Origin of the sequence: Mesorhizobium sp. M0715 (assembly GCF_040320355.1) — a bacterium.
Taxonomy (GTDB): Bacteria; Pseudomonadota; Alphaproteobacteria; order Rhizobiales; family Rhizobiaceae; genus Mesorhizobium.
This window is the reverse complement of record NZ_JAMYPL010000018.1, coordinates 57,032-112,981: the sequence shown is the minus strand read 5'-3', so window position 1 is coordinate 112,981 and position 55,950 is coordinate 57,032. Positions and strand designations below refer to the sequence as shown.

General features: G+C 57.0%; 57 protein-coding genes and 1 pseudogene (2 of these 58 only partly in view). 30 read left to right on the top strand and 28 right to left on the bottom strand.

The genetic code is table 11. The features are described 5' to 3' along the window. Positions 1 to 1,335 carry the 5' portion of an AAA family ATPase gene (locus NKI21_RS21120; protein WP_352867131.1) on the bottom strand. The gene continues 957 nt to the left of window position 1, outside the view, so only the first 1,335 of its 2,292 coding nucleotides appear in the window; the start codon lies at positions 1,333 to 1,335; the stop codon falls past the left edge of the window. A gap of 143 nt (positions 1,336 to 1,478) precedes the next feature. Then, positions 1,479 to 1,964, bottom strand: coding sequence for a hypothetical protein (locus NKI21_RS21115; protein WP_352867128.1), 486 nt, complete (start codon positions 1,962 to 1,964; stop codon positions 1,479 to 1,481). 191 nt (positions 1,965 to 2,155) lie between these two features. Between NKI21_RS21115 and NKI21_RS21110 the strand changes: the two genes are divergently transcribed. From NKI21_RS21110 to NKI21_RS21060, 11 genes are all read left to right on the top strand, one after another. After that, positions 2,156 to 3,856, top strand: a complete 1,701-nt coding sequence (locus NKI21_RS21110; protein ID WP_352867125.1) for a RecQ family ATP-dependent DNA helicase — start codon at positions 2,156 to 2,158, stop codon at positions 3,854 to 3,856. Then, entirely contained in the window at positions 3,831 to 5,060 is a 1,230-nt protein-coding gene (locus NKI21_RS21105) for an HNH endonuclease (RefSeq protein ID WP_352867122.1), read from the top strand. The genes NKI21_RS21110 and NKI21_RS21105 overlap by 26 nt, the downstream gene beginning before the upstream one ends. Positions 5,061 to 5,264: 204 nt before the next feature. Then, positions 5,265 to 5,525 carry a hypothetical protein gene (locus NKI21_RS21100; protein WP_127218519.1) on the top strand — a complete coding sequence of 87 codons (261 nt, stop codon included), beginning with the start codon at positions 5,265 to 5,267 and terminating at the stop codon, positions 5,523 to 5,525. Then, complete coding sequence (gene hxsD / locus NKI21_RS21095; protein ID WP_203277861.1) at positions 5,525 to 5,857, top strand: His-Xaa-Ser system protein HxsD; 333 nt, start codon at positions 5,525 to 5,527, stop codon at positions 5,855 to 5,857. Before NKI21_RS21100 ends, hxsD begins: the two co-directional genes overlap by 1 nt. A gap of 31 nt (positions 5,858 to 5,888) precedes the next feature. Next, the gene (gene hxsB, locus NKI21_RS21090) at positions 5,889 to 7,307 is read left to right on the top strand and encodes a His-Xaa-Ser system radical SAM maturase HxsB (RefSeq protein WP_352867118.1); all 1,419 of its coding nucleotides are present in this window, start codon (positions 5,889 to 5,891) and stop codon (positions 7,305 to 7,307) included. 1 nt (position 7,308) lies between these two features. Then, positions 7,309 to 8,469 carry a His-Xaa-Ser system radical SAM maturase HxsC gene (gene hxsC / locus NKI21_RS21085; protein WP_352867116.1) on the top strand — a complete coding sequence of 387 codons (1,161 nt, stop codon included), beginning with the start codon at positions 7,309 to 7,311 and terminating at the stop codon, positions 8,467 to 8,469. 120 nt (positions 8,470 to 8,589) lie between these two features. Continuing rightward, positions 8,590 to 10,095 carry an AAA family ATPase gene (locus NKI21_RS21080; protein WP_352867114.1) on the top strand — a complete coding sequence of 502 codons (1,506 nt, stop codon included), beginning with the start codon at positions 8,590 to 8,592 and terminating at the stop codon, positions 10,093 to 10,095. Beyond that, on the top strand, positions 10,095 to 10,730 hold the full coding sequence (locus NKI21_RS21075) for an HNH endonuclease (protein WP_352867112.1): 636 nt from the start codon (positions 10,095 to 10,097) through the stop codon (positions 10,728 to 10,730). Before NKI21_RS21080 ends, NKI21_RS21075 begins: the two co-directional genes overlap by 1 nt. Positions 10,731 to 11,050: 320 nt before the next feature. Next, positions 11,051 to 12,664, top strand: coding sequence for a DUF2130 domain-containing protein (locus tag NKI21_RS21070; protein ID WP_352867109.1), 1,614 nt, complete (start codon positions 11,051 to 11,053; stop codon positions 12,662 to 12,664). 5 nt (positions 12,665 to 12,669) lie between these two features. Next, on the top strand, positions 12,670 to 13,626 hold the full coding sequence (locus tag NKI21_RS21065; protein ID WP_352867106.1) for a ParB/RepB/Spo0J family partition protein: 957 nt from the start codon (positions 12,670 to 12,672) through the stop codon (positions 13,624 to 13,626). A gap of 84 nt (positions 13,627 to 13,710) precedes the next feature. Then, on the top strand, positions 13,711 to 14,271 hold the full coding sequence (locus NKI21_RS21060; RefSeq protein ID WP_352867104.1) for a hypothetical protein: 561 nt from the start codon (positions 13,711 to 13,713) through the stop codon (positions 14,269 to 14,271). Positions 14,272 to 15,342: 1,071 nt separating this feature from the next. Here the strand turns inward: NKI21_RS21060 and NKI21_RS21055 are convergent. From NKI21_RS21055 to NKI21_RS21040, 4 genes are read right to left on the bottom strand one after another with little or no spacing between them, the layout of a single operon-like run. Beyond that, positions 15,343 to 16,275, bottom strand: coding sequence for a hypothetical protein (locus NKI21_RS21055; RefSeq protein ID WP_352867102.1), 933 nt, complete (start codon positions 16,273 to 16,275; stop codon positions 15,343 to 15,345). Between the two features lie 19 nt (positions 16,276 to 16,294). Continuing rightward, entirely contained in the window at positions 16,295 to 16,837 is a 543-nt protein-coding gene (locus tag NKI21_RS21050) for a hypothetical protein (RefSeq protein ID WP_352867100.1), read from the bottom strand. Positions 16,838 to 16,860: 23 nt separating this feature from the next. Next, positions 16,861 to 18,312: a DUF2272 domain-containing protein gene (locus tag NKI21_RS21045; RefSeq protein ID WP_352867098.1), complete on the bottom strand. Its 1,452-nt coding sequence runs from the start codon at positions 18,310 to 18,312 to the stop codon at positions 16,861 to 16,863. A gap of 11 nt (positions 18,313 to 18,323) precedes the next feature. Beyond that, a complete protein-coding gene (locus tag NKI21_RS21040) occupies positions 18,324 to 19,211 on the bottom strand; it encodes a hypothetical protein (RefSeq protein ID WP_352867095.1) in 888 nt (295 codons plus the stop codon). Between the two features lie 493 nt (positions 19,212 to 19,704). Between NKI21_RS21040 and NKI21_RS21035 the strand changes: the two genes are divergently transcribed. Further along, positions 19,705 to 20,250 (top strand): recombinase family protein, encoded by a 546-nt coding sequence (locus tag NKI21_RS21035; RefSeq protein ID WP_352867092.1) that lies wholly within the window; start codon positions 19,705 to 19,707, stop codon positions 20,248 to 20,250. A gap of 143 nt (positions 20,251 to 20,393) precedes the next feature. Here the strand turns inward: NKI21_RS21035 and NKI21_RS21030 are convergent, their stop codons facing one another. Next, positions 20,394 to 21,170, bottom strand: coding sequence for a hypothetical protein (locus NKI21_RS21030; protein WP_352867089.1), 777 nt, complete (start codon positions 21,168 to 21,170; stop codon positions 20,394 to 20,396). Between the two features lie 59 nt (positions 21,171 to 21,229). On the opposite strand from NKI21_RS21030, the gene NKI21_RS21025 reads away from it, so the two are divergent. The 5 genes from NKI21_RS21025 (at position 21,230) to NKI21_RS21005 (ending at position 24,234) form a co-directional block, all read left to right on the top strand. Continuing rightward, positions 21,230 to 22,153 (top strand): restriction endonuclease, encoded by a 924-nt coding sequence (locus tag NKI21_RS21025; RefSeq protein WP_352867088.1) that lies wholly within the window; start codon positions 21,230 to 21,232, stop codon positions 22,151 to 22,153. Between the two features lie 44 nt (positions 22,154 to 22,197). Continuing rightward, a complete protein-coding gene (locus tag NKI21_RS21020) occupies positions 22,198 to 22,566 on the top strand; it encodes a hypothetical protein (protein WP_352867086.1) in 369 nt (122 codons plus the stop codon). A 50-nt stretch (positions 22,567 to 22,616) separates the two neighbouring features. Continuing rightward, positions 22,617 to 23,321: an HNH endonuclease gene (locus tag NKI21_RS21015; RefSeq protein ID WP_352867085.1), complete on the top strand. Its 705-nt coding sequence runs from the start codon at positions 22,617 to 22,619 to the stop codon at positions 23,319 to 23,321. 94 nt (positions 23,322 to 23,415) lie between these two features. Continuing rightward, positions 23,416 to 23,613: a recombinase family protein gene (locus tag NKI21_RS21010; RefSeq protein WP_352867082.1), complete on the top strand. Its 198-nt coding sequence runs from the start codon at positions 23,416 to 23,418 to the stop codon at positions 23,611 to 23,613. A gap of 357 nt (positions 23,614 to 23,970) precedes the next feature. After that, complete coding sequence (locus NKI21_RS21005) at positions 23,971 to 24,234, top strand: hypothetical protein (protein WP_352867080.1); 264 nt, start codon at positions 23,971 to 23,973, stop codon at positions 24,232 to 24,234. On the opposite strand, the gene NKI21_RS21000 is transcribed toward NKI21_RS21005, so the two are convergent. Beyond that, complete coding sequence (locus NKI21_RS21000) at positions 24,231 to 25,256, bottom strand: hypothetical protein (protein WP_352867079.1); 1,026 nt, start codon at positions 25,254 to 25,256, stop codon at positions 24,231 to 24,233. The two genes, NKI21_RS21005 and NKI21_RS21000, sit on opposite strands and share 4 nt — an antisense overlap. Positions 25,257 to 25,393: 137 nt before the next feature. Continuing rightward, the gene (locus NKI21_RS20995) at positions 25,394 to 25,756 is read right to left on the bottom strand and encodes a sunset domain-containing protein (protein ID WP_352867076.1); all 363 of its coding nucleotides are present in this window, start codon (positions 25,754 to 25,756) and stop codon (positions 25,394 to 25,396) included. A gap of 505 nt (positions 25,757 to 26,261) precedes the next feature. On the opposite strand from NKI21_RS20995, the gene NKI21_RS20990 reads away from it, so the two are divergent. Next, positions 26,262 to 26,474 (top strand): hypothetical protein, encoded by a 213-nt coding sequence (locus NKI21_RS20990; protein WP_352867073.1) that lies wholly within the window; start codon positions 26,262 to 26,264, stop codon positions 26,472 to 26,474. A 44-nt stretch (positions 26,475 to 26,518) separates the two neighbouring features. Continuing rightward, positions 26,519 to 26,827, top strand: a complete 309-nt coding sequence (locus NKI21_RS20985) for a DUF1236 domain-containing protein (protein WP_352867070.1) — start codon at positions 26,519 to 26,521, stop codon at positions 26,825 to 26,827. Between the two features lie 137 nt (positions 26,828 to 26,964). Here NKI21_RS20985 and NKI21_RS20980 read toward each other — a convergent pair whose 3' ends face one another. Further along, positions 26,965 to 27,420 carry a Ros/MucR family transcriptional regulator gene (locus NKI21_RS20980; protein ID WP_352867066.1) on the bottom strand — a complete coding sequence of 152 codons (456 nt, stop codon included), beginning with the start codon at positions 27,418 to 27,420 and terminating at the stop codon, positions 26,965 to 26,967. Between the two features lie 297 nt (positions 27,421 to 27,717). After that, on the bottom strand, positions 27,718 to 28,224 hold the full coding sequence (locus NKI21_RS20975; RefSeq protein WP_352867063.1) for a hypothetical protein: 507 nt from the start codon (positions 28,222 to 28,224) through the stop codon (positions 27,718 to 27,720). A gap of 474 nt (positions 28,225 to 28,698) precedes the next feature. Between NKI21_RS20975 and NKI21_RS20970 the strand changes: the two genes are divergently transcribed. Then, complete coding sequence (locus tag NKI21_RS20970) at positions 28,699 to 28,929, top strand: hypothetical protein (protein WP_352867061.1); 231 nt, start codon at positions 28,699 to 28,701, stop codon at positions 28,927 to 28,929. A gap of 103 nt (positions 28,930 to 29,032) precedes the next feature. After that, complete coding sequence (locus tag NKI21_RS20965; protein ID WP_352867058.1) at positions 29,033 to 29,170, top strand: hypothetical protein; 138 nt, start codon at positions 29,033 to 29,035, stop codon at positions 29,168 to 29,170. Positions 29,171 to 29,736: 566 nt separating this feature from the next. Here NKI21_RS20965 and NKI21_RS20960 read toward each other — a convergent pair. Further along, positions 29,737 to 29,958 carry a DUF768 domain-containing protein gene (locus tag NKI21_RS20960; protein WP_352867056.1) on the bottom strand — a complete coding sequence of 74 codons (222 nt, stop codon included), beginning with the start codon at positions 29,956 to 29,958 and terminating at the stop codon, positions 29,737 to 29,739. Positions 29,959 to 31,308: 1,350 nt separating this feature from the next. On the opposite strand from NKI21_RS20960, the pseudogene NKI21_RS20955 reads away from it, so the two are divergent. Then, a pseudogene (locus NKI21_RS20955) lies at positions 31,309 to 32,037 on the top strand (Crp/Fnr family transcriptional regulator). A gap of 359 nt (positions 32,038 to 32,396) precedes the next feature. Here NKI21_RS20955 and NKI21_RS20950 read toward each other — a convergent pair. Together NKI21_RS20950 and NKI21_RS20945 are read right to left on the bottom strand one after the other, a co-directional pair. Then, complete coding sequence (locus NKI21_RS20950; RefSeq protein WP_352867053.1) at positions 32,397 to 33,503, bottom strand: hypothetical protein; 1,107 nt, start codon at positions 33,501 to 33,503, stop codon at positions 32,397 to 32,399. Beyond that, positions 33,500 to 34,171, bottom strand: coding sequence for a DUF4339 domain-containing protein (locus NKI21_RS20945; protein WP_352867050.1), 672 nt, complete (start codon positions 34,169 to 34,171; stop codon positions 33,500 to 33,502). Before NKI21_RS20945 ends, NKI21_RS20950 begins: the two co-directional genes overlap by 4 nt. Positions 34,172 to 34,259: 88 nt before the next feature. Between NKI21_RS20945 and NKI21_RS20940 the strand changes: the two genes are divergently transcribed. Beyond that, positions 34,260 to 34,535 (top strand): helix-turn-helix domain-containing protein, encoded by a 276-nt coding sequence (locus NKI21_RS20940; protein WP_352867048.1) that lies wholly within the window; start codon positions 34,260 to 34,262, stop codon positions 34,533 to 34,535. Here the strand turns inward: NKI21_RS20940 and NKI21_RS20935 are convergent. The 8 genes from NKI21_RS20935 to NKI21_RS20900 all read right to left on the bottom strand — a co-directional run bounded on the left by NKI21_RS20935 (position 34,456) and on the right by NKI21_RS20900 (position 40,915). Further along, positions 34,456 to 34,926: a hypothetical protein gene (locus tag NKI21_RS20935; RefSeq protein ID WP_352867045.1), complete on the bottom strand. Its 471-nt coding sequence runs from the start codon at positions 34,924 to 34,926 to the stop codon at positions 34,456 to 34,458. The genes NKI21_RS20940 and NKI21_RS20935 overlap by 80 nt on opposite strands. Beyond that, positions 34,926 to 35,054: a DUF3768 domain-containing protein gene (locus tag NKI21_RS20930; RefSeq protein WP_352867157.1), complete on the bottom strand. Its 129-nt coding sequence runs from the start codon at positions 35,052 to 35,054 to the stop codon at positions 34,926 to 34,928. The genes NKI21_RS20935 and NKI21_RS20930 overlap by 1 nt, the downstream gene beginning before the upstream one ends. A 34-nt stretch (positions 35,055 to 35,088) precedes the next feature. Next, positions 35,089 to 35,253 carry a hypothetical protein gene (locus NKI21_RS20925; protein WP_352867044.1) on the bottom strand — a complete coding sequence of 55 codons (165 nt, stop codon included), beginning with the start codon at positions 35,251 to 35,253 and terminating at the stop codon, positions 35,089 to 35,091. 53 nt (positions 35,254 to 35,306) lie between these two features. Next, positions 35,307 to 35,915 carry a hypothetical protein gene (locus NKI21_RS20920; RefSeq protein WP_352867042.1) on the bottom strand — a complete coding sequence of 203 codons (609 nt, stop codon included), beginning with the start codon at positions 35,913 to 35,915 and terminating at the stop codon, positions 35,307 to 35,309. Between the two features lie 406 nt (positions 35,916 to 36,321). Beyond that, positions 36,322 to 37,935 (bottom strand): DUF927 domain-containing protein, encoded by a 1,614-nt coding sequence (locus NKI21_RS20915; RefSeq protein ID WP_352867038.1) that lies wholly within the window; start codon positions 37,933 to 37,935, stop codon positions 36,322 to 36,324. A 124-nt stretch (positions 37,936 to 38,059) separates the two neighbouring features. Continuing rightward, positions 38,060 to 38,989: a hypothetical protein gene (locus tag NKI21_RS20910; RefSeq protein WP_352867036.1), complete on the bottom strand. Its 930-nt coding sequence runs from the start codon at positions 38,987 to 38,989 to the stop codon at positions 38,060 to 38,062. A gap of 177 nt (positions 38,990 to 39,166) precedes the next feature. Continuing rightward, the gene (locus NKI21_RS20905; RefSeq protein WP_352867033.1) at positions 39,167 to 39,625 is read right to left on the bottom strand and encodes a hypothetical protein; all 459 of its coding nucleotides are present in this window, start codon (positions 39,623 to 39,625) and stop codon (positions 39,167 to 39,169) included. A gap of 315 nt (positions 39,626 to 39,940) precedes the next feature. Further along, positions 39,941 to 40,915, bottom strand: coding sequence for a hypothetical protein (locus NKI21_RS20900; protein WP_352867031.1), 975 nt, complete (start codon positions 40,913 to 40,915; stop codon positions 39,941 to 39,943). 476 nt (positions 40,916 to 41,391) lie between these two features. Here NKI21_RS20900 and parS point away from each other — a divergent pair, with 476 nt between their 5' ends. The 4 genes from parS to NKI21_RS20880 all read left to right on the top strand — a co-directional run bounded on the left by parS (position 41,392) and on the right by NKI21_RS20880 (position 44,332). Next, positions 41,392 to 41,877, top strand: a complete 486-nt coding sequence (gene parS / locus NKI21_RS20895) for a type II RES/Xre toxin-antitoxin system antitoxin (RefSeq protein WP_352441448.1) — start codon at positions 41,392 to 41,394, stop codon at positions 41,875 to 41,877. Further along, positions 41,874 to 42,383: an RES family NAD+ phosphorylase gene (locus NKI21_RS20890; protein ID WP_352441449.1), complete on the top strand. Its 510-nt coding sequence runs from the start codon at positions 41,874 to 41,876 to the stop codon at positions 42,381 to 42,383. Before parS ends, NKI21_RS20890 begins: the two co-directional genes overlap by 4 nt. 229 nt (positions 42,384 to 42,612) lie before the next feature. Then, positions 42,613 to 43,050 carry a hypothetical protein gene (locus NKI21_RS20885; RefSeq protein WP_023813918.1) on the top strand — a complete coding sequence of 146 codons (438 nt, stop codon included), beginning with the start codon at positions 42,613 to 42,615 and terminating at the stop codon, positions 43,048 to 43,050. Positions 43,051 to 43,222: 172 nt separating this feature from the next. Beyond that, positions 43,223 to 44,332 carry a DUF4432 family protein gene (locus tag NKI21_RS20880; RefSeq protein ID WP_352441450.1) on the top strand — a complete coding sequence of 370 codons (1,110 nt, stop codon included), beginning with the start codon at positions 43,223 to 43,225 and terminating at the stop codon, positions 44,330 to 44,332. Here the strand turns inward: NKI21_RS20880 and NKI21_RS20875 are convergent. The 3 genes from NKI21_RS20875 to NKI21_RS20865 are packed head-to-tail and all read right to left on the bottom strand — an operon-like array spanning position 44,329 to position 48,155. Further along, positions 44,329 to 45,210 carry an alpha/beta hydrolase gene (locus NKI21_RS20875; protein ID WP_352774571.1) on the bottom strand — a complete coding sequence of 294 codons (882 nt, stop codon included), beginning with the start codon at positions 45,208 to 45,210 and terminating at the stop codon, positions 44,329 to 44,331. The genes NKI21_RS20880 and NKI21_RS20875 overlap by 4 nt on opposite strands. 25 nt (positions 45,211 to 45,235) lie before the next feature. Then, on the bottom strand, positions 45,236 to 47,287 hold the full coding sequence (gene fhuB, locus NKI21_RS20870) for a Fe(3+)-hydroxamate ABC transporter permease FhuB (RefSeq protein ID WP_352441452.1): 2,052 nt from the start codon (positions 47,285 to 47,287) through the stop codon (positions 45,236 to 45,238). Next, entirely contained in the window at positions 47,280 to 48,155 is an 876-nt protein-coding gene (locus NKI21_RS20865) for an ABC transporter substrate-binding protein (protein WP_352441453.1), read from the bottom strand. Before NKI21_RS20865 ends, fhuB begins: the two co-directional genes overlap by 8 nt. 514 nt (positions 48,156 to 48,669) lie before the next feature. Here NKI21_RS20865 and NKI21_RS20860 point away from each other — a divergent pair. Continuing rightward, a complete protein-coding gene (locus tag NKI21_RS20860) occupies positions 48,670 to 49,017 on the top strand; it encodes a hypothetical protein (protein WP_032808338.1) in 348 nt (115 codons plus the stop codon). 87 nt (positions 49,018 to 49,104) lie between these two features. Here NKI21_RS20860 and ggt read toward each other — a convergent pair whose 3' ends face one another. The 3 genes from ggt to NKI21_RS20845 all read right to left on the bottom strand — a co-directional run bounded on the left by ggt (position 49,105) and on the right by NKI21_RS20845 (position 54,546). Next, positions 49,105 to 50,844: a gamma-glutamyltransferase gene (gene ggt / locus NKI21_RS20855; RefSeq protein WP_352441454.1), complete on the bottom strand. Its 1,740-nt coding sequence runs from the start codon at positions 50,842 to 50,844 to the stop codon at positions 49,105 to 49,107. A 296-nt stretch (positions 50,845 to 51,140) separates the two neighbouring features. Next, positions 51,141 to 52,430, bottom strand: a complete 1,290-nt coding sequence (gene rhaI, locus NKI21_RS20850; protein WP_352441455.1) for an L-rhamnose catabolism isomerase — start codon at positions 52,428 to 52,430, stop codon at positions 51,141 to 51,143. A gap of 13 nt (positions 52,431 to 52,443) precedes the next feature. Then, positions 52,444 to 54,546 carry a bifunctional rhamnulose-1-phosphate aldolase/short-chain dehydrogenase gene (locus tag NKI21_RS20845; protein ID WP_352441456.1) on the bottom strand — a complete coding sequence of 701 codons (2,103 nt, stop codon included), beginning with the start codon at positions 54,544 to 54,546 and terminating at the stop codon, positions 52,444 to 52,446. Between the two features lie 184 nt (positions 54,547 to 54,730). On the opposite strand from NKI21_RS20845, the gene NKI21_RS20840 reads away from it, so the two are divergent. Together NKI21_RS20840 and rhaS are read left to right on the top strand one after the other, a co-directional pair. After that, entirely contained in the window at positions 54,731 to 55,540 is an 810-nt protein-coding gene (locus NKI21_RS20840) for a DeoR/GlpR family DNA-binding transcription regulator (protein ID WP_023813909.1), read from the top strand. Positions 55,541 to 55,595: 55 nt separating this feature from the next. Next, positions 55,596 to 55,950 carry the beginning of a rhamnose ABC transporter substrate-binding protein gene (gene rhaS, locus NKI21_RS20835; protein ID WP_023813908.1) on the top strand. It continues 641 nt past the right edge of the window, so only the first 355 of its 996 coding nucleotides appear in the window; its start codon is at positions 55,596 to 55,598; its stop codon lies beyond the right edge, outside the window.

Here is a 55,950-nt window from a genome sequence, read left to right as displayed (position 1 = left end):
CAAGACTTCTGGTTCGTATCGCGCCTTCTGCGCTCTTAGTTTGGCGAGGTCGGTGCTCAATGCAGAAAGGTCGTCTGCGGCGGCTTGCTCTTTGACGACTTCCAGATGAGCGTTGGCTCCGACTAGACGTTCGGAAAGCGCTGCGACTTCGGCGCTACGCGCGCGATAGTCGTGAATAGCCTGTCGTGTTTCCTGTGTGAGCGACATCGGTTCCAGCGGCGCAGCGGCCTTTGCGCGAAGCTGTTGGAGGACAGACTCTCGCGCGGCATTCCATTGCCGTGCGACCGCCGCAGTATCGATGTCGATTTCCGGCAGCTCCGCGAAGTCCTTCCAGAACTCATGCGCCTGCGCGGCTGTACGCACGTCGCGCTCGAAGGCAGAAGGGATGTCACCTGCATGGGTATCGCGTACCGCGATCCCGGTCTGCCGTATGGCGGCTTTTAGATCTTCATACGCTTGGCTGAAGTAAGCGCGGTAGTGAGCGATCAGATCGGAGCCCGCGAGGTCTTGCGCGCAGAATGGGCAAACCTCCCCTTCGTTTCCCTCCGAGGCAGGCGCGATGAGTGCCATGCCCTCGGATACCCAGTTTTCACCGCCGCGCCCCAGCTTGGCGATGTGGCTACGCACACGCTCGGCGGCGGCAGCTTCAAGATCGGCGAGAGTGCGCCTGAGTATATCATCGATACCATCGATGTCGAAATCCGGTAGGCGGATCGCCTGAAATCCGGATCTTTGCCTTATCGAGTCGGCTGACCTTGCCGCAGCCAGGCGTCGCTCGGCTTCCTGAATCTTCCGGTCTATTTCCGGGTCTGCTTCGAGATCGCAGAAGGCGTCAACCTTGTAAGGGCCTAGAGCTCCGGCGGGTATAGCGTCCGCAAGTTGGCGAAGCGCAGCGTTGTGTTGGTCAATTCGGGCAACATGCCCCTGAAGCGCGCTGTTGAGCGCAACGCCCTGAGCGCCAAGAATAAGCTCGTGTAAATTTTGGCGGTGTGCCGTTTGAAGTTCGATTCCCGAGCAAACATTCGCCGATACGAAAGCATCATCGAAGATTGCAACATCCGGCAGTGGTTGTGTCCACGCGCCATTTTGAAAAACGACGGTTCCTCCGGTATGGCGGAAGACGACGTGTGGCGGATGCTGTGCCCCGAGCCGGTGGCGCTCGAGAACAAGCCGAGGATTGCCGGTCGCCAAAGAACGCAGCACCGCCGCCAATGTGGTCTTTCCGCGAGCGTTTTCGCCATAGATCAGGGTGAAAGGCGTGAGTGCCGTCTGCGCCGGAGGGCTAAGATTGTCGAACAATCCGACATTTCTGAGTAGCTGAATGTGTTCGATCATATGGCCAGCCCTCTCCCACAATACGCTATCGACTGATCGTCGAGTGTTTCACCTTTGACAAGGCGTCGAACGGCGTCTCTCTCTGCCAATCAGGACGTATCTCGACCCATGCCACCAAATCACCAAGAGCGGAGCAAGCGTTGTCACTGGCCGCAGAACGAATATTGTTGGATCTGATATGTCGCCTCAGAAACCATGGTCAGGTTCCCCGACCCGACATCGTAGAAGCGCCGGACGCACGTGTTGTACGCGCCGTTGCTGGTGTCCATCCAGTCTGCTTGCAGCAGAGTGCTGTCGATACCGTAGCGGAGTTGAAGCTGATAGTTGTCCTCGCCGCCGAGTGGAAAATCGACCACTCTGCCATCACGGCCATCGATCAGAAACGCGAAAATACACGACGTGCCACAGCCGATTTCGATCAGGGTAAAGTGGCCGCCGTAGTTCGGGCCGGACTTCATACCGTTGCGAATCCTCGTCTTGAATTGGGCAACGGAGCCCGCAAATTTTGGCAGGGCTGACTTCCCTTTGAGATACATTTTTGTGGGATAGTCGCCGAATTTGGGCTCGGCCGCTGCCGGTGAGACGGCGAGGAAAATGGCGGCCAATAACGCTGAAATCAGTTTCACCATGCTGCCCAAATCCCCTTACCGGCACGGCAATGCCTCCGGTCACTAAACCTGTCAAGAGTTTCCTACACCCGGTTTTAACTGAGACCTCTCACTATTCCGCGTAGACTTTCGGTGCTTTCGAGGGACTACCCTGCCAGCTGCTGACTACATTGGGGACATTTGATCTGAACGTGCCATCCAATAGCTGGCCCATGATCCGGCAGCAGGTTTTGCAGCGCGACGGCTATTGCTGTGTGTCTTGCGGCATCAAGCTCAAGTCGGCGGATGCGGACGTCCACCATTTGCTCCCTCGCTCGATGGGCGGAACCGACGAAATGTCGAACTTGGTCACGCTCTGCGACGGCTGTCACGCCCGCCATCACCCAAACTTAGCTGGTGGTCTAGCGAGAAGAGCCATAGAGAGATGGGCTGTGCGGCTCGCAAGATGGCTGGACCGTGAGGGCATAGTAACCGAAGCGACGGGCAACTTCGGACCCGCACTACGCCTGTTTGGCTTGGAGCGATTTCGCCACGGTCAGTTGCCGATCATATTGGCGGCGCTTTCGGGAAAATCCGTCTTGGTTGTCAGCCCTACAGGCTCCGGCAAAACCCTATGTTTTCAGCTTCCCGCGGTGCTGAGGCGTGGAGTCGCCCTTGTTGTTTCTCCCTTGAAGGCGCTGATGTCCGAACAGGTGTCCGACCTTCTGGCCAAGAAAATACCGGCAACGTTCATCAATAGTGATCTCAGCCGCGAAGAGAGGGAGACCCGCTTTTCTCTGCTTGGCCTGAAGGCCATAAAACTCCTCTATGTAGCGCCGGAGCGGTTTTTTGTTCGTAGCGACGCCGAGCGCAACCAGCTTAAGCGGAGCGAACCGTCCTTTTTGATTATAGACGAGGCCCATTGCGTTGACCGCTGGGGTGAGGACTTTCGCCCCGAATACGGGCGTTTGCGCGAGGTTCGGGAAAAGCTCGGTGCTCCCCCAGTCTTGGCTTTCACAGCTACCGCTGGAAAGGAAATGCAGGACCGGATTCTCGCCTCGCTTGGCATCCCGGACGCGAAGGTGTTCGTCCGCGATGTGGATAGGCCAAACATCGCGATGTTGCGACGGCATTGTCGATCTGAACAGCGGGCGCAGGAAATAGCATCCATGCTGGCGCTGTCCCAGTTGAAGGGGCAGAAGGCGATGATTTTCGTCCCTACGGTAAAAGTGGGTGACGAACTGCGGACTGCTTTGTCGGCGATGGGGTTGGACATCCCATTCTATCATTCCAAGCTGGGAACTGCATGGGAGAGGCAGGAACTCGTGAAGCGCTTCTTGGGGCAGAGCCGCCCAGTGGTCGATCAGATTGTTTGCACCAACGCCTTTGGCATGGGCCTCGACGTTCCTAACGTGCGGCTGGTGGTGCACTGGCAACAATCAGCATCTGTTGAAGACCTGTTGCAGGAGTTTGGCCGCGCTGGAAGAGATGGGAAGCCGTCGGTCTCGGTCATGTTCCACGACGGTAAGGGCCGAGGTGATACGGGACGCCTCAAATTCATGGCCGAGATGACCGTTTCGAATGCACCGGGGGATGAACACCAAAGAGCGGTCATGCTGGAGCAGCGGACCCGGAACATCGATCAAGTGGCCGGGATGCTCCGCTCGACTTCTTGTTTTCGTAAGTCGATCCGCAACTATTTCGGCGATAGCGAGAAACGGCACAACCTGAGCCTTGCAGAGCGGATCCTTGAATGGGTTTTTGGAACACGTGCGCCGAGAACCCACCACACCGCTTGCTGCGATAGCTGCGACGCTGAATTGATTAAGAAACACGGTGCAGCCGCGTATCTTGCATGGGTCCTTGGAGGTGAAATTCCGCGAAAAGGTCGAGGACAAGGGGGAAGAGATGGCAACCACAGAATGGACAACTGACGAGCTTGCAGCTGCCGTAGAAGCCTATCTTCAGATGCAGGAACTCGAACGTCGCGGTGAAAAATACAACAAAGCGGCCGTTCAGCGCATGTTGGTATCAGGGCCAATCGCGTCCAGAACGAGCACAGAGCACCGTATGCAGAACATCTCGCATGTGCTCAACCTGATGGGCCTTCCTTGGATAGAGGGATATAAGCCCTTGCCAAACGTCGGTACGCGCACCATCGAAGCTCTGCAAAAAGTAATTGAGACCTACACGGCTGCTGATGCGGCCCCGTTGCCGTTGCGCCCGCCCTTGCCCACCGAGACATTACGCAAACTTCCGCCCACCGGCTATTGGATGTTCGTTTGCAACCGAACAGTGTGGCATGGCGAAGCATGGCTTCGAGACGCTGGAACGACCGTGCTCTACAAAGTTTCCGATCATAACCACAAGGAAATGCAGGCAGGCGACCTCGGCGTCCTGCGCATCAACGCTCGGAGGGGAAAAAGAGCAGCCGCATCTCATCCAGCTGCGGTTTATGCAATAGTCGAGGTTCTGGGCTCTCCTCGTCTTCAGCCGGACGATAGCGAGGCATATTACGCGAATAGGGCGGACGCCCGGGCAGTCGTATGGCGCGCTCCTTTGAAGCTGCTCGCCAATCTCGTCGAAGACCCAATCGCCGTTGGTGGGCTGCCTAACAACGCGGACTTCCGGCATTTTAGATTGCCGATGCCGAGCGCTACCATCCCGATATCTCGACGGGCATTCTCAGAGGTGTATCGCCGGGCCGGTTTGACCCGCCTCGACCTCACGGACGAGCAGAAAGCCGCGACCTCCAAGGGCATTAAGATGCTCGAACTCGAGGCGTCGAAGTCCGATCCGGTGCGCAAGTCTCGCATCAGCAAATACATTGAACGCGGCCCAATTGGTCAGAAAGTGAAGGAAATTCGAGGCTGTCGCTGCCAGATTTGCGAAGCCCTCGGGTTTGACCCGATTGCGTTCCTTCGCAAAGACGGAACTCCCTTTGCGGAAGCTCATCATGTCCAACCGGTCTCGCTACTGATGGCTGGCACATTGGCCGCTAACAATATCATGGTTCTGTGCCCCAACCATCATCGACAAGCTCATCTAGGGGATTTCGAGGCCTTGGACGATGGGGGGCACCAATGGCGTATTAGGATTGATGGCCGCATTCTAACGCTGACTAAAACAGCTCTGTGAATGGGAAGAAGCCTAAAACGGAGACTCTCGCCGTCGAGTGCAATCGTTCACCACTTTCAATTGTGAGCTACGGAATAAAGCTCCATCGACAGTGCGCAATATTTAAGTGGATCATTAGCACTTGCTTAATAGCAGTTGTATCACAACACTTGCTCTGACGGGCTCCGTTTGATATTGAGTCGGATGCAAACGGGGGTTTGGATAATGTCGAAGCGCAATTTCCTGTCACCAATGGCCTTGTCGGCCACGATGATTCTCGGCGGCCAGGTTCAAGCTGCGGTCCTTGTCGAATCGGCAAATCAGCCTTCGGCCAAGCTCGCTGAAGCTGGCACTGTTCCGGCGGACCTCGGCTACGGTGAGGTGCTCGATCGCTCAAATGGTACAGACGTCATCATGGCGTACCACACTAGCCATTCAAGCCATGCTAGTCACGGCTCTCACTGCTCTGGCTACAGCTATTGTTGATGTCGGACACCTCTCGCGATAGCGAGCTCGTCCAGACTGCCCAAGTCAAGTTTGATCTGTCAGTCTTCAGCCTCGACTGTGTGAAGCGCGCAGCGTATCGGGTAACCGGAAACGCTGCGGTTGAGATCACGATCGAGGGCGGCTTCGCAGTATGCACGATCAACTTCAGTAAGGCGGCCGTGCAAGCTTCGGCCGACGCAGCGATAGAGAGGCTGCGACTAGAGGTCTTGGATCAGGACCTGCGTAGCAGCATCGCCGCCGAAACCGCCACGGTTAGAAACGCGATACTGGCGCTGGCGTTTTCCAGATCGGGCCTACAGTCCGATGACTAAGTTTGCTCCGGCAACTGAGTTCCAACGACCGTTGGACGACACATACCAACTCGCGTACTTCCGTTTTTCCCAGTTGGACGACGAGCGGTATGTGCTGACCAACCAAGCGGGCGAATATCTGGTATTGCCGCGCGCCGTGCTGGCTTCGTTTGTTAAGCACGAGCTTCCCAGCGCACACCCCGTTTACTCCCGCCTGCGCAGCAGGCAGTTCCTCTTTGATGCATCCTCCAATATCGGCAAGGAGCTGCTGGCGCTTAAGGTTCGGACCAAGGCAAAGAGGCTTGAGAACTTCACCTCGCTCCACATAATGGTCGTATCGCTGCGTTGCGAGCACTCCTGCCCCTACTGTCAGGTATCCCGTCAAAGCGAAGATCGTTCAGCCTTCGATATGTCAGAGGAGACTGCCGAGAAGGCGTTGGCGCTCATTTTCCAGTCTCCAAGTCCGGCTATCAAGATCGAGTTCCAAGGCGGCGAGCCGCTTCTGAATTTCCCGTTGATCCAACACGTCGTGCATCGGGCTGAAGCGATCAACAAGGTCGCCGGGCGGTCGCTGCAATTCGTTATCACGACGAATCTCGCTGTCGTTACGGACGAAATCTTGGAGTTTTGCCGCGAGCACAGCGTCCTAATTTCTACGTCGCTTGATGGTCCGGCCACTCTTCACAATGCCAATCGACCGCGCCCGGGAAAGAACAGCTATGAATTGGCTGTGGCAGGTATCCACAAGGCCAGACTGGCTCTCGGCCATGAACGCGTCAGCGCACTTATGACGACGACCAAAGCCAGCCTTCCACTGGTGCGCGAGATCATTGACGAATACGTGCGGCTAGATTTCCCCGGAATATTCCTTCGGCCGCTCTCCCCTTACGGCTTCGCGGTCAAGACGAAATCGTACGCTGCCTATGACGTGGACCACTGGCTCGACTTCTACTTCGACGGGCTGAATTACATCCTGGAACTGAATCGGAACGGCATTCCTTTCAAGGAGTTTTACGCGGCCACCATCCTTACAAAGATGCTCACGCCTTTCGAGCCGGGATATGTGGACCTGATGAGCCCGGCAGGCATCGGTATCTCCGCCGTTGTCTATAACTATGACGCCAGCGTCTACGCATCCGACGAAGCGCGCATGTTGGCTGAGATGGGCGACAAGACATTTCTGCTCGGGAACGTCCACGAAAACACGTACGCGGAGATTTTCGGGTCTGACGCTCTCCTCGATCCTATTGAGCAGTCCTTTGCCGGGTCCGCTCCGATGTGCGCCGAATGCGCCTACGAGCCTTTTTGTGGGTCTGATCCCGTATTCCACACTGCAACGCAGGGCGACTTTGTTGGCCTCAAAACGCGATCCGGATTCTGCAATCGCAACATGTCGATCTTCAAGAGGCTGATCGACCTTATGGATAGGGACGTTACCGCCCGAGAACTCTTCCTAAGTTGGGCGAATTAGGATGTTGCGACTGAGTGGCTTCGCTGCGTCAGCAAGCGTCGGTGATTTCTCACAGCGAGTGGCACTTAGGCTCGTGACGGGCCAAGCTGATCAAGCGCCTAACCCGGAGCATGATGCGTATCTTTTCAAAGGGCAGGCGTTTCATTCCGAATGCCAGTGGGTTGTCACCTTTGAGGAGCATCGGCCGGAGGCTGAGCGACTGTTTTCAGACCGACGACTAGTCGTGCTGCCCCAAGAGTTCGACTACCTCAGCGAGGGAGACGTTATCCGCTTTGTGCCGGATCGGAAGGCAGTGCGTGTCCTGTTCAGAAAGGATGCCAACGCGAACTATTTCCTCGTAACGGAGCGGTGCAACCACCTGTGCTTGATGTGCTCCCAGCCACCCAAAGACGTTGACGATCGCTGGTTGGCGCGGGAGATTTTGGATGTGCTGCCCCTGCTGCCCGCAACGACCCCGTTTCTCGGAATCACTGGCGGTGAGCCAACGCTGGTGGGTGAGGATTTCTTTGACATTCTGGCCTCGGCTCGCGACCACCTTCCTAACACGCCAATTCATATTCTTTCCAACGGCCGAACGTTCAAGGACAAGGCCTTTGCGGAGAGGTATCAAGCGATTGGACACCGCCGCCTTTCGGTCGGCATACCGATCTATTCCGCTGATCCGGAAGTGCACGATTACGTGGTTCAGTCCAAAGGCGCTTTTGACGAAACGATCCGCGGGATCATGAATTTGAAGTCAGTTGGTGCCGAGGTCGAGATACGAGTCGTCGTTCATAAGCAGACGTATGAGGGTCTCGCTGACTTGTCGGATTTCATTTTCAGGAACCTAACCTTCGTCGATCACGTGACGTTCATGGGCCTCGAGATCACTGGGTACACGAGAGCAAACATGGATAAGCTCTGGATGGACCCATACGACTATAGGAGCCAGCTGCGCGCGGCCGTGCAATATCTGGCTGCGGCTCGGATCAACGTTTCAGTCTACAACCACCAGCTTTGTCTTCTGGATAGCTCCATCCATAGGTACGCAAAGCGGTCGATCAGTGATTGGAAAAATGAATACGTTGAGGATTGCTCCGGTTGTTCCAAGCGCGCTGATTGTGGCGGCTTCTTTTCCTCGAGCAGTCTCGCACGAAGTTCTCACATTGCAGCTTTCCAATAAGCGGCGGAGTGGCTCGATCAGATGCTCGACTTCAGCTATCCGTAATGCCCGCTCGAGGCAAGAAGCCTCCGCCGACAAGCCAAGAGAAACAGACTCTAACGCGATCCGCCGAAACGACTGATGTACGCCGAAAAAGATTTTCAGTTACTCGAAGCGCGAACGGCTGATGTTCAGGTAAACATGCCATGGCGGCGTGATAGGCCTTACATTAACCCCCACGCCACATTCCTGAAGGAACCGCGCTCTCCCGTTGGTAGCGAGCACGAGCACGTGACCGCTGTAATCGGCAAGAACGGTACTGGGAAGTCACACCTGCTGAGTGCCATCGTACAAACTTTTGTGGAATTGGAAGAACTGCGGATCGGGAAGCGAGGCAGACTCCGTCCGCTCCCGCTCGATCATCTTACTTACCGTGTCGACGGTCGACTCTGCTCATTGGATCAAGACGTACGCAAAAGGGTTCGCCTACTGGTTGATGGAAGTGTAGTAGATATACACTCGCTTCCTCTGCCACGGCGCGTTGTGGCGCTGACCATTAGCCCCTTCGACAAGTTTCCGGTTCCTCGTACCTTGCCACATTCCGTGGCGCCGTCCGAGCCGTCTATGTATCAGTATTTGGGCCTGCGAGATCGTTTTGGCAGGGCTTCGATCCAGACTCTATTGTATAGGTCCTTGAGCAGCCTATTTGACGCCCGGGAAAACGAAGCCCTTCGACGCAGCAATATTGGTGCCGTGTTCGATTTTCTGGGGCTTAAGGCCACCGTAAACGTGATCTATCGGCTGCGCACAACGGAAAAGCTTCGCAACGCATTGAACCGGGGTATTCACCTAGGTGACCTCGGAGTTCTAAGCCCATCCCAAACGCAGCGCTTGCAAGAAGTTGAGCGGAGCGGCGTTTCGATCCCAGAGATTCGGATGCTCCTTGAGCTTGCGGTAGAGAAGGCTGAAAGGGGCCAGATCGCAACGAGAGCCGATTTTGAAGCTGGCGGCATACTCGACGACTCGTTTGCACGCCTTCAGCCACTTCGAAGGGTAGGGTTTTTGAACCTTACTGGCGTGGAAGTGACGCACAAGTCCGGATTGCCATCGAATCTGTTGGCGGCAAGTTCAGGTCAACTAAGTATGGTATCCGCACTGGTAGCGCTCGCCTCAGTAATACATAATGGGAGTCTTGTTCTCATTGATGAACCGGAGTTGAGTCTACATCCGGAATGGCAGATAAAGTACGTGGACCTGCTGGTAAAAACGTTTGCCCGGTACCACGGCTGTCACTTTGTGGTTGCCACCCACTCTCCGATGGTGATCTCGGAGCTTCCTGCACACGCAGAGGTCATTTCACTTGATCGCGAGCAACTGCCGCCCGCGAGTGAGCTAAGGGGGCAGTCTGCCGACTATCTGCTTGCTGAGGCTTTCGGCCTACCGACAAACGGCAATCTTCATGTGAAGGAGCGCATCGTCGAGGCGCTAAGCTTAGTTGCCAATGGAAGAGCTCGTTCGAAGGAGTTCGACGGTGTCTTGCTGGAGTTGAAAAAGTTCGAACACGATTTGGATGACGAGGATCCGTCCAAGGCGATCATCAACAGCTTGACGGACGTGGCCAATCACGCTGGAAACGCGGTCGACTGATGACGCCTGTTGAATACTCTCCTGCCAGTCAGGCTATCGTCAAAGCGTTTGAGGCTGTTCCAGAGGAAAATCAATCCGCAAGCTACTGGAGTAATGACGAGGTCGAGCCTGTTCGTGCCGAAATTAAAGACCACTATATTCTCGAACAGCTCTATCACTGTGTCTACTGCGCCCGGCAGATTGTAACGGCAAACAAAGCGCTTTGGGATGCTGAGCATGTCATTTCGCGATCCAAGGCCTCGCGATTTATGTTTACGCCGCGAAACCTTGCCGTCTCGTGCCGCGATTGCAACAATGCGAAAGGGGATAAAGAGATCCGGAGCAATCCGAAGCGTAAGTCGTTCCCGGATGGTTCTGGTCACTACCTCATTGTTCACCCACACTATGACACCTACGCAGACCACATCAGATGGTTCGGCGACATTTGTGCCCCGCTCTCGGAAAAAGGTACAGAGACGCTGGTGGTTTGCAATTTGACGCGCTTTACCGCAAAACTCTTGGGTATTAAGGGGATCATCAGTGACCCGAGCTTTGACGAACAGGTTGGACAGTTGATCAAGGCAAAATCGAAGTTAGAGGCTCTCAGTAGGATTGCTGCTATAACCGTCTATGTTGAAAACATACCCCAAAAATAGAGGGTAGTACCAGTCCGCTCCAAGTCGCACCGGTGATCTGCAAATTCAGCGACATGTGATCAACGCTTATCCTCCACTCAGAATTGAGCGCATACATCGCCAGAGTTGAGTACGTCCGGTTTTGGCACCAGCCGTTTCGGCTTTTCTGCCAGCGCGATTGGTTTCGCATTCGTTTTCCTGTTTCGCTCACAGCGGTGCTCTAAGCGGGCCAGCAATTAGCCCATCATCCCCCAAGTCTGTCAGCATTTATGATCGGCCTTGACTTCTCGTAGAAATAGGAGAAAATAGGTCCTAGTTTTTCCTAACCTTGGGAGTACCCGATGCCTGCGGCCCCTTCGCCAGTGCTTAAGCCAGCAGTTCATTCTCATTTCCACTTCGACGGACAGACTTGCCCCTATTGCGATCAGGCGATCCCGGAAGATCGGATAGAGGAGATCAGTGGGCGTATTGAGGCTCGCGCTCGGGAACGGGTCTCGGAGGAAACAAGCCGCCTTCGCCAACAGTACGCCCGTGAGAAATCGCAAGGGGAACTCAAGGCTAAAGCCGATCTTGAGCAGGCCAAACAGGAGGCCGAGGCTCGAGAGGCACTGATCCGAGTAGACGCTGTGCGCGGAGCGAATGAAGCAGCCCGCCTCAAGATTGTCGAGGCACAGAAAGCACAGGCGGATGCCGAGCGGGCGAGAGCTGGCATCGCAACCCAGTTTGAAGAGATGCGCGTCAAGAACGAGGAGGCAATTGAGCGGTTTCGCCGCGAAGCCGCCGACCGCGAGGGAGTAGTTCGCGCGGAAGCGGCCGCAGCTGCCAAGGACGTGTTGCGGCTAGAGATGGCCGCCGTCGAGGGTGCCAAGGCCGAAGCCGAGGCCGCTCGCGATGGTTTAGCCGCTGAGCTCGAGGCGGAACGCGTCCAAAAGGCGGATGACATCAGCAAGTTGATCCAGAATGCTGCCGCGCGCGAGGTCGAGATCCGCGAGGAAGCAGCAACGGCGGCGCAAGCCAAGGCCACCGAGCAGATATTGGCGGCAGGAAAAGCCAAGGATGAGGCCGAGCGTGGCCGCATTGCCGCCGAGTTGGCACTCAACCACAAGCTTGCCGAACGAGCGATAGAGCTTGACGTGATGAAGGAGGCTCATATCGGCGAGCTCAACGCCCAGCGTGAAGTACTTGAGAAAGACAAGGTGGCGGCAGTCAACACGGAACGCGCGAATGCACTGAATGCAAAGATGAGGCTGGAAGCGCAACTTGGCGATATGCAGCGCAAACTTCAGGAGAAGACTGCAAATGAACTCGGCGAGGGGGCCGAGCTAGACCTCGAAAACGTCCTGAGGACTGCGTTCGATGGTGACCGCATCCGTCCCGTGCCCAGAGGCACCAACGGTGTCGATATCATTCACGAGGTCGTGGAAGGTGGGAAGGTCGTCGGGAAGATCGTCTATGACAGCAAGAACCGGGGCAATTGGGCAAGCGAATATGCGGTAAAGCTTCGCAAGGATCAGATCGCGGAGAAGGCGGACTTCGCAATTCTCTCGACAAACAAATTTCCCAAGGACAAACGGGAGATTTGTACCTTTGAGGAAGTCATTCTTGCTTCCCCAGCGCGCGTTCTTGCCTTGGCGGAAATCCTGCGCGCGCGCATCGTCGAGCATCATGAATTGCGTGTGGGATCGGTTGAGCGCGAAGGCAAGATGGTGGAACTCTATGATTTCATCAACTCGCCGTTCGCGCGCCAGCTTCTCGGCGCCGTAGAATCGCTTGTTAGCAAGATGGATCAGCTCGATGCCGACGAGCAGAATGCCCATCGGAAGGTTTGGGACAAGCGCGCCATCTTGCGTCAAGCGATCCTCAAGTCCAATGGCGACTTCCGCTCGCAGATTCGTCGGATTGTCGGCGTAGTAGACGACAACGCCAGCGACGGCGACGCCGTCATAGAGGAGTAGTGCCGATGACCCGCGCAGAGCACCGCGGCCCCGAACACGGGAAGGTTGTCGGATTCAGTCTACAAGAACGCCGACTGGGGTCTACGGTCTTGCGAACGTATCGCACGAAGGTCGATCTCGACACCGTGGTTCCCAACGAACGGCAACCGCGCCTAGGCCCAAAGGAGGATGAGGAACTCCAGCTTCAGATTGAGGCGAATGAGGGTATCTTCGAGCCCTTGTTAGTCGAGCCCCATCCTGAGCAAGAAGGCAAGTTTCGGATCATCGACGGCGAGCGGCGGTGGGTGAATTCGAGTGTGCTCGTCGCGCAGGGGCGTGAGCAATTCCGGCATATCCCAGTTGAAGTGACCGACCGGCCGCTGACCGATGAAGAGCGCCTTCGAGTGTGGATCTACATACACCGTCAGCGCAAGGAATGGGACGCGAAAGAAAAGGAGATGGTCGCTTATCGCCTCGTTGATCTACTTGGTCGCGCAGGGGCCGCCAATATCCTCGGCATCAGTGTGAAGGAACTTGAAAAGCTGGTGCAGATTTTCGAAATGTCGGAGAAATTCACAGGTCTTCGCGATCCGAGCGGCGCTATTACGTGGGCTCGTGAACTTATGGGCTTGAGCAAGAAACTTGTGACCCCGGCAGTCGTTGACGCTGTGGTGCGCAAGGTGGCGGAGCGTCGTATTACGAACTCGAAAGAGCTTCGGAAACTTCGGACCATTCTACCCGATCCGGTGGCTCGCGCCCACTTCCTCGCCGACGAGGGCGATATTGATTCTGCTATGCTTCGGCTCGGCCCTGCGCCTAAGAAGAAAGGCGGCCTTGCATCCGACCTTGAAACTGCAGTGGAGGCGATGAAGCATGTTCCTTGGACCGCGCTCGCTGACCTACGGGGTGACCCTGAGGTGTTGAAGAAGATCGACGAGGCTGAGGCACTTCTGAGATCTTTGCGCAAAGCCCTGTCTACATAGCTATTGATCGTGGCATTCAGGCTTGAACGGGTGTCAGCCGATCCACGAGCGAGGTATCGGAGATGATGTCAGGGAAAAAGAGGCTTGGCTAACTGCCATATTACACGGCTCTATGCCGCGTTCTTTAACTTGCGCCGAGACGCAATCCGTAAGATAATTATTTCGCAGCAAGCAATGAGGTCAGCCATGCGCCTACTACCTCTCGGAATCGTGGCGTTTTTGAATGTTTCTCCTGCGTTGGCGCTTGATTGTACCGGCCTAACACCTCAACCCCCTAAGGACACTACGCAGTCTTTTACTGGGAAGTTGGATGCTTCGGTGGACGGATTATTCGCGAAATTGGCATCTGTGGGAACAAAGGTCGAGGGTACCTACGTCGAGGTCGCCAAAAACGTCCTCGTAAACTTCCCTGAGGCTGACAAGCTTTACATGTGGGAAAGGGTTCTGTTCCTGCAATGCCAGCTTATAGGCGATGCAAATGACCTCAGTAGCAAAGAAAAATTGCAGATGGTCACTGATTTGTATCCGAAAATCGACAGCGTCCCGACTGTTCCTGGTCCATCAATTTCAAATAGCGGCAATGGCAATGTGATTAATCAGGGGACGGGGAACTCCGTAACAGTTACAACCACAACGACGAAATAATTTCGATGCGAGCAAGGTTTATCGCAATTCTTTTTAGGGGGAAATCTGTTTGGCTTTCTCTATGTTTAATTTTTTTCGCAGAGATTGCGGCCTCTCAGACTATAAATAACTCGGGGTTTTGCAATATAATAAGTCAAGGAAATAACAATACTGGCATTTACGTACAATATTGCCCAGATGGAAAGCCAAGTGTAACTATTCTTGACCCGCCATATCTTTGGCTAGGAATGGACCTCCAAGAAGCGAAGAAAATTATTGGCGCCAGGAGCCCTTTCGAAACTACCAGTGACGGTCTAACCGTCGTTCTAGCCCATGGAACGCTGTTTGGGTTGTCCGGAACGACTCGATATGGGTTTGATTCCAACAATAAATTGGCATGGATGTCGGTTGAAAATCAATGCACTGAGACTCGGGATGACTATATTTCGTCTCAGCGACCTCCAGACCTCAATCCTGATTGGCTTGAATGGCGTAATAGCTCCGACTATCACCTTTCGTATGAAGCTACGACGGATTGCTCTAAAATCGAAGGCGTGCCAGACACTCTGGCTAAATTCTTCGGGTCAGCAACTGAGAACAATTCTCTAGGCGACGATGGTCCTCGCGCAGACGAGATCTGCGAAGGCCTTGACGCGAGACCGCCATATTGCACCGACACGGGCGCACACCGGGACACTTTCTCAAAGGAGTTCCTAGGACCGGATCGCCTTACAGGAATTGGGTACGAGCTTCGGAAACTGACGATGCATGGAGTGGTCAAGAAAGGAGATTACTATCCCACTGTTTGGAGACGAGAGCTGGTCGAAACCGTGTCGGTTTGGGGACCTGCTGGCAAGCCTTACTTTGATCCAAACGTGTATGGCCCCTTTCGGTCCTACCTACAACCTACAAGGTGATAGTCTGCCGAGCAGCGTAGTAACATAAGGGTATACCCAGATGTGCGGACTCGCGAAATCTGACAATCGCAGGGGGATGGTCTCCGCCACCCTGCCTAGGGAAATGCCCAGCGCAGTTCGGACCGTTGAGCGTCGACCAAGGCGTCCGAAGCCGGAGTGGCTCCTGCCGAGTTCTCTAGATATCGCCGCCGCTTCCATTGTTTGCAATAAGTGCATTGATATACTTAGCATTATTATTAAGTACGTCTCCTGTGATGCGGACAATTACCTTTGCATTATTCCCACCGGATAACCCGTTGTACGCATCAAGAGCATACTGGTTAATCGCAAGAGCCTCATCGAGTCGTTTCTCCCTGATCAACTTTGGAACAAACGATGCCATTCTTACGGGCTCTTCTGAATGGTCCTTCAACGTCTCGCCTATCTTCACCGTATCTAAAGGCTTGAAGATGCTCGCCCGCTTTCCGCCCTTCACCTGAGCCATTAACTCATTCAAAGCATCAACCAAATCTGGCTCCAAGCCGTACGGGCTGAGCTGAATCGCGCCATCCTTGCGATAATAGAGCCATCTATTGGCGATGAACCAACTATTTAGTGCCTGGAGATCCGAATCGGACCAACTTCCGTCATTTGCTCTGAGCCAACGCGATACGGCACCGCAAGCTGCCATGATCTTAAATGCCTGCTGCTGAGTTGAAGGGTTCGTCGCGTTGCAATTTGCCTGCAGAATAGCTACTACATTGTCTTTCGACACTGCAACACGTAAGAAGTCCACCTCGATTTCCTGTTTGGCAAAAGCCGATATCAGGAATACAGGGAAGGAGCTTTCCGTCTTATCAGCCCAGCGAACATATACGGCGTAAGGCTGGCCATTCAACGCTCCAGGTTCTACCGACGCAGACCTTATATCCTCACCAACCTCCTTAGAGATTACTTTGCTTTGAAAGCCACGGGAAACTCCAACCTCCGTGGCGTCGGCTGCCGGAGAAGCGGAATAATTCACGACAATTTGCGTGTCTGCCGCGTTAGCGTCAGGGTCAGCTGCCCACAATGGACCACCTGCGGAAAACAGGCAACAGGTGGCATAAACGGCGACAATCTTGTTCATCGGGGCTCTCTGGCGCGAATCAGTTGGCGCTATCCTTTGAGATGGACTTTAATCCGACCAACATCATTACATACGACGAGAGACTTGTCGCTGTCTCAACAAAAAAACTTGAGATAGATGGCGTTCCCGCTCCATTTGCCGCGGCCGCAAGCTGGTCAACCCTCAGATCGAACATCAACGCGTTGGATACACATGCGAGGACTCCCAAAAGTGGGATTACAAATAACGCCGACCCCCACTTCGATATATCTATCGATCGGTAATTCACCGCAGTAATTGCAGTCGCAACAGGCAAAATTAGGTTTTTTATGGAGCCCGTATAACGCGCTGGATCAGCCGATATTGTCTGCATTGTCTTCACAAGAGCAGATCCAATCTTGCCGTCCGCCTTGTACCATAAAATGTCCGCCAACGCCAGGAACGTCACCCACAGAATGGGAGCGCAGTAAAAAGCTAGTAAAACTATCAGCAATATCATCTGTTGCCGCATCTGACTCGGAATATAGCTCTGACTCGGCAGATTTTCGACTTCGATATTGGTATCTGGTTCAAATGTCGGCACTTGCTAACCCCTTGTTGCACTGCTCAGCCGACAAGTCCTGATGTTAAGCCCTTATCGAGCTTTCCTTGCACCTTGGAGGCTGCTTCGCCTTTGGTTATGTAGCCATCACCGTTTACGTCCAAGCCGACATTCTGCGAGTAGGCCTTTGAGCCTGAGGAAAACAAGACATTCGCTTCCGGCTTCCCTATCGCCGCTGGGTAGAGGATCGCCATATACATGTCCGACAGGCTGCCAAATCGACCCGAATACGGGGAGAGATATTTTTCCACATAGAATAGTTGTTCTATCTGAGACATTGCGGCCAGCTGTTGGAGCGATGTACCAAGTCCTTCTGCGGTGGATTTCATGAACTGGATCAAGCCAGTCGCTCCACTTTTAGGATTCTTTTCGCTGGGAGAGAACGTCTCTGCCGACTCGAACGCCATTGCCGCCATTAAGTGACTAGGATCGCATCCTATGCGTTTTGAGAGTGCAATGACAGCTTGCTTGAACTCGGGTGTGACGACTTTACCCCACGCTATCCGCTCAAAGGCGATGTATGCTGAGCCATCTGCATCGCCCCCAGGACTAGTCGAAGTGCCTGGACTATCCGCAACCTGGGCGGCGGTTGACAAGGCAGTCTGAGTGACAGCAACTCCAATCCTGCATTGCATCGTAGAGAAGAGAGTCTCGCCGCCGATAGATATCGGAGACATGAAGCCATTCGGCCCCAGAGAGATGGGTCTCTTCGTGACGGAGTTGCCTATGTTCCCTCCAATCACCCATACTTTGTCGGGTTCAACCGCGACTACGATGTCACAATGACCATGATAGTTGCCTGCAGCTTGACTGTCATAGTCGATCCCCGGCTGCCGAGCCCAGCATAGAAGATCTCCGACCATCGGCCTATACTCATTGAGTCTGTAAGCCCAGAAGCCCGCGTCAGACCCGCTCAGCCTATCTCGAATCGCCTGATAGATATAAACTGAGTGCAGAGTAGAATATCTGAAACGGCTTCCTGCTTCAGATTTCCTCATCACCCAAGAGATAAATGCTGCTGACCAAGCCATATCGGTGTTGGTGCCATCGACCCCGGTCGTACCCGTTCCTTCGTCAAAGTATCTCCCGATGCGCTGCGCGTAATTCGGTTCTAACTCTTTGTGTCCTACCACTACTGCGTTACCGGCAAGATCATACTGCTGGCGGCCGAAGAATTCCCACTCGCCCGTGCAAACCTGCAAAACTCTCCCTATAAAATCTCCCCCCGTGGTCGGCAGGGGCGGTGTTGAAGCGGAAGGCTGAGGTGTTGCAATGGTGGTGGCTGGCTGCGTTGGCGCGGAAGGCTGTGGCTGCTGATCTGGGTAGGTTGCAACCAACGTAAGCCTACCCGATGCTCCGGGAACAATCGAAACAGAAGCCCCGCCCCCTTCAAAAATTATTTTCATCTGCTGGGCGTCAGACTCACTGAGATTTGTAACAACGACTGGAGGCGACATAATAAACTCCTTTACGGTGTCAATCCGACTTCATGAGCCAACTCTACGGCTAGACCGCTGTAACGGGGGTCGCCGACTATAACAGCAAGCGGAACCGTAACCTCTGGATGTTTCCTCAGCGCGAGTTTTAAATCTTGATCAAGCTTAACATTATATTTTCCACCCCTAGTCAATTCGTTTCTAAGCAATACCTGCGCAGCGGAGTTGGACAAAGCGAAGACGATCGCCTCCTGCTTGTTATCCTGGGCGGTCTGCTCTGCCGCACTGATTGTCGCTTGCGCTTTCAGTATTGCGCCTGGAATTGTTCCGGCTCGGTAGTATTCTTCAATATCCGACAGAGCCAAGGCGATCGGGTAAACGGCGTCACTATCCCCCAAGTGACGCATGATATTCGACCAAACAACATTTCTGTTAGTGCGCATCTGAGTCTGAAGCAGCTCAATCGAGCTTTTTCGCAGTACTTCATCTGCATAATTTGCTTTTACTCCGGTAACACCCGCAGCTGCCGCAGACAGGATATTCTTGGTGCCTACCGGTGCGAACAATGATGCCGCCGAATTGAGCACTATGTTTGCATCTGCTGCTAGGACGCCGACAGACTGCTGCTCCCGCGTCAGTGACGCCTCATAGTTTGAGTAGGCAATGTCAATCGCGTACTTTCTTGCTGTGATATAGTTGTTACGATATCCGACCCGCTCTTCAGGGGAGAGGCGAAGATATTTGTTGAAGTCGGGTAAACCCAGCTGAGTTCGGAGGTTGGCGTCTTCTTCTGCTGACGTAAAGAGCCTGTGAGGGCCCTGCTCAAGCGACGGAGTGCAAGAGGATTGGCTTGCCACCGCAAGCGTCAGCCAGAACGCGCGCAACAACGAGCGTCGATGCAGACGCCAGGACAAACGCATTTGTAACACCCCTTACCTTGCTTGATTCGATCCATAAAATACTTTTTGTCAAGAGGTATTGTGGATTTTGCGTCTGAAAATAATTCCCTGACCAACCTCCGTTGCAATCTCGCTCTATAGGAGACCTAGCTCTACTACTGTTGTGGGCTTCCAAATCATATTTGTGCGGCGAGTATTGCTGCGTAACATATCGCTTTCGTTCCTTTTTTCATCGATGATATGGCTTCGCAACGAGCGGGGCGTTCTTCTTGCGGGTCATTTTCCGAGCAGGTCCCGAGCGGGCCGACATGGCGAGTTGGTATGTTGTTCTTGTCCCTTTCCTGCATGACCGACGCTGTATGGCTTGGCTATAAGTGGTCACAAGCGGTCTTGTAAAAGCAGGGTATGCCCTGAGGTGACGTCACACGCCATTACAATGGCCATGTAACATCTGAGTTGACACTGGCTATTTGTGACAGGGTAGCCTCGGGCTTAAACCCTGAGGTGACGTCAAATGAGCCGTATAGGCTATGCCCGCGTCAGCACCATCGACCAAGATCTTGAAACTCAAGTGGCCAAGCTGAAGGCCGAAGGCTGCAGCATCATCCGATCAGAGAAGGTGTCTGGGGGCACCCGCGAAGGCCGGGCTGAACTTGCGATCATCATCGATTTTCTGCGGCCGGGAGATGAGTTGGTCGTCACGCGCCTGGACAGGCTTGGTCGCGACACGCGCGACGTTCTGAATTTGATCCATGAATGCGAGCAACAAGGGGCCTACGTTACCGTTTTGGACCCACACGTCTCCACCCGTGGCGAGATGGGCCATATCGTCCTGACCGTCCTTGGCATGGTCGCACAGATGGAGCGTCGATTTATCAAGGATAGGCAACGTGAAGGAATTGAAAAGGCCAAGGGCACAGGTATCTACAGGGGCGGTAAACGGCGGCTTGACCACGAAGCAATCCGGGAACGCTACAAGATTGGCGAAAGCCCCACGACCATCGCGGCGGCGCTTGGTTGTTCGCGTATGCAGGTCTACAGAATCCTCGCCAACTTGTAGGCGGGCAGGTCAAAAACTCATCAGGTGGCGTACTCGCGCGCATATCAATCAACAAACTCTGTACGTGCTTGCGTGGATCGACATTGCGGTTACGCGATCCATCTGGCGCCGTGAGATCAGGGCCAGTCGTCGTTCAGTGACTGCTATGCCAGTTGCGAGACCAGCATCCTTAGACGCGCGTTAGCGGCGTCAAGGCTGATTGGATCTGTCTTCGCCGACAATGCCGCGCGCGGTTTCCGCCCCAGGAAATAGGCGATGCGCTCCGCGTTCGCGCCGCTCGGATGGGGCAGTCCATCGAGAACTCTAGACTGAGGGATAACACCGGACCTCACTAGGTATTGGATTCCGGTTGCCGCCTTCGGACCAAGCGGGATCCACACAGCTCCTGGTAGCGCAGCTGCTTCCTCGCTGAGGCATTCATCAAGCATTCGGCGAAGCGACGGATGAGAAGTCATCGCGGGCTGCCCGTTGTAGTTCACGCCACCAACGAACACGGGGTAACGGAGTGCCGAAGTGAAATGGACCATCTGCTGGTGCGACGACCACAACCCTGCCGTTGACTCGATACCCAGCCACGTTGCCAAGCCGATCTGATCAAGCATTGCAACAAGATTGGTACGCATCGGCCCCGAGAACGACGCGAACACCTTCGCAGCTGCAAGGGCCGCCTCGTCGCTGTCGCCAGCAACTAGCCTTCGACGAAGCTCCACCAAAGCATTTTTGGCCTGTTGCGCGCCCGGAGTTATACCGACGATCACAACCCGGGCACCATGCTGGATGTGGTCGAAAGGCGCGTAGCTAACCACAACATCGCCGGTCCTCTCCAGCGCAAGCTGGCCATCCAGCGTTACGTCAGAGAGTAAGAAAGCCTCGGGGGTGGCGCGGATGAGCGACGAGAATCGGGCAAGATGCATGGACATGTTCGCCCGTACACTATCATGTAGTTAGGAAGCAACTGGCTGATGGAGTGCTGCTGCCGATGCAGATCGATCCCATGCACGTGAGATATATAAAACTAGGAGAGAGTGGGCGGTGGGCTCCTACATCACTTAGCCAAGGCAATGTTTCATTTGGATACCATTCAATTCCCCACGAGACTTGCGAAGCCAAGGACTGGGACAGCGTTTGGCACATGTTATCAGCCCGCAAATCGGCCGGGGCTCAGACTGCCGGTGTGAACGAAGTAAGGGCGTTCTATGAGCTGGGTTCAGATTGCCTATGGATAACGTTTGCCGACGGTCATATGTACTGGTCCTTTTCAGAACCAGAGGTAGTGTGGCTTGGAGACGGCTCGGACAAAGGCCCTTCTCGCATTAGGAAAACTATTGGCAGCTGGAATAGAACAGACGTCAATGGACGCCCGCTTCGAGTAGCAGAACTCAGTTCCAAGCTTACAAAAGTTGGCAACTTTCGCGCCACGATCTGCAAAGTTGAAGCAGAGAAATATCTGCTACGTCGCATCAATGGCATTGAGGAGCCCATCGTTGCTCGCGCAAAGGGGATTCGAAAGGAGATGCTCGACGTTGCCTCGGACATGATTAAAGGGTTGGATTGGGCGCACTTTGAGACGCTAACGGATCTAATTTTCACGCGCTCTGGTTGGCAGCGATCAACGTTGGTGGGCCAAAATATTGCAGACGTCGACATGGTAATTGAGCAGCCCACAACACGGGAGACGGCGTTTGTGCAAGTGAAATCGCAAGCGGGGCAAGGCACATTGGACCAATATCTCAAGCTGTTTCGACGCAGCGGGTATGACCGCTTTTTCTTTGTATGCCATTCTGCGCATGGGAAGCTGTCGCTGCCTGCGGAGCCAAACTTGCACCTGTTTGAGGGGGACCGCCTTGCAGACGCAGCTGTGAAGAATGGCTTGTTCGACTGGTTGGTAGACCGTTCCGGCTAGGACTCGAGCCCCACCGCTAGCACTAATACCGCAAGGTTTGCGCCATGTTCAAATTCTTGATTGTTGCCATTGTCCCGTTTCTGCTCGTTGGTGAAGCTGCGGCCAGCGAAGTGCTGTGGGGCCGGTCTGCGCTGGATAACGTGATCGTCTGGAGGGATCAGAAGGCCTATACACAAGCACGGCGAACCAGCGAGCTTGTGTGGCCTGATTTGCTGAAGGATCGACCAATCCTACTTTCTGACGTCACACGCCTTCTCAACTTGGCAGCATGCGTGGTTCCGGCGGGAACGTTAATCAGCAAAAAAGGGGCCGAGAGAGAGGGTCTGATTGAGGTGGAAATTGACCCAGATCAATCCGGTTTCGGTGACACTCATTGCAAAGGCGTCGTAGAAAAAGATGACGTGCAGCGCTAGCAGCCGCGATCACTGTCGAACGCGGAATTAGGCTAGCGAGAGGAGGAAGAATGGCAGCTGACATAACAGAACCTGAGTTTCAAGACGTTCTAAAACATCTTCGTCAACGCCCTTTTTCCACACTGCAGTTCATCAAAAAGCTGGGCGAACGACACCCGACTAAGTGGACGGCGATTGAAAAAGCATACGGGGCTGGCGGGATTGGTGCGAAAACGCACTTCAGTTCATATTCCCGTATCGGTCACACATTGGCGAGGTATGCCCGCAAAGGGCGGCTCGAAAAGCTGGACAACCAACCCGCTCCTAGAGGATGGGGTAGTCCGGTCATTCGCTACTGGACCGATGAACTTGGATCGACGGGTCAACTCTTCCCAGATGAAGTTGGAGATGAAGAAGGGTTCTGGGAGGGTGCTCGAACGAAGGTCTTCGTAAATGCCTACGAGCGAAATGCGGAGGCGAGAGCGAAATGCCTAAAACTATTCGGACTGGCTTGCATGGCGTGTGGAGAGGATTTTTCGAAGAAGTATGGCATCCATGGTGCGGGGTTCATCCACGTCCACCACCTTACCCCGCTGAAAAAGATTGGCCGCGCGTATCAGGTAAACCCGGCTAAGGACCTGCGGCCGGTATGCGCCAACTGTCATGCCATGATTCACCGTCGCGAACCCATGCTCACAATCGAACACCTAAAGGAATTGGTTCAGGCCGCGTCAGCACCGTCGACCGGGACGCCAAAACGCAAGTCTCCAAGCTAGAAGCTGCGTCATCATTCGTCGGAGAAGATTAGCGGAGCTAGCGCGACGGTCGTGTGAGCTTGCCACCATCATCGACTCTCCGGCCGGTGATGAGTTGGTCGTCACTCCGCTGGACCGGCTCGGCCGCGATACGCGCGACGTCCTCGACCTGATCTATGAGTGTGAGCAGAAAGCAGTGTTTGTCACCTTTCTCGACCTGCACGTTTCGACCAGAGGCGAGATGGGTCACGTAGCGCTCACCGTCCTTGGCATGGCTGCGCAGATGGAGCGGCGGTTCTTCAAAAAGCGGTAGCACGAAGGTATTGAAAGGACGAAAACCGTCGGCAACGATAAAGGCGGCAAAGCGAGGATTGACCACGAAAAGTTCTTGAAAATGTATAGATCTGGGACGAGCATAACCAAGATTGCTGAAACGATTGTCTGTTCGCGTATGCAATCCTTGCATTGGCGAATGCTGATAAAGAGGGTATCGGATCGGCATCTAACAACTAACGAGGGTGCAGTGTGGTGCGGAGGCCCATCGCTTCGATCTCGTTGAGACTAGCCAACTCTTGCGCAGAGCACTTGGTAGCCAGCCGGTTGACTAACAATAGATTGAAGGGGATGCTCCTAGCGATATAGGTTGTAATTTTGAGGCTGGGATGAAACTATGCCGCAGACCGCGAGGCTTCTTAGAACTATCATATTGAGCGGATGGATACTAGCGGGAACTATTGCGCTGCTTGTGATAGTAGCAATTATAAGCTTGGCCATACTTGGCAAGGAGATTCCGCAATCCCTAACGAACTACGGCGGCGTTATAATAGGGTTCTTCTTCGGTCAGTTCGCCTCATTCATGAAAGACGCATTGCTTCCTGAAGCCAACTCTACGAGGCCAGCTCAAATAAACGCAGGAGAGGGCGATACCTCTTAATGAATTGCGGCTAAAGCAGCCTTCAGAGTAGTTCCCATGCATTCTTCGTAACTGGCATCGACTTCGTAATTGACTGTTAGCTGGTTATTTGCGGCCTTCTTGCCCAACTCTTCCTTGGCGTCGTTTATGTTCCTGCTGGCGTCGTGAAGTGCTGCAGAAAACCAGTGGCGCGTTCGTTTGTCACCGCGTTGTTTCTCGATAAATTTGTCATATTTTTCTGAGATGCTTCGGAAATCGTCCGAGGTTTCATTCGATATGACAATCGCGCAACGCCCATGCGAAGTCACAGACTGAATGTTCTTCACCATTATGTAACGGTTATCTTTCGTGTCCCAGACGCCTAGGTGGAGGACAACATCGCCAACATAACAGTGCTGGCTTTTTATGAGGCGAAAATATTCCAGATGGGACCTTGCCATGTCTCCAGGTTCAAAAAGGAGGCGCTTGGGAATCTGGAGTAAGAAGTTTCCCGGGGGGTCGGAGCCAAGATTGTCAGGAAGTCTTGTTAGATCGGATCGGTCATAGAGGAAAAAACGCTTTGCAGTCATGCCTTCCCCATAGTTGACCGCATCACCGTCGACTTCGCACCTTGCGAATGCCCAAGTGGCCGAGACCATTACGAGACGATAATTGAGCTGTCCGGAAGGAAGCGCGGTAAACACGACTAGGCGCTCACCGATTGGTAGGATGACGTCGGCTCTCTGCGCGAACGCTGATTGGATCTCCTTGGTGAGCTCCAACAGCAATTTGGCTCTTTCAGCGAAAGATGTGTTCGGCGAATTCTTGATCAGTTCGCAAACGGCGGAGATCAGGTCCCTTTGAAGAAGAACGCGATCCGCATTCGGGTATTCTCTGATTAGGTCCACCACAGTCTTGTTGATGAGTGACTTGTCGTTACCCACCACGATCTGAGCAAGAGTTCCCGAATCAACAACCTGCATTGATGGGGTGGCGCAAGTCATTTGAGCTGCCGCCGAGCCCGAAAAGCAGAGGGCAAACATGAAGGCAAACAACACTTTCATAGAAGCCTCGTTATCTTCAAAAAGTTGTCACGCTGCGGCAAGCGATTGTGAGATTACCCTACTTTAGCACGGATGTAGATAGGTATCCGGTGTTCATGAGCAACCGACGGTAGACGAGCTTTGTGCGAGGTCGCCGGTCAAACCTTGGCCTTTCGCCACCCCGCCCACCAAGCCTCCCATTGGGAACAGAACCAGCGCTCGCCTCGGGCTGCATTGACACGCGTCGCCAGATAATATGCTTGGCCGGGCATGTGATAGATATGCTCGCCGCGCTCATTGATGTTCCCCTTGATGTCGCAGCCCGACTTGCGAAAGGCCTCCTTGCTTGAGGAACCTCCTCCGGTATGAACACCCGGGAGTTGGTGCTGATCGTTGGTCGCAACATAGGCGAGGGACGTAAATCCAAGCAGTGCTAGAACCAACGGAAGGCGAACGGCAAGAAGCGAGCGCCACAATGGCCTTCGCCGTCCCATCAATTTGGGATGAACTGCTTTGCCCATACCCCTCTCCCGCGAGGGAGAATGCGTCCGTCAGGGTCGAATGTCTAGAAGAGCAAGTCGCAGCCCTTGAGATATTCTTCGCTCATATCCCGTGGGTCAGTGCAAGGTACATAGCGGGGACTAAGATCAAGCAGCCCCCCATTGCTACAACGATCAGAATAGCCATTCGCTCAGTTCGCCTGACAAGGTCGGCGATGTCTTCCTCGTTGTCGGTCGCAGAGATGATATCCAGAAACTGAGAGGAGCCAGGAGCCTGATTGTGGTTGTCATTTGCAGGCTGGTCCGCACCTTCGATGATCTTCGAACTCTGGATTAGCGTCACTGGCATTACGCTCCGTACAATTTGGCAACCGAGTGTCGGGGGCGCCGTCTAACGCGTCTGCCTCGCATGGGTTGCCACATAAGACCTCAGTCGGGCCGCCCCCAGACCAAAGCCTTACCGTGGAACGCTAAGCAGCGGTGATCGTTGCTCCTCCGTAAGCGATTGAAAATAGGAGAGGAAATTATGGCTGACGGCCCAACTGTTGTTAACTCGGGAGGTGGCGGCGGCACTGCGGTCGCTGTTGTTCTCGGACTGATCGCAATCGTTGTCTTGCTGATGTTCACCGGCGTCATCAACATCAATGGTGGAGGCGGCGGCAAGGACATCAACGTCAAGGTCGAAGCGCCAAAGGTCGAAGCTCCATCCGCGCCTGCGGCCCCAGCGCCTGCGAACTGATCCGCCACTACAGCGTCTTAAATGATATCGTATAAGGAGTTTACATGAAGAATTATCTCATCGGCGCAGCTGGCGCCCTCGTCCTCATCGCTGGAATCGGCACTTCTTTTGCGGAGGACGTTCTTATCCTAAAGCCTGAACAGCAGACCGTTGTGCGTGAATACATTCACAAGCAAAAGCTCGCTTCGGTAAGCCTGCTCGGCGTGGAATTGAACGTCGGCACCGCGCTTCCCGACACGGTCGAGCTTCACACAATCGACGTTCCTGACGTCAGGTACAGGTACACAGTTGTCGGCGATCACGCCGTACTCGTGGACCCTGATACACGCAAGATCGTGCAGATCATCGAGTAAATTGCCCCGGCTGACGACGGTCCGTTGGGTGACCCGCCGTGCCACTATGCGGCACGGCGGATCTTCCTTGAATGTAGACCCCGCTGTCGCGCCCCCCGATCTCCTCACTATGGTGACCATCGGCGGGTGACCCTGAGCTAAGCTTTGGCCTTCCGCTTTGCTGGCGCTTTCTTCGGCGACGTTTTCGGTACCGCCTTGCGGCCGAGGCCAATGGATTTCGCAAGGACGGACCGTTGAGCCGCGTAGCTCGGCGCCACCATAGGATAGTCTTTCGCGAGGCCCCACTTGGCTCTGTACTCGTCGGGTGTCATTCCCAGCAAACCGAGGTGGCGCTTCATAGACTTGAACTTGCGTCCGTCCTCTAGGCTGACGATGTAATCAGGAAACACTGACTTCTTTGGATTGACTGCTGGAACAAGCTCGCGCGACGGCGCCTCCACCGGCTGACCCAATCCCGATAAGGCAGAATTGACGCTAGCGATCAAGTCGGGAAGAGCCGCCGCCGGAATCGCGTTCTTCTGGACATATGCCGCCACTATGTCGGCAGTGAGTTGCAATAACTGGACCTGCTGTGCTTCAGCGTCATTCTGCATAGTTCAAGGTTTTCCCATCTGATGTGCCTCTGTCTCTATTAAGGAAATGCACAACGTGCAACGGCCCCACGGATCATGAATGGATCTCACGCCAAGAAACTTGTCGATTTTCTAGGGGGCACCTCGCGTGGCCTAAGTAGCCCCGTACTTCCGTGCCGTAGGGGCGCTATGCTGGATGAGTTTTTGGTGGGCCGCTCAGTTTTCCGCAGAGTCGAGTACACGACTATCATAGTTAATTGTGGCTGCCCGTGACCTTGCGTAATCAAAAGCTCACGGTAGTTCACGGAGGATGGTATGTTATATCCAGGTCGGTTTTTGCAGCCGAGCGATATTATGGTGCTTGCCCACGTTTGTCAGACCGTCTGCAAAGAGCGCGGTGTACGTGTCGCTTCGCAGGACGGAGAGCGCATAGCTGCACACGTACTCAGACTGTTTATGAACGGCTTGACTGGAGAGAATGAACTGCTCGATGCTGAGCGGAATCGGGCTCGACGGAGTGGCCTGTGTTTCCAGGAGTTTCCCGTCAACGACGCAGAAATGAGAGATGCCGCCTGATCCAGTTTGATTGTTGCTGCCGAAGACCCCGCCACCTGCGGTACGCCGGGTGATCGGAACAAACTTCATTCTTGCGAGTTTATAGAGCCGTTTCAGCGGGCGACTAACCGAAATGCTTCTTGCCGTGAATAGTGCGATCTCGACGGCCGTTTTGGGTGGCAGGGGCGCCAATGCGGAAGTATTCGGTGTGGTTGACCTCACCACTAAAACTGAGGCCAAAATCGGCCTCGTCACCTTGGGAATGGCCATTCAGTTCGTGGCCAACGCTTCGGTGCTTGGATACGATGTTCGCGGAGCCATGATCTTCTACGGCGAACCGGGCACCCCGAGTCTAAGGGCAAGAGAGTGCGAACGCTTGTGGGCGCAGTTTGGCGGCGCACTTCTGCGACCGTAATCCCCCACGATCTTTCGGATTACGCATGTCGAATGGGAGCATTCTCCGTCTGTAAATGTTTGGCAGATAACCGGCACGACCGTCGATCAGACAGTGGCGCAGGTTCTCACCGGGCCGAGCAAACCGCTAATCTAGGAGAAACGAAATGGCTGACCGCCGCGCCTGTGCTGGCACGGTCAAGAGCGCCCGGAAATGCCTTCAAGGGCAAGGCGCAGATCTAAGGGAATCGCGCCCTTCAGGACCTGCTTTGTACGTTTCCGGCCCTTGCCTTTTTCGGAAAGTGCACCACAGAATAGGTCATTGAGGTTCTGTCTCTCTGGGAGGATGGGATGGACATTCAAGCACCTGTTTGGCCTGCGCAGCTAACGGCCAAGGAACTGGTTCGCGAGGCCCTGTTGGGCTCTCAACCGGGCGAAACAATTTCCGTGAAGGCGACCATTGCATTGGTGCGCGAGCGCGGCCGTGACCTTCGTGAAACCGACTGCCAACTAGTCGAAATGATCGTTAATACAGCCTCCATTTGGCAGCTGTTCGTCGCGTTCGACGTGCGCGAACCCTGATGCCCCTTCGTTGGTTCAACCCGCCTATCTACGTCAAAACCGACCGACCGGGATTCCGCCTTGGGATCAGCCGTATCGACACTGCCGCCGAGGAACTCCTGAGGTGGTCCAACCGTGGCCCAAAGTGGCGGTGGCGGCGGAGGCATGTCTGTCTGCGATGGATGGCAAAATGCCGACTGGTGACTTCAGGCTGCTGTTCGAGGCTGCGGCCGACGAAGAGGAGATGCTGCTGCCCGATTAGCAATGTTGCGGGCGTTGTTTCGGAGTTCACGGCCGGACCAAAGTCCCCGGCCAAAACGCATTGGTCTGGGCGTGGCTTCCGATAAGGAACTGTCTCGGGAGATTGATGTTGGTGCGCAGGCGCAACGAGTCCCTTCCTGCATCAATTGAGGTTCGCTCGTCGTTTGGCATGGCAGGCGAACGCTAGGCTTAAAGGGATGAGCGGTATAGCAACGTTGCCACTTCTGCACGGGAGGACCTATGACAATCCAATCTTCGGCCACGGTCGCGGGGCTTATCCCGACCGGAGTTTACCGGATGGATCGAGACTCCCCAAAAGGGAATATCAATGCCCATACCTGACGAGTTGGGGGATGCGATGCTTGTTTTCGGTTGTCCCAAATGCTCCCATCCTATTGTAAGGCGAGGATCATGGTTCAAAGTAATGTCGTCGTTTAGCTGCGAGACCTGCGACGCCAAGATTCGGCTCGGCTATCCGGACAAGCTTGCGTTGTTCGAACGGCATCGCCATTTGATTCCACGCCCAGCGGATACCTCAGCTCCTTGATGAGACCGTAGCTTGGCGGCCTACTCTGGAATTCCAGCGTCGAAGTGAGCAATGGCTTCGACGAAAATGCGATAAAGGCTATCCACATCCTCATCTAGCTCTATCCTCTTGATGCCGACCGCTTTGGCGTCGGCTAAGAGCTTGTGGGTGAGTTCACCGATTGAAACCACATCGGGAGGCGCTGTCTCTGGGATGTCGTTAGCAATCCATTTGTGCAGAAAGTTGATGCCGCGTGTGCTCATCTAAAGATCCACCAGCCGCCCAGCGCACAGAACGCAAGCACAACGACTGCAGCCGAGATCAAGATTCCCTTCCGGTTCTGCCATTTTGGTGGGGGGCCGGGTACGAACTTCTGGGCATGGTCGTTCATCTCGAGACAAGCCACTTAGGTGAATTAAGTTCCTCTAATGTTTGACGCGTTCGACGGACGGCAGGGCCGCTAGGAGATAAGTTGAACAAGGAAAGCCGCAGCTAGTCGGCCTTGTGCCTGCCCCTTAACCTTTGTAATTGCGATGGTGGTGCACTGCGGTATTTACGCGGAGCTGCTGGGTTCTAAGGTCTGTCACCCGAGAGCTTCCGAAAGTTGAGCACGCGAAGGAATGGGACCCAATTTTGGTGATGCCGGTGCTCGTCATTATCTACCTTTCGAGTGTCGCGAAACCCGCAGATCAACAGGATGGATTTGGCCGTGAAAGGAAGTCGACCGGGTATTTCGTTGTTGGATTTCGACATACTCTCCCGGGCTCTTACGTCAGCCGTCAGGGATAGCCCGGAATCCGATTGGGAGGTCCAGGCGCGCGAGCTTGTGCGCCTATACACCGGCAAAAAGTCAGCCGACGAAAATTTGATCGCAGCATTGCTTCATGCCAGTCGCGCCCAGTTGGACTTGGAAGCATTCAAGGCCAGTCGGCCCGGCAAGATTGACTGAATACGTCCACCTGCTCGACGTGTTCTCTCACCGGGTTCCAAGTGGCGTTTCTGATGCAAGGCTAGCAACTGCAGTGCTGCGGATTTGACCTCGGGCATCTGAGTCACGCGACAACGTTTTTCTCAGCTGAAAACACACTCACCACCAGTCGGCGCTGCATGGAACAGTTCCGGCAAATCAAAGTTCGGCTCCGAACGGAGACGGACATGGCGGTGACACAAAATTCCAACGACAATCGAATGCCAGAAAAGAAGCCGTTTGGCGGCGCGGTGGAGATGTCGCGAGAGCAGGCGGAGGATGTAGTCAGGGCGCGACGCAGGTACAAGATGGCGAGACGTGCACGAGAGTCGATACGAGGCTCGGCCATGCCTCGCATCGCTGCAATCAGAAGCTAAGATACGCCGTTGCCGCTTACGTTCGTTAAGCTACCCGCACTCGCGCGGGGAATGTCGTTTTCGTACTAACTCGAGGTTAGTACGTTTCCAACTCTGACATTTCTTCCAGGTCTTTTGTAATCACGGTGGCGGGGGCTCGCCGTGCATCGATTCGCATTCTCCTATGATTGTCGCGCCAAGGCGCGTAGGGTCGCAGGATCGTCTGCACGTTTTTACGGGCGCGGACGGCAAGGAGATTGGAAAGCTCTTGCCCCAAGCGGGATTGAGCTATGACCAATCCAGAGAACAATTCTTATCAAAACGAATTGCTGCGTCGGCTCAACCCCGATGACCTAGCGCTTTTGAAGCCACATCTTGAGCGATGTGCCCTCAATTTGAGAATGAACCTGGAGAAAGCCGATTCTGATATCGTGACGGTTTACTTCCCGCAGGATGGCATTGCTTCTGTCGTCGCAACAGCGTCGGGAAAGGAAGCTGAGGTTGGGCTCGTTGGATTTGAGGGGATGACTGGTGCGGCGCTCGTGATGGGCGCGGACTATGCGGCGCATGATTGTTACGTCCAGTCGCCGGGCAACGCCTTGCGGATTGGAGCCGAGCCATTCAAGACGGCTCTTGCGAACAGCCCAACATAGCGCCTCTCCCTGTTACGCTATGTCCACTACTTCCACATCCAAACCAGCTATACGGCCCTGATCAACGCAAAATCAAACCTTGAAGAGCGTTTGGCGCGATGGCTTCTGATGTGTGATGATCGGGTCCAGGGTAACCGCCTTGCGATCACCCACGAATTTCTAGCCGTCATGCTCGGAGCAAGACGCCCGGGAGTTACTGTTGGGCTTCAGGTGCTGGAAGGACGCGGGCTCATCTATTCTCGACGTGGCGAAGTGCATATCCGGAACCGCATTGGCCTTATGGCATCTGCAAATGGCACCTACGGGCCGCCGGAGGCAGACTACGTTCGGTTGCTTGGAGAAACGTCCGCTCGTCTCCAGACCTGACCGAGCATCGGATTGCTGGCATGTGGGCTGGCGCGCCCCTCTCCCCTCTCGGCCCCAAAATCAGAGTTCACCAGCCGTTGGCCTGAGCAAACCAAATGGGGGTCGACAAGCCTGCCCGACGCCAAAATTCAACGATTTTTCGATTGCCTGCGGCGAGGCTGGCCCGGCGTGCACGCTTGCCTGACATAACCACGAGCCCGAAGGCGATTTCGCGCGCTGGCGGCCCCTGTACGGCCTGAAAAACACCTATCGAGGCCCTAAGCTGGGGCGGGTTGAGGTACCGAAGCATTTCGGCCGATGTGACAGGTGCCGCCAAAATTGCCCATGCTCGCGACAGCAGGGCCGTTTTCAAAGGCGTCTCACTGCGTTTTGCTGCAGTTCGGGGCGTTGCGGTTCACCAACTTGCCATCTGATGTGACATCGGTCAGGAAGATGGTGTTATTCGCCAGCGAGATGCCAAGATAGCGGGTCCGGCCCTCGAGTAGGGAATTGGTCACGCCATCGACCATCCCCTTCAATTTCTCGAAGTCTTGAAGCTCCTGCTGGCTTGGATTGAGCAGACCCGGCCCTAGGCCTCCTGTTGAAAACAGCGCGTTTTTGACATCAAGCGCTCCGTATACAACGCCATTGAACGGCAGGTCTGTCCCCGCATTGGCCGGAACAAGTTGCGCTGGATGTACGAGCTTGCCATTGATGATTGCGGTTCCATCCCTCTTCACGCCGATTTCGGCCGTGACAATCTTATCCCTGCCGTTAATGTTCGGAACCCCTAGGACTTCCGAGCCAGAAATTTCACAGGTGTATTGCACGTAGACTGGCGGCCCGCCCATGACCGAATCCAAGTCATCTCCTGCTTGATCTGAACCGCCAAAATTATTCGACGCTTTAGCCGCGGAAAGCGCAGCGCTCACGCGCGGTTCCAGTTCCTTGAGATTGTTTTCGATAAATGCCCGCCCGTCTGACATCGCAGAGATGTAGATCACTGTGGCTAACCGGACCGGGTTCTCGCCCAAAAATATCTGACCGAGGTCTGTCCCGGAATAGGGCGTCTTTCTGAATAGTTTTTCCAAAAGGCTGACAGCAACTTGCTCTTCAATGCCGGAGTTCAAGCATAGTGCGAAGCGGCTTTCGATCATGCTCACCGTTGCAGAGCTTGGTGATATGGCAAGTCGGTCGGGCTCGCCAATTTCTTGGACCTTCTTCGACAAGAACGCATTTAGTGTCTGCGATATTTCGCCAACAAGCTGACTTTGACCCTTAGGGTCGAAAGCGCCAAGTTCCGCTAGCGCTGTCAGCGCAGGGCTTTTGACGAATTCGCAAATCTGTTCGGTAGCACTCATCTCCCCGTAGACCGCGCCTTTGTCGTCTATGATTTGAGCCGCCCCTGCATAACCTGCCGCCGACAGGACAAGCGCGCCGCCGAGCGCGGTGGCCCTGATGAACGGCCCCTTTGAGAAGATTGTCATGACTGTGCCATCACGGCGAAGGCAATGGCATATACAAGGGCACAACCCGCCCAGATTCCCATGTACGCGTAACCAGTCTTGAGAAGCCAAGCGCGACGCCAAAAGTACACCAGCGGGCTAAGGAGGATGAACGGCACAAGTGCCATGCGCTTGGGATTTCGCCAACTGTTGTAAACGTTGCGCGCATCCAAGACGGCGAATATTAAGCTGCCCCAAACTGCTAGGAAGGGAGCCACGCGGGAATACGGGCCGTACTCTATGTTGTTGCCGTCGGCGGCCAGAACCATGTCGACAACCATCAGCAGCAGCGGCCAGAACGCCATCCACTTTGCATAGTGGTCGTGTGCGGGAACTCGCTCAGGATGAAAGTCGCTTGGCGGCTCGCCAGTTGAGGCAGCAACCCCCGCTAGCTGATGCGGCAGTGAGGGATTGATGGTAGCTGGCAGCGGGGGCGGTACGTTTTTTGCAGACGGCAGCGGCGGCGGCTTGACCGCCTGCGGTGCTGCTTCGAGATGCGTCTGCGAAGCTGGCTTCCAGCCCGATCCTAGGGTGGCTGTCCAAACCAACGTGTGGGGCGACAGCAAACGATTGACGAGCATGGTGTTCAGGTCTCCCTCTGACACCGGCCCGCGCTGCGCACCATTCTCATCATAGTACCAGTCCGTCATTATTCCCCCTCCGATACCGTCGCCAGCAACAGCGATTTACATACTATAGTTGATAAACTCAACGTCGAAATTCCCCGATTGCTTTCGCATGGAGATGCGCAAACTGGTCGGAAAGAACTTTGCTCGTTTACGGGCCGCGAGCGGCCTGACGCAGGAGAGAGTCGCTGAACTCGCCAATGTCAGCCAGCAGTACATCAGCGACCTCGAGCGCGGGAAACGCAACCCGACTGTGGAAACCCTGTCTGAAATTGCCAAGGCGCTCGGCGTCAGCCATCTCGAACTCGTCAAGCCGTACGAACTGGAGGAAGGTTCCCAGGCGAATGAGCCAGTGCCCCCATCTTCATCGAAGTCAGAAGAGCGGTGACGTGCTCGCCCGACGGCTCGTCGCCGTCGAATATGCCAAGCAGGTAGGTAGCCTTGTCATGGCGCTCAGCATCGTTGTGAGCTGGATAGGCGCACACCGACATGAGGAGTTGGCGTTCGACATCAATAGCAAGATTGAGCGCGCCGGTGTCCTCGGTACTCACCGCTGAACCGGAGTCCGCGGCATCTGCTTTGCGTGCCAGCCGACCGACATCTGAATACGCGGCACAGTGCGCGCAGATCGCTTGCATCAGTAGCGGGTCTACATCACCCATTGCATCCGTCGCGTGTTCAAGGGCAGCCGATTTTGCAAACGGGACTAGGGCGGCCGTTGACAGCGCCAGGACAATCGCCCGGCGAGTGAAGCCTGCAATTTGCCACGCCTTGCCCATCAATATTCCTCCGACCGCATGATCGTCAGCGCTCGGCGCGTCACTTCCGGGTTTGCCGGGTCAGGTGACCCCGATTGCATGTCCGGCGCGTAGTAGTCGATCTTGAAGAAGAACCTTGAGCCCTCCAGCTCGACGGCGCCGAAATCATGCTCGGCAAAAGGATCATTGTCGCTGTCGAAAGCTTCGTGCCCTCACCGAGCGCAGCAGCGCCCGGCGTTCGGTATCTGCAAGGGCGGCTACACCGCTGGTGACCACGACATGGCCGCCGATGAAGCTGCGGCGGAAGGCATCGTTGAGGCGTCGAATTTCAGGTGCTTTGTCGGTCATCGTCGATCCCGGCAGTTGATTTACGCGAACAGTCACAAAGGGAGCTGCGGATGTCATTCGGCATGACGGGGATGCAACAGGGCAAGGTGCTGAGTGCGACGAACAATGACCGGCCAGTCGGGAAAATCCCGCCACTTGAGGGTGTACAATTCGTCGGCGCTGACTTGGATCACGTGGGCATGAAACCAGCCGTCGCTCGGATCTTCGCAGGCCAGCACCAAGCTGCCGAAGATGATCTTGTCGAACCCCTCGGGTACGGTCAGACCTTCGTTCGGATCACCCGATTGTGCAGCAGTGGCGGCCGAAGCCTTTCTGCCGGACTTGGGTTTGTCGGCAGCGGGTTTTGCCGCACGGATTGGCCACTTATAGGAGCTCGGCAAGTGCGTGGCGATTTTGTCGAACGTCGCAGCCTTCACAAAGGGCACGAACGCCTTGCCGGAGGCGAACACCTTGCCGTGCGGCAGCCTGCCAGCCAGATCGCGCAACTCATCGGTCGACGCTCGAAGGGCGGCCATGCCCATCATGCCAGCCGCCTTCTCGGCGGCGTCTGTTTCCGCCTCGTCGAACCATGAGGCGTGGGCTTTGCCGCCGTCATCGAGGCCTAAGACGATTAGTGCTGGCAAGGCGGTTGAAGTTGTGGCGGAAACAGCGGCGCTGGTCATTTAGCTCTCCAAAAAGATAAAGGCCCCAAACGGGGCCTCAAGGTTGAATTTTCAGATGATGATCGGTGGCGTCGGCACGAAGCCGAAGGCGGCAAAAGCCGGGCTCGAAGCCCTGTCGTGAAGTTGGTCACATACCCACCTTTTTAGGCAATTCAGGGGCCAAAATCGGCCTTCTGAACAGGGCGTATTATATCAATCTTCGTCGAATTGTCAAGATTTTCCTAACAAAATCAACATGTTGGACGGCAGCCCGCCACGTCAGCGGGGGTTGTTACATGATTTTTCCAGGAGCAATCAGAACGTGGCAGGCGTGCAAAAACTGGCCGCGAACAACCGCCACGACCGTCTATGCGAGATCCAGCAAAGGCGTGGCCCAGCATGTTCATTGTGAGGGGCGAACATCCATCTAGAGCAGAGGGTCGATCCTTAAGCAGTAAACGCGCCTTCCGGAGACTGGAATGTAACGCGGCGCTTTTATAGAAAGCTTCGGATTCTTACCTTTTTCCGTAATTAGGTCACCTTGCCCTCGCAACTCCTTCAGTATGCGCAACATGTCCGAGTTGATTTCAGCACGAAGTTTGCAGGGCTCGACGTAGTAGAGTATCTCGCCATTTTTGGTTTTCCACTTGTATGCAAAATCAGACGCATGGGGCACCCGACCATTCTTAGGGAGATCGAAAACAAAACGTCCTTTGGACCTCAAAACCTCTCTTATTACTTCAAGCCCCGATTTCTGAACGACAGCTTGAGGACTCCGGGTTTTAGGGACAAGTTCAAGCGCATACATGCAGGCATCCATCACCGACGCCTCGTTGTCCGGTAAGATGCCCCATTGTTTCGCCATGCGACCAGCCGCATACGTAATCGAGAACGTATCAATGATGCGACTGGGTAGCGCTACGCCGCCGACCTTAGCCCTGAAGGTCGTCATCAGCTCCTCAATCCGCGAGCGAAATCTGACCGGATCTTGGGCAGCAGCAGTTGCAACCTCCTGAATGAACGCGCGGCCAGCTGTCCCATACTGTTGGTTGCAGATTACCCGAATGTGGTTGGTGGCAGACATAGTGTCAGGGAAGCCCGCTGGAATCTCACGCATGAGCGGCCCCCGAAAGGCTATTTCGCAGGTGCGGCTGGCTACGGCGTGAACAGCACCATCGGGTCCCTTCATTCCGTCACGGGTCGAAACATTGCCCGTGCTTAGAAGTGCCATTCGAAGGCTTTCCGCTGGTGGGTGGTCGAACTTGCGCCTTCCGCTGCTCGAAGCCTGCTTGAATGCCATTTTTCCACTGATCTGGAGCGAGCTATCCATTTCGTTCTGTTCGTCGATAAAAAGCATTGAGTCGTTGTACGGCTTGCGGAGTTGATCGAACGACGCCTCCGACAAATTCCAAGTTACACCGCCGCCGATCCCACTTGAAGGATCACCGACATGGATGGAAGCCGCAAGCATGGCGAATGTCGTTTTCCCGGACTCCGGCTGACCTATCAATTCAATGTAGGGGTTCAGAACATGGGATGGCGCGAACCTCAGAAGCGGCCCTAACAGCGCATACGCCTGCAGGAAAAGCGTTATTGGTTCCTTGCCTCCTATCGCGGATAGTCCAGCTTTCCATTCGGCAAGGCTGCCAAGGGGCGTGTGGCGCACATTGGTATCGAACGTGACTATGATCTCGGTTGCCGACCCGTCCGCGCGGCAAATAGACCCGTCGCCAAAAACGTAGATAGTGTCGGTCAGCCACCCGGGCCGGGATGCTATCAAGCCGTCCCGAAAATGCGGGTGCTCTTCGATCATTTGTTTGACTGAATTGCGCTTGCGAGTCGTGAGATACGTCATCCCGGCAGCCGCCAGTCGGGAGAAAACGTTCTTGTCGTTTTCAATGAGGTCCGTCGTTGAGAACCAAACCGCGCTGGAGGCCGTGCCGAATTTGAAGTGGGTCTGCCGGTTCTGACTCTTAACAGCGTCCAAAATGCCGGGGGACTCATTGGCCGGGTCAGGTGCTCCTTCGGACAAGGTCGACATATTTTTTCTCCTTTTTCGAAAGTGGGAAATTCATCGTTTCCCACCTTTCCCACCAATTTTTACCGTCACACTTTTTTGTATTTCGAACCCATTCGGCCGCTATGCAGTTTTAAGGCCCGCAGCATCAACTGGGCCGTAGAACGCTGCCAGGAACTCGTTGAGGCCGTCGAACGCCAAGTTGGTCAAGCAAGTCGCCCATGTCGGCAGTCAGGAACGTGTCGATCAATTTCGGCCGCAGGCCACAGCTGATCACCAGTTCCCGAATGCCGTGGTGGGCGAACCATGACAACCATTCGGCGCGTTCAGATGGTGCCATCTTGTTGCGCCGCCGACTTGGCCTGCCGTTCTCGGCTTCATACGATGAACGGAACTCGGGCTTGAATTTCGTCATATAGAGAAGGTGACCCCGCAAATGGAAAACAGACTGGGTTTTGGATCTGACGTGTGGGGCCTTAGGAACTGCGATGTTTAGCTCGTCCAAGGTCGGACCAGCGATGATGGCATGGAGGTGAGGTTCGAAAACCATCGCACCGTCGATGTCGACAGCAGACACTTCAACAACCGCAATGCCTTTGGATGGCACGTGTCGACTTTTTAGATTGCGGTGAATCGTTCCAAGGATGGCCGCAGGCCGTCGAGGTGAGAAGCCGAGCAACTGCCCCGCCGGAACGCGGTGGTTTAGATCGGCGATGGTGATCGAATTCAGATTAGGCTCGCCGTCCATAACGTCAGCGATGGATGTAATTGCCGTCAGCCGAGCGCGGAACTGCTCGTAGACGCATGCGGCGCTTCTCGGCGCAGCACAATCAAGCGAGTCGAAATCGCGGTGGACGGCCTGTTCAAAGGCAAGGCCGTCGAACCCAGACGCTTCAACCAACGAGTTGTTGTTGGACTGCCGCTGGGCGAGGCCACGGACAGAGAATGTCACCGCCGAAGGATCGCCTTTGTAGCGAACGCCCGCTGCTTCAGCCGCTGCTTGTGCCCCAACAATGATCGACTTCAAAGCATCACGTATTTCAAACTCAGATTCGAACATGCGCGTTGAAAGGGACATTTCGACCTCTTTTTATGAACCAGCGATCAGGCGCGAATGATGATCGGCAATCCCCTTGAGCTCGTGGTTGTGGCCCACGGTGCATCCGCTGTGACAGGGGGCGGCGCCTGCCAGAGCAGCTGCGCATCGGCCCGGCGACCTTCTCTTCGGCCGCCGGGTCTAACGTCATTGGATCTGTTAACAAACAGCCTCAGGGATCTTCACGAACATGCGAGTGTCGTAGATCTGCTCGAAGGCCGGTGAACTGATCAGGAACCAGTCGTTGCCCTGCTTTTCGATTGCAAGCATGGGCTCCAACTCCAAAACAATTACGAAAAGCCTCAAATACCCGAGCAAAGAGACACTGTAGCCGCCGTCGTACAGGAGCGTCGACACGACGATAACGTACAGATGAGCCATCTTGCGTGAGAATTTAACAACTCCTACTCCACCGAATGTGTACTCGCCAATGAAGATCAGCTGCCTCAGCAGATCGTTCGAATCGTCCGGCGCCACGAACTCGTACTTTTCCTCAAACGCGCATTGCATGCCGATTATCGCTTGGTGCGCAAAGCTAGATATGTACTCCTCATCATCTAACTCGATGTGCTCCTCTAGGAATTCCAGCGCTTCCTTTATTTCATCGATAACGTCCATCGGTTTTTTCCTTGTGATTTCATTCAGCAAGCAGCCGCCCCAGCCCTTTACGCACTAAGGTTGATGTCATTGCTGCGGGTTGGGATGAGCCGACGTGACAGTCGCTCGGTAAGGCGCCTCTGACCGGGTATCTGGCCTGAAGCTTAAGGTTGACCTCGAACGATCACATGGCATCTCCGGTTGACTTTGCCTGATTTAGACAGGCCCGGCCAATATAACTGCGAGAGGCGCGTGTGCGAATATGGCTTAGGTTTCACTCCATCCCAAGCTGCTGTTCTCAAACAGGTTTCTGGACTGAAGACAGATAGCCTGCGCCTATTTAAGCGCGGCCCATACATCCGTACTGAACTTTACTGGAGGCAGCGGCAACGGCTCAACGGAAGCTGGAAATCCGGGAAACCAGATCGTCTTCAATGCACGGTAATCTAAGGCCGATTTGAACTCCGCAACCGCCCACTTAGAGGCGGCTAAATATCGGGCGACCTCCGGCATCTTGCCCATTAGGCCGTCAAACTGCTCAACGAAATCTGGATCTTCCGGGTTAAGATCAAACTCTAGGCTCGCGAAGCTATTTGCCTCGACATAATCGAAAGGAATTACGGCGGCGTTATGCTTCCAGAACGTTCGAAAGGACGACTCTCCCATCTCAAATGGTCTCGAGAATGCCCGAGCCTCCAGTATGCGAAACGCCTTGTTGATGCTGGGCGTCAGATCGTTTGCCTTAGCATTTATGAAAAACTCGCCCACGTCCGCGCTGAGATCTTTGTTTGAGTATCTGACCTTCGGATCCGGCCCATCAAGATCAAAATATAAGGGGGTGAGCAAGGTGCCAAGAATCAGTCCAGCGATATTTCTCAAATCGAGACAGCCGCCGAAGCATTGCTTTTGAAGCTCAGTCAATTCGCTGAATTTTTTAACATTGTATTTTCTCGACAAATAGACACAGCAGAGAAGCATCACGTAGGCGGAATGTTGGTGCATCAAACTTGGCCATCGGCGCCACGCTATCATGCTAAACAGGGCCGTGATGACCTGATCTTCAGCAAACCTGTCATAGCTCGACAGGACCCGGATGCAGTCTTCGACCGCTTTTTCTCCTTCCCCGGGGTCCTTGCTCTGCAGACGCTGCTCATCTTCCCAGCGATTGAGAGTCCGCCATGGTACGCCCGCCCGCGCAGCGGCGGCAATCTGTGTCATCCCTCGGTTGAGATGTTCATTGAAGACGGCAAGCAGCCTTTCTTTGTCCTCTTGAGGGTACCTCTTCTTGCGCGCATCTGACTCTGGTAACAATTTTATCACCTATCGGAATCGCAAATACGCGCACTTCGGGTTGCGTTTTGGGAAGGCATGTATGCCATGGAGTACCAATCCGGCCAACTTCCCAAAGGCTCGACCGTAGTCGCGTACGACATCGCAGTCTGGACAGTGCCCCGCACTGGTGCTACACAGCCCGAGCAAACTCGTTGGCCTCGACGTTGATTTTGCTGTCTTTTTTCAGCGATCTGCCCATTCCGCCTCTGGGCACCATTTTCCAGACAATATCAATGACTTAATCGTTGGACGCTTAGCCGTCTTGCGCGCCGTCAAGACCCTGCCCACTACGTCAGATACGACCGCCTTTCCGGCCTTAATTCTAATCATCTGGCTACCGACGCCGCGCACTCGGTCATATCTTCCGGACTGGGTTCAAGTAGCGCCCGCTGCCCACTTGAAATCGCCACCGTCAACTGTCATATTTTACGCGACAGTTGACGCAGGAGGCGCACATGACGGCTACGGCGGATAAGGTCGTTACGGAAGCGAGAGACGGCGGTCTCCAACGAGTGGAGGCACTGCTCGGCGGGTCTCGTATATTGTCGCGTCGATTGACCAGCGCACTTGATGCGCATGAATTGCTTCTAAGTGGCCTGCCGGCCTCGGCGCTAAACCATCTCGTCGGACAACTGGTCTTCATTGACAAGACGGCGTCCCTCGAAAAGGCGGTTGGTATGAGCCTGCGAACCTGGCAGCGCCGCAAAGACGCTCCATCCAAGCCTCTTAGCCAAGAGCAAAGCGGACGGACTTGGAAATTCGCAGAGATCCTGGCGAAGGCGACGGATGTCCTCGGTACGCAGGCGGAAGCTGAGCAATGGTTGGAGCGCCCGGCGATCGGTCTCGACCAGCGCCGTCCGATCGATCTTCTGGGCACTCCCGCCGGCGTGGAACTGGTCGAAGACTATCTCGAACGGCTTGAATACGGCGTCTATGAATGACGCCTCTGCCAATAGCGCTCGGAGGAACGGAACTCATCGCGTGGCGGCTTGACCAGGCCGTCCATGCCGCGACATGGAATAGTGGCGAAGGTGCCTATCGGGTGGGCGGCCGCTGGAACAGCAAGGGCGTAAGAGCTGTGTACTGCTCGATCGATCCCGCCACGGCTATCCTCGAAGTCGCCGTACATAAGGGTTTTCGCGCCCTCGACACAGTTCCTCACACGTTAACAGCCGCTGTCATCAGCGATGCATCGGCTATACATGTCGTCGATCCTGCAAGCGTGCCCAATCCGAACTGGCTGCGCCCCGGCATACCAAGCGCGGGTCAGCAGGCATTCGGGGATGACCTTCTGATGGGCCATCGCGTGGTGGCGATACCGAGTGCGGTCTCTTCACATAGCTGGAACTTGATCTTCGTGGCAAGCGTAGCGACAGATACCTATGCGCTGAAGCTCCAGGAAACTTTTGCTCTCGACACAAGGCTGCATCCCCCGGCCGGCCGCTAATCTGGCCGCGTGGGCGCTGTGTGCAAGGCGTCGGCTCACCGGGAGTCGCAGCCAAAATATCTGCCGCTTGGTGACGGCCAGCAGGGTGGCCATAAAAGCTGGCCAACCGGTCACCGCAAGCATCATTGGCCGAAACAAGTTTGCGCTCTTCTGCCTGCATGCGGATTTAATTTGCTTGGCCACCCGTCAACCCTGGGGCAAACTGCCTGCCGGGGCTGCAGGAGGTGAAATGAGAGCACGCGCAGCAACGCTTGGGGATCTGGAGGATGTCTTTCGCGGTCTGTCCAAGCGGATGTCGGACGAATACGTGGCGGCCGGCAAGGACAGCAAGATCGCCTACGACAATCTGATGATGAATTTGAAGGAGGGCCGCGCGCACGCGCTTGTCGAGGGCGACAAGGCCGTGGCGATTATCGCCTGGCACGAGAACAGCGACGCCGCCGACACGCTGTTCGCCGCACGGGAGGATTTCTTCCGTGCGGCGACCGTTCGCTTCTGCAAGCGGCATATCCGGCACATCCAGGCGCTCGCCGGCAACCTCGCCATCCACTCGCGCAGCTGGCTGCAGGGGCCGGATGTCGCAAGATGGTTTGGCGTTATCGGCTATGTCGAGCGCGGCCGGGAGAACGGCGCCACTTTGTTCGAGCTGCCGCCGGCTCGCGGATAAGCAATCGCGGGATATTGCCTGGCAAGCTTGCAGTTCGAAGCGCTCTCCCAGGAGGGCGCGAAGCTCTGCCACCAGCCGTCCTGGCAGAAGCTGTGAGACGCGCTGCCGTTGATTTCCAGATGTTTCCTGCGACTATCGGAACGCACGCTTGCGGAAGATAGAGGTCGAAACAATGCATCTGGACCACTCCGATCACGTCTTCGTCGACCTCGTGCCCGAGCAGTTCGGCCCGTCGGAAACCATCGTCGCGCGCTATCGCGGGCTTGTCGCCACCGCCTTTCGCTATCGATCCGGCGTTGCCGGGCTTCGGATCAGCAACGCGAAGGGCGAAATCGTCATGCTGCCGTTCCAAGGACAGCAGATCTGGGACGTGACCTTCCTCGGCCGCTCCCTGACCATGCGCTCGATGTTCGATGAGCCGGTCGCGACCCGGGACTATCTTTCCAACTACGGCGCGTTCTTCATTCACTGCGGCGCTACCGCAATGGGAAATCCGGGCCCGGATGATCGTCACCCGCTTCACGGCGATCTGCCCAATGCGCCTTATCAGGACGTGCAACTGATCGCCGGCAGCAATTCCGAAGGACCCTTCCTGGCGCTGACGGGGCGCTGCCGACAGACCGTCGCTTTCAGCCATGACTATGTGATGGAGCCGACCGTACGGCTGCAACTCGATGCCAGCAGCGTCGCAGTCGACATCGTGATCGAGAACCTGAAACGCTCGGCCATGGAGTTGATGTACCTGGCGCACATCAATTTCAAGCCGGCCGACGGCGGGCGCCTGGTCGACACCGTAGCGGATGATTCCGCGGACATTGTCGTGCGCCAGACGCTGCCGCCCTTTTTCACACCGAGCGAAAGCTACCTTGCTTACCGCGATGCCGTTGTCGCCGATCCTTCGCGGCATCGCCTGCTGACCAAGGGCGAGCCGATCGACCCAGAACTCGTGCTGACGATGAGGGCTAAGGCGGACCTCCAGGGCTGGGCGCACGCCTTGCAGGTCCATCCGGACCGTACGGCGGATTTCGTCAGCTTTCGCCCCGACGAGCTCAATTATGCCGTCCGCTGGATCACGCGCGGCGCCGACCAGGACGCACTTGGCCTCGTGCTGCCGGCCACCGCCGAACCAGACGGCTATCTTGCGGCCAAGGAAAGAGGCCGCCTGGTTCGCGTCGTACCCGGGGAAAAATTCCGCTGTGCCCTGCGTTTTGGCGCTATGGACGCGGACGCAGCCGCACAACGGGAACAAGCCATCGCAGCGTTGAGAGGTGAAGGCCGTTAGTCGCAAGCCCTGACCGCAAACGCTGCCTGAACCGCGCGATTGACCGTGACCGGCAGGATCGACATGTGGTTCTCGCCGGCGTGCAGCTCGAAGCGCGCGCGCACGCCCGGGAGAGCATCAAGCCGCTGCGCCATTGCCCGCGCGAATTCGTCGGTGCGTGTCACCTTCTTCTGCCGCAGGCGCTTTTCCTCGTCCTCGGCGCCAATCTGGAACGGTGCCAGCTTCTCGGTCTCGTACTCGCCGGCCGACAGGATCATGGTCGCCGCCAAACCAGCGGGAACGGCGGCCTCGAAGGTTTCGAGAAAGCGGTCGATGGCACGCTCTTCCCAATAGAGGGCGGGGCTTGCCGCGATCCAGGTCTGGAAGGCAGAAGGCCGCGTGAACAAGGCATAGAGCGCAAACAGACCACCGAAAGAATGGCCATAAAGCGCCTGGCGGCTTGTGTCGACCGTGACCCGACCGGCGACCCATGGCTTCAGCTCGTCTTCGATGAAGGCAAGGAATTCCGCTGCCCCACCCGTCCGGACTTCGGGCGTGCCCTCGTAGAAGGGCGGATAGGTCTTGCCCGGCGGCGGGCCGAGGTCCCATGAGCGGCGCAACGGGTCGTAGCCGCCCTCGACGGGATAGCCAATGGCGACGATGACGCCCCAGCCGACATTGGTGCCCGTTGGATAGAAGGCCTGCGCGCGCACGGCGTCGACCGCCGTGCCGATGACGGCATTGCCGTCGGTCATGTAGAGGACCGGCCAGCCGGCTTCTGGCACCGGCCCGGACGGCACATGCAGGAATATCCGCCAGGGGGCGCCGCCCTGCGCCGGGACGAAGTCGTGGATCGTGGTGTCGGCAATCAAGGCTGGCGCCGCCATCGACTTGGACATGGATATCTCCAGAGGGACAAAAAAGTCAGCGGCGGCGCAGCAGCCACATCAGCACCGGGCCGCCGATGAGCGTGGCGACGAGACCGGCCGGGATCTGGCGCGGGAAGATGGCGGTGCGGCCCACCCAGTCGGCGGCGACCATGATCAGCGCGCCGGCGAGCACCGCGCCAATGGCCTGCGGCAGCGCACGGGAGAGGCCAAAGCGACGGGCAAGGTGCGGCGCCATCAGGCCGATGAAGGTCAGCGGACCGACGATCAGCGTCGAGGCTGCGGTGAGTGCCGCGACCACCAGCAGCACGAAAAGCCGCGTCCTCTTCAGGTCAATGCCAAGGCCCTGCACAGCGGCGGGGCCAAGCGGCAGGATGTCGAGCCAACGCATGAAGAAAGGCGCGAGCGCGAAGAGGCAGACGGCGATACCACCGGTCAGCAAGGCGTCACCGACATCGACGCCATAGGTCGAGCCGGTCAGCCAGTTGAGCAGCAGCATGGCACGCGGATCGCCGGTGGCGGTGAGCACCAGGATCAGCGCGTCGAACAAGGCCGTCAGGGCAACGCCTGCGAGCAGCAGCCGCTCCGGCGCATAGGCGGCACGGCGGCCGATCGCCAGCGTCACCAGCAAAGCGGCGAAGGCGCCGATGGTTGCCGCCGCCGTCTGAACCGGGCGTCCGGCATCGGAGAGCGCAAACAGCGCCACCATCATGCCAAGGGCGGCACCGGCGCTGATGCCAAGCACTTCCGGGCTGGCCATCGGATTGCCGGTCAGCCGCTGCATCATCAGCCCGGCGAGCGCCAGCATCGCCCCGGCGCTCAGCGCGGCAAGCACACGAGGCCACCGCCACGACAGCAAAGGCTGCAACTGGTCGCCGAAGGCGAGGGTCCAGCCATGCGGACCCGGTCCATAGAGCAGGGCCAGCCCGAGCAGCAGAAGCAGAGCCAGGCCGATCGCCACCAGCACAAGGCCGGGCCGGCTTGCGCGCGGCAGGCGCGCGGCCATCAAGGTCGGGACTTCCGAGCCAAGAGCAAGGCGCGGCAGCAGCCAGAGAAGCAGAGGCGCGCCGAGAAGTGCTGTGATCGCTCCGGTCGGCAGCAGGTCGCCTTGCGGTCCAGTGGCGATCTGTACGGCCTGGTCGGCTGTCCACAACAGCGCCCCGCCGATCAGCGGCGCCATCACCAGTTGTTGGCCCAGCCGCCGGGCACCGCCGATGCGCGCGAGCGTCGCCGCAGCCAGGCCGACGAAACCGATGACGCCGACAGCGGCAACGACAAACGCGATCAGGGCGACCGCGGCCGCTAGTCCTGCGAAGCGATAGGCGCCGAGCGGCACGCCAAGGCTGCGCGCGCCTTCATCGTCGAGACCAAGCAGGGCCAGCGGCCGCACCATGAGGAAGATCGCCAGTGCCGCGCCGCCGATGCGTGGCAACAGCCACAGTGTCATCGACCAGTCCTGCTGGCCCAGCGAACCGACGCCCCAGATGAACAGGCCGGCCAACCATTCATGCCGCAGCACAATGAGGGCAGCGCCGATAGCGCCGGCATAGAGACTGACAACAAGCCCCGCCAGCACGACCGAAAGCGGTGACAGGCCTTTGTGCCAGGACAGAGCGATGACGGCGGCAAGGGCAACGAATGCGCCGCCCAGCGCCACCCATTCGCGGCCAAAGGCAAGCAGCGACGGTGACAGAAGCGTTGCTAGTGCCAGCGCCAGATAGGCGCCCGCCGAGACGCCAACCGTTTCGGGCGAGGCAAGCGGGTTGCGCAGAACCTGCTGCAGGACGGTTCCGGCAAGCCCGAGCGCCGCACCGCATAAAAGGCTGACGGCAAGCCTGGGCAGGAAGGCGTAGTGGACGAGCACCTGCCGCATATCATCAATGTCCGGGGCGGCGAGCGATTGGAGCCAGAGCGCCGATGGCAGCTGCACGGTGAGGTTTGAGACGGTTGCCGCGATCGCCGTCGCGAGCAGCACCGCGCAAAGCAGGATCGCGCCTACCGGCTGATTGCCAAGAGAGCCCCATGGCAAGGCGCGGCCCGACGGCGCAAGCTTTCCTTCTTGAGTGACGGCCGCGGCATCCTCAGCCATGGGCGGCCTCCGCGGTCATCGCCGACGCCAGGACCCGAGCAAAACGGCGCGCGGATGGAAGCGCGCCAAACATCAGGACGGCAGGAAGGCGCATGATCCAGCGGTTGCGCACGAAAGGCATGGCGTTCCAGACCGGACTTTCGGTCAGCGTGCCGCCAGCGCCCTCAGGCAAGGGTTCGAGATAGGCGAGGCGCGCATCGCTGGATGTTGCCAGCCCGTCGATACCGACGGTCGAAAACCCCCAGTAATTGGTCTCGGCCGTCCACGCGTTGCTGAGCCCGATGCGGTCGAACACCTCCTGAAACAGGCTCTTTGCGCCGTAGACGCGCACATTGCGGGGGTCCAGGAAGCTGACGACATAGATCGGCCGTGCCGACAGCGGCGCCAGTTGCTGGCGAACTTCCGTAAAATACGCGTCTGTCGCCACGATCAGCGCTTCGCCTTCGCTTTCCTTGCCGACAAGCCCGGCGAGCTGGCGCGTCGCCTCGACGGCGTGCTGATAGGGCTGCCCGGCTTCGGTGTAGAGACCGATCGTCGTCACCGGAGCCACGCGTTCGAGCAGCGGCTTGATGCCGTCGAGATACGGCATGGACAGGATGATGTCGGGCCTGAGCTGCTGCAGGAATTCAAGATTGGGCTCGAGCAGCGTGCCGACATCGGCGATGTCAGGCGGCAGCCGCGGCTCGACCACCCATTTCTCCCAGACCTCCCGATCGGCAATGGCGACCGGGCTGACGCCGAGCATGAGCAAGGTCTCGGTCAACCCGTCATCCAGGCAGACTATGCGCAACGGACGGGCTTCAGCCGTGGAGAACCCCATGCCGGCGAACGGCAGCGTGAAAAGCCCGAGCGCCTGGCGCCGGGTCATTCGGCTGCGCAAGTGATCGGACGCGGCTCTCGACTGGGGCTCTCGGTCTCTCTGCAATGCGGCGTGCCCTGCTTTTCGGGATACGGTCTCCAGTGACCACTGCCCGGTTGACTATGAAACATGAGTTTAATAGTCAACATTTTGGTGGCCTGACAAGTCAACTTTTACGCAACCGCATGCCAGGCGCAGCCGCCGCTTGGCCGCAAGGCGATTCGCCCGTACAACAGCGCTGTGCGATGTGGCCGCCAAAAAATCACGGCCCGCGAAGCCCAATCCGCGCCTCGCATCATTTTTCCTCCACGAAGGCATTCCATGATAGACGAAGCCACGGTCGCCTTTGGGCAGCCGTTTCCTGGATTGCCTGAGAGACCAAAGACGGCCAAGGAACGAACCAAAAAAGCCGGCAGCAAGCCGCCGCCTGAAGACGTCAAGGACCGGTCGAACGCATCAAGGCAGCGCGATCGGGTTGCACTCGGCAAGGCTTGATGATTTGTTGCCGCTATACGGAGAACGAATGATGCGAGAGCCTGCCGGTCAAGACGAATACGGGTCGACGAACCCCTTCGATCCGGACGACCTGCCGACGTTGAACGCAATCGGCCCGAGCATGGGTAGCGGCAATGATTTCGAGAGATATGCCGTTGCCGTGATCATCGTGTTCGGTGCGCTGATCATTGGCGGGCTGATGGCCGCATCGATGGTCTTCGGGCACCGCAACGGCTTCCTCTTCGCGCTTGGCGGCGCCACGTCCGCCTGGATATCCGGAAACGCGCTGCTGCTCGACCGGCCGCGTATCTATGCGCTGTTCGTCGGCATTGCCGCCTTGATGCTGGTTGCGTCCACCCTCACGCTGGTCTTGTGACGGTCAAATCGGTGTGAGCCGATCCACTTGAGCAGCGGGCGATCAACCCGAATCGCCGCGCGGCACCAAGCTTTTTCCTCCGAGCTGTCAGTATCCGAGCGCCTCGCCAGAGGCCGCGCGGCTGTCGATGGCGCCGTTGTAGCGCGCGCCGCCGCCCTTCTCGATTTCCGCCAGGCTCTTGCCGCCGACCAGGATGCCGGCCGCCTGCCCCCAGGTCTGGTCAGCGAGATCGAGGTGATATCCCATGCCGGCCAGCAGCTTTTCTGTGTCCGGCGACAGGCCGAACGGCTCGACATAAACCTTGTCGGGCAGCCATTGATGGTGGATGCGAGGCGCGTCGATCGCCTCCTGGATGTTCATGCCGTGGTCGATGACATTGACGATCGCTTCCAGCGTGATGGTGATGATGCGCGAACCACCCGGGCTGCCGATGACCATGAACGGCTTGCCGTCCTTGGCCACCACGGTCGGGCTCATCGACGACAGCGGCGTCTTCTTCGACTGGATGGCGTTGGCCTCGCCCTGGACCAGGCCATAGAGGTTGGGCACGCCGGGCTTCTGGGTGAAATCGTCCATCTCGTTGTTGAGCAGGATGCCGGTGCCGTCGGCAACGACGCCGGCGCCGAAGGACCCGTTCAGCGTGTAGGTGACCGCGACCGCGTTGCCGTCATCGTCGATGATCGAATAATGCGTCGTCTCCTTGCTCTCGCCAAAGCCCTTCGGCATCAGTTCCTGCGACACGCCGGCCCGGAACGGGTCGATCTTGTCGCGGATATCCTTGGCATAGGCCTTATCAAGCAATTTCGAGACCGGATTGTCGACGAAATCGGGATCGCCGAGCGCGGAATTGCGGTCGACATAGGCGTAGCGCATCGCCTCGATCATGACGTGGATCGTCTCGGCAGAACCGGCACCGAGGTAGGATAAGGGATAGCCCTCCAGAACGTTGAGGATTTCGCAGATGATGACGCCGCCGGAGCTGGGCGGCGGCGAGGAGGTGATCTCGTAGCCGCGATAGGTGCAGGTCACGGGCTTGAGTTCGCGCACCGCATATTGCTCGAAATCCGGTTTGGCGAGAATGCCGCCTTTGGCGCCGCTCGCCTTGACGATGGCATCGGCGATGGCGCCTTTGTAAAAGGCATCCGTACCCTTTTCGGAAATGGCGGCGAGCGACGCCGCGAGGTCGGGCTGGACCAGCCGCTCGCCGATGCCATAGGGCTTGCCGTCGGGTTTCAGGAATATGGCGGCGGCCGCGGGGTCCTTCGCCAGCCTGTCGGCACTGCCGGCAAACGAGGCGGCGTCGCCCTGGTTGAGGATGAAGCCGTCCTTGGCATAGCCGATTGCCGGCGCCATCAGATCCTGCCGGGACAGTTTGCCGTATTTTTGGCGGGCCATCTCCAGACCGGCCACCGAACCCGGCACGCCGACCGCAAGATAGCCGTCGAGACTGGCCCCCTTCACCGGGTTGCCGTCCTTGTCGAGATACATGGTTTTTGTCGCCGCCAGCGGCGCCCGCTCGCGGAAATCGAGGAAGGTCGATCTGCCGTCCTTGAAGCGGATGGTCATGAAGCCGCCGCCGCCGATATTGCCGGCATTGGGGTAGACGACCGCGAGCGCATAGCCGACGGCAACCGCCGCATCGACAGCATTGCCGCCCTTCTTCAAGACCTCGATGCCGACTTCGGACGCCAGATGCTGGGCCGTCACCACCATGCCGTGCTCGCCCTTGGCCGGTTGCGGGGAAGCGGCAAAGGCGCTCGTCAACGGCGCCAGGGCGAAGGTGATGCAAAGACTGGCGGCGATCAGTGTTCTGCGGGTGAGCGGCATGGCGTGCCTCCGGGAGCGTGAGGGGTGCGCCTAGAAGAGCCTCTTGGGGTGGGTTAGTCTAGCCAATAGTAACGGGTGGCGATCCTTCACACCCCCCTCTGTCCTGCCGGACATCTCCCCCGCAAGGGGGGAGATCGGTTGTTGTCTCTGCTTTCGCCAATCTCCGACGTTGCAGGAAGAGCGCTGTCGATGAAGCGGCCAATCTCCCCCCTTGCGGGGGAGATGTCCAGCAGGACAGAGGGGGGTGCTCAAGTGCCGCCCTCTCTGTCCAATCGACGGAAAATCGAACTAAAGGCCTACACAATCCCGCCTGAACCGCCCGCAACCGCCGGGCGCTTCGCCGCGACTTTCGCCCGGTAGCCCGCCGCACGATACGCCGCGACCGGATCAATGGCGCCACCCGTCTTCAGCCGCGCCATGGCGAGGATCGGCTCGACATCGGTGCGGTAGGCGGCTTTCAGCGTCTGCGTCGCCATCAGCGCGTCGTTCAAGTCCTGAAAACCTTCCAGCGCCTTGCGGTCGACGAGCAGCGCCTGCGCATAGGCGCGCTGCACCTCGACCGCCGACAGCATCAGGCTTTCGATCGGATCGGTGACGTTGTGGCTCTGGTCGAGCATGTGGGCCGGGTCGAAACCCTCGGCGCCGGACAGTTCGGCATCGACCAGTTCGTTGAAGACGAGGAACAGCCGGTAGGGGTCGATCGAACCGGCATCGAGATCATCGTCGCCATACTTCGAATCGTTGAAGTGGAAGCCGCCGAGCTTCTTGAACTGGATCAGCCGCGAGACGATCATCTCGATGTTGACGTTGGGGGCATGGTGGCCAAGGTCGACGAGACAGAACGCCTTGTCGCCCAATTCCCTGGCGATGATGTAGTTGGTGCCCCAGTCCTGCACGACGGTGGAATAGAAGGCCGGCTCGTACATCTTGTGCTCGGAAAACAGCTTCCAGCCGGCGGGCAGCCCGGCGTAAACCTCTTTCATGGCGTCGAGATAGCGCTCGAACGCCTTGGCGAAATTGACCTGGCCCGGGAAGTTCGAGCCGTCGCCGATCCACACCGTCAGCGCCTTGGAGCCAAGCGTCTCGCCGATCTCGATGCATTCGAGATTGTGCTCGACCGCTTGCCGGCGCGTCCCGGCATCGGCATGCGAGAGCGAGCCGAATTTGTAGGAGAGTTTCTGGTCCCTGGCATCGGAAAAGGTGTTGGAGTTCATGGCGTCGAAGCCGAGGCCAAAGCGCGAGGCGGCCTGTTTCAGCCGGTTCGGGTCGGCCTTGTCCCACGGAATGTGCAGGGAGACGGTCGGCGTCGCCTGCGTCAATTGCTGGATGACGGCGCAATCCTCGATCTTGTCGAAGATGTCGCGCGGCTCGCCGGCGCCGGGAAAGCGGGCAAAGCGCGTGCCGCCGGTGCCGACACCCCAGGACGGGATCGCCACCGCGAATTTCTCGACCTTGTCGCGGATGGCGTCGATGGCGATGCCGCGACGGTCGAGGCGTTCGCCGAGCGAGGCGTAGTCGCGTTCGAGGTCGGCCTTCCGCGCGGCATTGTCCTTGTCGACGGTATCGGCGGCGATGATCTGTTCCATCGTCCTCCTCCGCTCAGCGCGTGAACGACTGGGCGTTGCCCGCGTCGACATTGATGATGTTGCCGGTCGACTTGGCCGACATGTCGGACGCCAGGAAATAGATCGCCTCTGCGATGTCTTCCGGGAAGACCGAGCGCTTCAGCATCGAACGCGAGCGGTAGTGCTCCTCCAGATCGTCGGTCGACATCTTGTAGGCGGCGGCGCGCTGTTCCTTCCACTCGCCGGTCCAGATCTTCGAGCCGCGAAGCACCGCGTCCGGGTTGACGACATTGACCCTGATCTGCGCCTCCGCGCCCTCCAGCGCCAGACAGCGGGCGAGATGGATCTCGGCGGCCTTGGCGGTGCAATAGGCGGCAGCGTTGGGCGATGCGGCAAGGCCGTTCTTGGAGGCGACGAAGACGACGTTGCCGCCAATCTTCTGCGCGCGGAACAGCCGGAACGCTTCCCGCGAGACCAGGAAATAACCGGTCGACAATATGTCCATGTTCTTGTTCCACAGCGCCAGCGTCGTCTCCTCGATCGGCGCCGAGGAGGCCAGCCCTGCGTTCGACACCAGAATGTCGATGCCGCCGAACTCGACCGCCGTCTCGGCAAAGCCCGAAATGACCTGATCCTCCGAGGTGACGTTGATCAACACCGGGCGGACGAAATCCTTGCCGTAGACTTTCGCCAGTTCGTCATTGGCGCCGGCCAGCGCTGTCTCGTCGATGTCGGCCAGCACGACGCAGGCGCCTTCGCGCAGCAGGCGGTTGGCCGTGGCGCGGCCGATGCCGCCGGCGCCGCCGGTGACCAGCGCGATCTGGCCGGCAAGCGACTTCGGCTTCGGCATGCGCTGCAGCTTCAGGTCCTCGAGCAACCAGTATTCGATGTCGAAGGCTTCCTGTGCGGGCAGCCCGACATAGGACGAGACGGTGGAGGCGCCGCGCATGACGTTGATGGCGTTGACATAGAATTCGCCCGAAATGCGCGCCGTCGCCTTGTCGCCGGCGAAGGTGAACATGCCGACGCCGGGCATCAGGTAGACCACGGCATTGGGATCGCGGATGGCGGGCGAATCCGGATGCTTGCAGCCCTCGTAATAGGCCTGGTAGCCGACGCGATAGGCTGCGATGTCGTCGGCAAGCCGCGCAATCACCGCATCGACATCGGGCTTGGCCGGATCGAATTCGATGACCAGGGGGCGGATCTTGGTGCGCAGGAAATGGTCGGGGCACGACGTGCCGAGTGCCGCCAGCGGGCGCAGATCCCTGGAATTCACAAATTCGAGCACGGCGGCGGAATCATCGAAATGGCCTGTTTTGTGGCTCTTTTCCGAGATCAGGCCGCGAATCCTCGGCATCAGTTTGGCCGCGATGGCACGGCGCTCGGTGGCGTCGAGTGCCTTGACCTCCTCACCGCCGAAGATAGCGACACCCTCGGAGCGGCGCTCGAACCATTCGATCGCCTGGTTGATCACCGAGATCGTCGTCTCGTAGCATTCCCGGGGAGTGTCGCCCCATGTGAACAGGCCGTGGCTTTCGAGGATGACGCCCTTGGCATCGGGGTGTTCGAGGCAGAATTTCTCCAGCCAAAGACCAAGCTCGAACCCGGGACGCTTCCACGGCAGCCAGCCGATGGCGTCGCCGAAGATTTCTTTCGTCAGCGCCTTCGAATCCTTGGCGGCGGCAATGGCGATGATGGCATCGGGATGCATGTGGTCGACAAAAGGCTTCGGCACGTAGGCATGCAACGGCGTGTCGATAGAGGCCGCGCGCGGATTGAGGTTGAAGGTGCAGTGGGGCAGGAAGCCGACCATTTCATCTTCGTGCTCGACGCCGCGATAGAGGCCTTTGAGCGCGCGCAGCTTGTCCATGTAGAGCGTGGCAAAGCCGTCCAGCTTGATCGAGGCGCTGTCGCCGCCCGAGCCCTTGACCCAAAGCACTTCGGCGTTCTCGCCGGTGAGTGGGTCTTTCTGCCATATCTTCGAGGACGTGTTGCCGCCGCCATAGTTGGTGACGCGCTTGTCCGAGCCAAGTGTGTTCGAGCGGTAGACCAGAAGTTCCGGCCCGCTCATCGCGTGAGCCTTGGCCTCATCCCACAGATTGGCGAGGCGCGCGCCGGTGCGCTTGTCGAGCATAAGAAATCCTCCCGAAGGCACGCAAAAGGCGCGGCCATTTGGTTCGAATTTCCACGGAAGCAGCCGGCTTGTCAATCACAAACGATCAAGATCGATCATATTGCACTGCACAATGAAATTATATGATCGGAAATGATTGACACTGCGCGTTTTGGGTGCCTAGATGCTCTGGCAGGGAGGAACCATGCACGAAAAAGAGCGCCACAGGATCATTCTGTCCGCCGTCCAGGAAAAGCCTGTTGTGACGGTGCAAGAGATGGTCGACCTGACGGAGTCCTCCGAGGCGACGATCCGGCGCGATATCGCGGCTCTCCACGTCCAGAAGCGCCTGCGCCGCGTCCGCGGCGGCGCCGAGGCAATCTCGCCGCCGCAGTTCATCGGGCTGGCCGGCCGGCCCTTTTCCGTCAACGAAACCATCAACGCCTCGCAGAAGCGGGCGATTGCGCGTGAAGCGGTCGAGCTGTGCAAGGACGGCGAACCGATCATCATCAATGGCGGCACCACCACCTTCCAGATGGTGCATTTCCTGACCGGCCGCCGCATGCCGATCTTCACCAATTCGTTCCCGATCGCCGAGCACCTGCTCAAGCACTCCAAGAACACGGTGATGCTGTCGGGCGGCACCATCTATCGCGAGCAGAACATCATCCTGTCTCCCTTCGACAATGACGTGACGCGCAATTTCTATGCGCGCCGCATGTTCATGGGCGCGCAGGGGCTGGGGCCGCTTGGCCTGATGGAAGGCGATCCGCTTTTGATCCAGGCGGAGCAGAAGCTGATCGACCAGGCCGACGAGTTGGTGGTGCTGGTCGATTCCTCAAAATTCCGCAAACGCTCCAGCCTGATCCTGTGCGGCCTGTCGCGCATCGCCACCGTCATCACCGATGACGGCATCGAGGATCGCGAAGCCAAGATGCTGGAAACCGCCGGCGTGACGCTGATCGTCGCCCGCACATCCGCAACCAACAAGGAAGAATCTTCACTGCAGGCCTGAGGCCAACTCGCGCTCGCAGCGGCGATGGAATGCAACGCTCAAGGGAGGAAATTCGATGAGCTTCTTGAAGAAATTGATGGTGACGGCTGCATTCTCAGCCGCCATGTTCGTGAATGCCGCCTATGCCGAGAACGTCAAGATCGCGTTGGTGGTGAAGTCGCTCGGCAACGGCTTCTTCGATGCCGCCAACAAGGGCGCCGAAGAGGCGGCCAAGGAACTCGGCGATGTCGACATCATCTACACCGGCCCGACCAAGGCGACCGCCGAAGCGCAGATCGAAGTGGTCAATTCGCTGATCGCGCAGAAGGTCAACGCCATCGCCATTTCGGCCAATGACGCCGACGCGCTGGTACCGGTGCTGAAGAAGGCCATGGAACGCGGCATCACCGTCATCTCCTGGGATTCGGGCG

Coding starts and splice junctions, on each gene's coding strand:
- NKI21_RS21070 (WP_352867109.1), top strand. CDS start 11,051: ATGCCTGCGGCCCCTTCGCCAGTGCTTAAGCCAGCAGTTCATTCTCAT.
- NKI21_RS21115 (WP_352867128.1), bottom strand. CDS start 1,964: ATGGTGAAACTGATTTCAGCGTTATTGGCCGCCATTTTCCTCGCCGTC.
- NKI21_RS21045 (WP_352867098.1), bottom strand. CDS start 18,312: ATGTCGCCTCCAGTCGTTGTTACAAATCTCAGTGAGTCTGACGCCCAG.
- NKI21_RS21065 (WP_352867106.1), top strand. CDS start 12,670: ATGACCCGCGCAGAGCACCGCGGCCCCGAACACGGGAAGGTTGTCGGA.
- hxsC (WP_352867116.1), top strand. CDS start 7,309: ATGTTGCGACTGAGTGGCTTCGCTGCGTCAGCAAGCGTCGGTGATTTC.
- NKI21_RS20890 (WP_352441449.1), top strand. CDS start 41,874: ATGACGCCTCTGCCAATAGCGCTCGGAGGAACGGAACTCATCGCGTGG.
- parS (WP_352441448.1), top strand. CDS start 41,392: ATGACGGCTACGGCGGATAAGGTCGTTACGGAAGCGAGAGACGGCGGT.
- NKI21_RS20945 (WP_352867050.1), bottom strand. CDS start 34,171: ATGACGGACTGGTACTATGATGAGAATGGTGCGCAGCGCGGGCCGGTG.
- NKI21_RS20980 (WP_352867066.1), bottom strand. CDS start 27,420: ATGCAGAATGACGCTGAAGCACAGCAGGTCCAGTTATTGCAACTCACT.
- NKI21_RS21000 (WP_352867079.1), bottom strand. CDS start 25,256: ATGAAAGTGTTGTTTGCCTTCATGTTTGCCCTCTGCTTTTCGGGCTCG.
- NKI21_RS20985 (WP_352867070.1), top strand. CDS start 26,519: ATGAAGAATTATCTCATCGGCGCAGCTGGCGCCCTCGTCCTCATCGCT.
- NKI21_RS21055 (WP_352867102.1), bottom strand. CDS start 16,275: ATGAACAAGATTGTCGCCGTTTATGCCACCTGTTGCCTGTTTTCCGCA.
- NKI21_RS21080 (WP_352867114.1), top strand. CDS start 8,590: ATGTACGCCGAAAAAGATTTTCAGTTACTCGAAGCGCGAACGGCTGAT.
- NKI21_RS21020 (WP_352867086.1), top strand. CDS start 22,198: ATGTTCAAATTCTTGATTGTTGCCATTGTCCCGTTTCTGCTCGTTGGT.
- NKI21_RS20950 (WP_352867053.1), bottom strand. CDS start 33,503: ATGACAATCTTCTCAAAGGGGCCGTTCATCAGGGCCACCGCGCTCGGC.
- NKI21_RS20960 (WP_352867056.1), bottom strand. CDS start 29,958: ATGAGCACACGCGGCATCAACTTTCTGCACAAATGGATTGCTAACGAC.
- NKI21_RS21025 (WP_352867088.1), top strand. CDS start 21,230: ATGCAGATCGATCCCATGCACGTGAGATATATAAAACTAGGAGAGAGT.
- NKI21_RS20865 (WP_352441453.1), bottom strand. CDS start 48,155: ATGACCCGGCGCCAGGCGCTCGGGCTTTTCACGCTGCCGTTCGCCGGC.
- NKI21_RS21005 (WP_352867080.1), top strand. CDS start 23,971: ATGCCGCAGACCGCGAGGCTTCTTAGAACTATCATATTGAGCGGATGG.
- NKI21_RS21030 (WP_352867089.1), bottom strand. CDS start 21,170: ATGTCCATGCATCTTGCCCGATTCTCGTCGCTCATCCGCGCCACCCCC.
- NKI21_RS20840 (WP_023813909.1), top strand. CDS start 54,731: ATGCACGAAAAAGAGCGCCACAGGATCATTCTGTCCGCCGTCCAGGAA.
- NKI21_RS21035 (WP_352867092.1), top strand. CDS start 19,705: ATGAGCCGTATAGGCTATGCCCGCGTCAGCACCATCGACCAAGATCTT.
- NKI21_RS20935 (WP_352867045.1), bottom strand. CDS start 34,926: ATGGGCAAGGCGTGGCAAATTGCAGGCTTCACTCGCCGGGCGATTGTC.
- hxsD (WP_203277861.1), top strand. CDS start 5,525: ATGTCGGACACCTCTCGCGATAGCGAGCTCGTCCAGACTGCCCAAGTC.
- NKI21_RS20920 (WP_352867042.1), bottom strand. CDS start 35,915: ATGACCAGCGCCGCTGTTTCCGCCACAACTTCAACCGCCTTGCCAGCA.
- NKI21_RS20910 (WP_352867036.1), bottom strand. CDS start 38,989: ATGTCCCTTTCAACGCGCATGTTCGAATCTGAGTTTGAAATACGTGAT.
- ggt (WP_352441454.1), bottom strand. CDS start 50,844: ATGCCGCTCACCCGCAGAACACTGATCGCCGCCAGTCTTTGCATCACC.
- NKI21_RS20940 (WP_352867048.1), top strand. CDS start 34,260: ATGGAGATGCGCAAACTGGTCGGAAAGAACTTTGCTCGTTTACGGGCC.
- NKI21_RS21040 (WP_352867095.1), bottom strand. CDS start 19,211: ATGCGTTTGTCCTGGCGTCTGCATCGACGCTCGTTGTTGCGCGCGTTC.
- NKI21_RS21100 (WP_127218519.1), top strand. CDS start 5,265: ATGTCGAAGCGCAATTTCCTGTCACCAATGGCCTTGTCGGCCACGATG.
- rhaI (WP_352441455.1), bottom strand. CDS start 52,430: ATGGAACAGATCATCGCCGCCGATACCGTCGACAAGGACAATGCCGCG.
- NKI21_RS20970 (WP_352867061.1), top strand. CDS start 28,699: ATGGACATTCAAGCACCTGTTTGGCCTGCGCAGCTAACGGCCAAGGAA.
- fhuB (WP_352441452.1), bottom strand. CDS start 47,287: ATGGCTGAGGATGCCGCGGCCGTCACTCAAGAAGGAAAGCTTGCGCCG.
- NKI21_RS20860 (WP_032808338.1), top strand. CDS start 48,670: ATGATGCGAGAGCCTGCCGGTCAAGACGAATACGGGTCGACGAACCCC.
- NKI21_RS21110 (WP_352867125.1), top strand. CDS start 2,156: ATGATCCGGCAGCAGGTTTTGCAGCGCGACGGCTATTGCTGTGTGTCT.
- NKI21_RS20990 (WP_352867073.1), top strand. CDS start 26,262: ATGGCTGACGGCCCAACTGTTGTTAACTCGGGAGGTGGCGGCGGCACT.
- NKI21_RS20845 (WP_352441456.1), bottom strand. CDS start 54,546: ATGCTCGACAAGCGCACCGGCGCGCGCCTCGCCAATCTGTGGGATGAG.
- NKI21_RS21015 (WP_352867085.1), top strand. CDS start 22,617: ATGGCAGCTGACATAACAGAACCTGAGTTTCAAGACGTTCTAAAACAT.
- NKI21_RS20885 (WP_023813918.1), top strand. CDS start 42,613: ATGAGAGCACGCGCAGCAACGCTTGGGGATCTGGAGGATGTCTTTCGC.
- NKI21_RS20925 (WP_352867044.1), bottom strand. CDS start 35,253: ATGACCGACAAAGCACCTGAAATTCGACGCCTCAACGATGCCTTCCGC.
- NKI21_RS20905 (WP_352867033.1), bottom strand. CDS start 39,625: ATGGACGTTATCGATGAAATAAAGGAAGCGCTGGAATTCCTAGAGGAG.
- NKI21_RS20875 (WP_352774571.1), bottom strand. CDS start 45,210: ATGTCCAAGTCGATGGCGGCGCCAGCCTTGATTGCCGACACCACGATC.
- NKI21_RS20995 (WP_352867076.1), bottom strand. CDS start 25,756: ATGGGCAAAGCAGTTCATCCCAAATTGATGGGACGGCGAAGGCCATTG.
- NKI21_RS20975 (WP_352867063.1), bottom strand. CDS start 28,224: ATGGCCATTCCCAAGGTGACGAGGCCGATTTTGGCCTCAGTTTTAGTG.
- NKI21_RS21075 (WP_352867112.1), top strand. CDS start 10,095: ATGACGCCTGTTGAATACTCTCCTGCCAGTCAGGCTATCGTCAAAGCG.
- NKI21_RS20880 (WP_352441450.1), top strand. CDS start 43,223: ATGCATCTGGACCACTCCGATCACGTCTTCGTCGACCTCGTGCCCGAG.
- NKI21_RS21105 (WP_352867122.1), top strand. CDS start 3,831: ATGGCAACCACAGAATGGACAACTGACGAGCTTGCAGCTGCCGTAGAA.
- NKI21_RS20915 (WP_352867038.1), bottom strand. CDS start 37,935: ATGTCGACCTTGTCCGAAGGAGCACCTGACCCGGCCAATGAGTCCCCC.